The organism is Microbacterium hydrocarbonoxydans (assembly GCF_011752045.1).
Classification (GTDB): Bacteria; Actinomycetota; Actinomycetes; order Actinomycetales; family Microbacteriaceae; genus Microbacterium.
In genome coordinates, this window is sequence record NZ_JAAKXW010000003.1 from 455900 (window position 1) to 512821 (window position 56922).

The following is a 56922-nucleotide window of genomic DNA, read 5'->3' on the forward strand; positions in this document are numbered from 1 at the left end:
TCGAAGAGGTCCTGCACGCGGATGCCGACGCGGTTGATCTTGTCGGCGTACGCGGGCCCGATGCCGCGGCCGGTGGTGCCGATGTTGCGCTTGCCGAGGAAGCGCTCGGTGACCTTGTCGAGCGTGCGGTGGTACTGGGTGATGATGTGCGCGTTGGCGCTCACCTTCAGGCGGGAGACGTCGATGCCGCGCGCGCCGAGGGCCTCCAGCTCGCTGAACAGCACCTCGAGGTCGATCACGACGCCGTTGCCGATCACCGGGGTCACTCCGGGCGAGAGGATGCCGGAGGGCAGCAGGTGCAGCGCGTACTTCTCGTCGCCGACGACGACGGTGTGCCCGGCGTTGTTGCCGCCGTTGAACTTCACCACCCAGTCGGTGCGCTCACCGAGGAGATCGGTGGCCTTGCCCTTTCCTTCGTCGCCCCACTGCACGCCGACGATCACGATTCCTGGCATGGGTAACCCCCCTTGGGATTCCGCTGTTCGCCGGGTTTGCACCGGCCGATGAGCTGGCCCTCTTCGGGCGACACCATCCTATCGAAGGCCCGGATGCCGCCCCGGATGCGGCTTCCGGTCGCAGTTCAGCACAGTGGATCGCGCGTGGACCCGCACGAAGTGCGACCGGAAGCATGGCCTCGATCGCGGCGCGAGGATGCTGGCGGGAAAGCGACGACGGTTGGCCGGGGCGTGGATCGACGATGTCGGCGGCCCCTGGGACGATCGGAGGATGCCAGAAGCATCTCCCGGGTCCACGCTCGGCCTCGCCCCCGAGGCGGCGCCGCGGGCGAACGGACCGCTCGTCCTGCTCGCCGCCCTCGTGACCGTCGTCCTCTGGGCCTCGGCGTTCATCGGCATCCGCGGGGCAGGGCCGCACTACGACCCCGGCGCGCTCGCCCTGCTGCGCATGGCCGTGGGCACGGTCGCCCTCGGCGCCCTCGCGCTGCGTCACGGCATCCGCCTGCCGGCCCGCCGCCGGCTGCCTCTGGTGGCGCTCTGGGGAGTCGGCTGGTTCTGCGTCTACAACCTGGCGCTGAACGCCGCCGAGCGCACTCTCGACGCGGGCACCGCCGCCATGGTGGTGAACCTCGCACCGCTGATGGTCGTGGTCTTCAGCGGGCTGTTCCTCCGCGAGGGCTTCCCCCGGCCGCTGCTCATCGGCGCGCCGATCGCGTTCCTCGGCGTGGTGCTGATCGGCATGAACTCGCAGACGAGCACCGGACTCGACGTGACCGGACTCCTCCTCGCCCTCCTCGCGGCCGTGATGTACGCGGGCTGCACCCTGCTGCAGAAGCACCTGCTCAGCGCAGGCGCGGACTCCACCACCCTCACCTGGCTCGGCGCCGTGGCAGGCACGGTGGCGCTGCTGCCCTGGACAGGCAGTCTCGTGGGCGCGCTGCAGACCGCGCCGCCCGACGCGACGCTCTGGGTCGTGTACCTGGGCATCTTCCCGACCGCGATCGCCTTCACGACCTGGGCGTACGTGCTGCAGCGCAGCACCGCGGGGCAGACCTCCGCGACGACCTACGTCGTCCCGGCGATCGCGATCCTGATGTCCTGGCTGATCCTCGGCGAGGTCCCGACGCCGCTGATGTTCCTCGGCGGCGCGCTGTGCCTGCTCGGAGTCCTCGTCACGCGGATGCGGTGGCGGCGCCGCTCCTGACCGCCGGCGCGGCGCCTCGGTAGGGTGACAGGCGGAGGCGAGATGACGACGACCTGGTGGCCTTATGCACGACTTGCGGCATCTGCTCTCGCCGTGGCGGCGATCGTCGGACAGCTCTCGACGACCCTGAGCAACGCGCTCGCGTCGGAGACGGAGTGGGGCGGGCACATCCCCACTGTCGCGACGAACTTCTTCAGCTTCTTCACGATCGAGTCGAACGTGCTCGCCGCGGTCGCGCTGGCGGTCGGCGGCGTCTGGGCTCTCCGTCAGAAGGATGCCGCCGTGACCGAGCCGGGCTGGCTGTCCGTGCTGCTGGCCTGCGCGAGCACGTACATGATCGTCACCGGCGTCGTCTACAACCTGCTGCTGCGCGGCATCCCGCTGCCGCAGGGCGCCACGCTGCCGTGGTCGAACGAGGTGCTCCATGTCGTCATCCCGATCGTCATGCTCGCCGACGTGCTGTTCGCGCCGCGGCGCCGCGCCCTCGCCTGGAGCACGGTGCCGATCGGCGCGATCTTCCCGATCGTCTGGGTCGTGTACACACTGCTCCGGGCGAACCTGATCGTCGCTCCGGCGACGGGCGAGTCCTGGTGGTATCCGTATCCCTTCCTCAACCCGAACCTCCCCGGTGCGAGCTACGGCACGGTGGCGCTGTACGTGGTGGCGATCGCCGCGGTGATCATCGCGGCCGCGTCGTTCGTCGTCTGGATCGGGCGGCGGAGAGACGTCCGCACATCCTGACCCTGCCGCGAATCCCGTCTTCGCGCTATATTTGGCCGCAACGCGCGTGATCCGCCGGGTTCTCCCGTCGATCTCGCCGCGGAAGACCGGGGGGAGACCGGAATGGACGAGGGGAAGGTCGTGCCTGCGACGTCGACACCGACGCCGGAGATCATGGCGGCGCCGGCGCCGTCGCTGCGTCGCGACAGCCGCGTGGAGCGCGCTGCGCTTCCGGCCGCGGGAACGGTCGCGCGGGTGCACACCGCCGGCTCGTTCTGGTCGCTGGGCCGGACGAGGATCATCGCCGTCCTGGCGATCCTCGTCGGCATCGTCTACCTCCTGGTGACGCTTCTCTCACCCGGCAGTGCCGACACCGGCACGCTGCCGTGGTCGGCCGCCGCTCAGGGCCAGGAAGGCGGCGGACGCCCCGGTGGACTCGTCGACGACCACGGTCCGGCGGCGCTGGTCGACCTCGACGACGAGCGATCGTCGGACGTGAAGGATGACGGCTCGAAGGACGAGGGCTCCGAGGACGACGCCTCCGAGGGCGGGAAGCGCTCGGCCGACGAGCCGAAGCCCGGATCCTCGGACCCCGGGACGGGCGATCCCGGCACCACCCCGACGGACCCCGGCACCACCCCCGCGAACCCGGGCACCACGCCGACGAACCCGGGCACCACGCCCACGAACCCGGGGACGACGCCGACCACGCCGACGACGCCGACCAACCCGACGACGCCCACCAACCCGACCACACCGACGACGCCCACCAGCCCGACGACACCGCCGCCGCCTCCGCCGCCGCCCGCGCCGGATCCGCTGGCCTTCGTCAGCGTCGACCCCTACTACACGCTGAATCTCCTCGGGATCAAGATCCTCGGCGGCTACACCGTCACCATCAGCGGAGAGCCGGGTGCGACGGCATCCGTGAAGTACGGCTCCTCGAGCACGAAGTCGGCGACCTTCAACAGCAGCGGGCGGGCCTCAGTGAGCTTCGGGTCCGCCATCGACCTCGGCCTCAGCAACCCGCTGATCCGCGTCAGCTACTCCGACGGCACGGCAGGCGCCGCCATCGAGGGCTACCGCGACTCGCTCTGAGCTCCGCTCAGGGCCCCCAGACCGCCGGCCCGGATTGACTCGACGAAACCCCCAGGAGCGTCCAGCCAATCCGGGTCGGCTTCACTCCTCCGGCGCGTCCAGCACCTCGTCCACGAGCATGATGCCTCCGGTCGAGTTGACCGAGTGCATGAGCTCCTCGATCCACTTCGCGTTCAGCTGAGGCGGCTCCGGCTCGTCGAACGTGAACCGGAGCGGGATCGAGGGATGGATCCAGATCGTGGAGCGCCCGCCGGGCTCGCCGGCCGGATGCTTCCAGGAGAGCGTGAAGCTCTCCTGGCGCCGGAGCTTCGTCGCGATGACGATCTTCAGGTGCGCGAGGGCACGGTCGTCGATGTGGATCGGATCCGGCGAGGAGCCGTAGTGGATGGTCGCCATGGGGCAACCGTACTGAATCCCGGTCGCGGATGGGGCGAGGACGGCGAATGGGGAGTTCTCCCCGCGACGCCCGGGGCGCGCGGGGATTACGCTGTCCGAGGGGGGAACGCCGGCCGTGTCCCCGTGCGATCGAGGAGACACCAAGATGAACGAGCCGAACCCGTCCGCTCCGTCCGCGGCCTCGCCGCCGCCTCCTCCCGCGCCCCCGCGTCCGGCCGCGCCGCCCGCCCCTCCCGCGCCCGCCGCCGCCCGCGCGGCGAGCGCGCCTGCGGCGTCCGCGGCCACGGACGCCCCGAACGACGCGGAACTCCGCCGCGCCGGCGAGGTGATCAGGATCATCTCCGACTCGTACTCGGCGAAGATGGTCGGCCAGGAGCGCCTGCGCATGAGCCTGCTGATCTCACTCATCGCCGGCGGGCACATCCTGCTCGAGAGCGTCCCCGGCCTGGCGAAGACCACCGCCGCGAGCACGCTGGCCGACACCGTGAAGGCCCAGTTCAAGCGCATCCAGTGCACCCCCGATCTGCTGCCCAGCGACATCACCGGCAACCAGATCTACGACTCTGCGAGCGGCTCGTTCCGCACGGTGCTCGGGCCGGTGCACGCGAACTTCGTGCTCCTCGACGAGATCAACCGCTCCAGCGCGAAGACCCAGAGCGCCATGCTCGAGGCGATGCAGGAGCACCAGACCACGATCGGCGGCGAGATCCACCACCTGCCGAAGCCGTTCCTCGTGATCGCGACGCAGAACCCCATCGAGCAGGAGGGCACCTACGAGCTGCCCGAGGCGCAGATGGACCGCTTCCTCCTGAAGGAGATCGTCGAGTACCCGAGCCCGGCCGAGGAGTTCGAGATCCTCAGCCGCATCGACTCCGGCGTGCTCGACCCCGAACGCCACGTCACCAGCGCCGTGACCCTCGACGACGTGCACCTGCTGCAGGACGTCGCGAGCCGCATCTACGTCGATCCGGCGATCCGCAACTACATCGTGTCGATCGCGTACGTCACTCGGAACCCCGCGCCGTACATCGGCGAGGAGCGCGCGCGCTACATCAAGTACGGCGCGAGCCCTCGTGCGAGCATCGCGTTCCTGCAGGCGTCGCGGGCGCTCGCGCTGCTGAACGGTCGCGCGCATGTGCTCCCCGAGGACATCAGGGCCCTGCGTCACCTCGTGCTCCGCCACCGCGTGCTGCTGACGTTCGAGGCCGACGCCGAGGGCATCCGCAGCGAGGAGATCATCGACCAGATCTTCGCCGCGGTGCCCACCCCCTGACCCGCGCCGGAACCATGGCCAGCCTGATCACGCAGGTGAAGAGCAAGCTCTTCATCCACTCGACGCGCAAGTCGCTGCACGCGCTCGACGGCGCCTACGCGTCGCTGCTGCACGGCCGCAGCCTGGACTTCGAGGACCTGCGCAAGTACGAGTACGGCGACTCGGTGCGGGACATCGACTGGCGGGCCACCGCCCGGCAGGGTACCCCGCTGGTCAAGCGGCACCGCGCGATGCGGATGCACACCATCATGTTCGTCGTCGACACCGGCCGCTCCATGGCCGCGCTCGCACACGACGAGAGGTCGAAGAAGGACCTCGCGATCCTCGCGACCGGCGTGCTCGGCGTGCTGGCGCTGCGACACGGCGACGACTTCACGGTCGTCTACGGCGACGCCTCCCGTGTCCGCAGACGCGCCCCGGGTCGCAGCGAGGGCGCCCTCGAACACGCCCTGCGCACGATCGACGCGGCGATCGACGGGAGCACCGCGCCGAGCGACCGCGATGCCCTGCTGTCGTTCGTCACCCGCACGATCTCACGGCGCATGATCGTCGTGGTCATCACAGACGAGGCGCCTGTCACCTCCGAGACGGAGCGGATGCTGCGCCGCCTGCGCGTCCAGCACGACGTGCTCTGGCTCACCGTCCGGGACGCGGATCCGGTGCTCGACCACGCCACCGGCACGATCCGCAGCGACGTGGACAGCCTGTGGGACGTGCCGGACTTCGTGCAGGGCGACCAGGAGATCGTGCGCGAGCTGGCGGCGCAGAGCGAGGCCGATGCCGTCCGCCTCGCCGAGATCCTCAAGCGGATGGAGATCAGCCACAGCGTCCTCGACGGACAGGACGACGCCGTCACGCAGCTGCTGCAGCTGCTGAATCGGAGGTCGAATGCCCGGCTCTGACGAGCTCTACCCCCCGGCCCAGTACGGCTGGGGCTGGATCCTGCTGGCCATCGGCATCCTGATCCTGCTGATCGTCGCCGCGTGGGCGGTCGTCATGCTCACCCGCCCCCGCCGCCTCACCCTCGGGTCGGACGAGGCGCGCACGCTGCAGACCGCGGACGTGCTGTCGCAGCTGCGCGCCGAGTACCTGGAGCGCATCCAGCTCATCGAGGACGATTACCGCGCCCGCAGGCTCACCGCCCGCAACGCGAACTTCGAGCTCAGCAGGGTCGTGCGCACCTTCGTGAACGAGTACAGCGGCCTGGAGGCCCCGGTGCTCGCCCTCGAGGACCTCGTCGCGCGCGGCGTGCACCCCGCCCTCATCGACGCGATGAGCCGGCACTACTACCCGAGCATCTTCCGGCAGGGGCCGGCGATCGACCCTGCGGCCGGCGCCGAGGCCGCCAGGACGGTGGTGCGCACGTGGCACTGAACAACGTGTGGATGCTCCTCCTCGCCGCAGCCGTCATCCTCGCCGCCCTGACGATCGGGCTCGTGCTCGGCCTGCGCGGCCATGCCCGCACTGCGGCTGGCGAGCGCGCCCGCGTCGCACGCGCAGAACGGCTCCGCGCGCTGCCGACGTTCCGCCAGGCGCTGCGCCGCCGCGTGCTCGCCCTCTCCGGCATCCTGCTGCTCGGAGTGATCGCCGCCGGCTCAGCCGGCGTCGTCGCCGCCCGCCCGATGTCGTCGCAGACGATCCAGCCGGTGAACACCAGCCGCGACATCATGCTCTGCCTCGACGTCTCCGGCTCCATGAGCGAGGTCGACGTCGAGGTGCTCAGCGTGTTCGAGGAGCTGCTCGAGGACTTCAAGGGCGAGCGGATCGGGCTGACCATCTTCAACAGCTCCCCGGTGCAGATCTTCCCCCTCACCGACGACTACGAGTTCATCCGCGGACACCTGCAGAGCATCAGGGAGAGCTTCGACTATGCCGACGAGGTTCCTGAGCACTGGGTCGGCACCCTGAACGGCGACGGAGCCTCGCTCATCGGAGACGGACTCGCCGCCTGCGCCCTCGCCTTCGACCACCCGGACGACGACAGGAGCCGGTCGATCATCTTCGCGACCGACAACGAGGTGAACGGCGCCTCGATCGTCACTCTGGAGGAGGCGGCGGGATACGCGAAGTCCGTCGGCGTGCGCGTGTTCGCCCTGAACCCGGTGCAGGGCAAGGATGCCGACATCAGCGCGCAGCTCGCCGAGGCCGCCCAGATCACCGGCGGCGCCGCCTACGGCCTTCGCGACACGACCACCGTCGCCGACATCGTCGCCGAGGTGCAGGAGCAGGAGGCCACGGCGCTGAAGGGACAGGCGCAGGTGGTCTGGACCGACACGCCGAACCTGTGGATCGTCGTGCTGATGATCTCGGCGCTCTCCTTCGTCGTCGTGCTCTGGAAGGTGAGACTGTGACCTTCCAGCCCGTGCTCAACGTCTTCCTCCTGCTGCTGTTCTGCCTCCCGGTGGCGGCGCTCGCGGTGCTCGGCCTGCGCAAGGCCCCGGGCCGCGACAAGGGGCTGTGGGTCCTGCGGCTGGTGATGCTGCTGGCCTGCTTCGCGATGCTCCTGCGCCCCGGCATCCCCGGCGGAGCCACGCAGACGCTCGCCACCGACACCGACATCGTGCTCGTCGTGGACACGACCGCGAGCATCGTGGCCGAGGACTGGGACGGTGACAGCCCGCGACTGGACGGCGTGCGGGCCGACATCCAGGCGATCGTCGACGAGTACCCCGGCGCCCGGTTCGCCCTCATCACCTTCGACGCGACCGCCGACATCCGGCTGCCGCTCACCACCGACACCACTGCGCTCATCTCCTCGCTCGAGGTGATGCGCCCCGAGGTGACCAGCCAGTCCCGCGGCAGCTCGATCGGCATCGCGAACGGGCTGCTGCAGGACACGCTGTCCTCGGCGGCGAAGAGCTCGCCCGATCGGAGCCGCATGGTGTTCTACTTCGGCGACGGCGAGCAGACGGTGACCGCGCCTCCCGAGCCCTTCAAGGGCAGCGAGAAGTACACGGATGCCGGCGCGGTGCTCGGCTACGGCACCGCCGAGGGCGGCCCGATGAAGCTGACCACCGGGGGCCTCGACGGGTCAGGCGACGGCGGGTACATCGAGTACCAGGGCGAGAACGCGCTGTCGACGATCGACGAGGAGAACCTCGAGGCGATCGCCGACCAGCTCGGCATCGAGTACCAGCACCGCACGGCGGACGCGGCGCCGGAGCTGCCGGAGGCGCCGTCCACGACGACCGGCTACGCCGAGTCCGGCACGGTGGGGAACGTCACCGAGCTGTACTGGATCTTCGCCCTCGCCGTGCTCGCGATCCTCGGGTTCGAGCTCGCCAGGGCCGCGATGCTCGTCGCACGGCTGCGGATGCTGCGACCCGCCGCCGCACCGCAGCCGCGTGCCACGCGGTCGTCGAGCGAGGAGCGAAGCGACGAGACGAACCGCTTCTCTCCGACCGAGACACCGGAAGGCGGTGCGTCATGACCGACCTCGCCACAGCACCGGCATCCGGCGCCGACACCGCCGCCGCGGCATCCGCTCTGCTGGCCGCGAACAGGCGGCGGCGCCGCGTCCGCCGCTGGATCGCGATCGGCACGCTGCCGCTGACCCTGGCCGCGCTGCTGTTCGTGGGCAAGATCCTCAGCATGTACGCCCTCGCCCATCAGGCGATCAGCGACTACGTGGTCGACGACTACGCCGGCTCCGAGGCGTCGGCGCGCGGGCAGGAGTTCCTGAACTGGTTCGAGCCGTACAAAGCCCCGTTCAACGTCGGCACGGCGCTGGCCGGGGCGGAGAAGCTGCCGGAGGCGCGCGCGAAGCTCGAGGAGGCGCTGGCCCTCGCCCACGGCCTCGAGGTGTGCGGCGTCCGGATCAACCTCGCGCTCGTGGTCGAGCGGATGGGCGACGCCGCCCGCGCCGACGGCGACGGCGCGAAGGCCGCGGAGCTCTACGGCGAGGCGCTGACGATCACCACCGAGACGCCGGCGGAGTGCAGCAGCGAGGATGCCCAGAAGCAGTCGTCCGATCCGGAGCGCGACATGGAGAAGACCAAGGACGACCTCGAGGACCGCCTGAAGCAGAAGCAGCAGGAGCAGCAGCAGCCGCCTCCCGAGGAGCCGCAGGAGCAGCCGGAGGAGCAGCCGCAGCCGCAGCCCTCCGAGGAGAAGCTCGACGACCTGAAGGAGAAGCTCGAGCAGGGCACGCAGGAGCGCGACCAGCAGCAGGACGGCGAGGACGGCGGCGGATCGGGAACGGACAAGCCGTGGTGATGAGACGGGGCGAGAGAAGGTGACGCACGGAATGGATCGCGAGAAGCAGCGCCAGCGCTACATCGCCGGCACCGAGGGCGCACCGCCCGTGCCGCCCCCCGGAGGATACCGAGGGGCGCGCCGCCAGCAGCAGGGCCCGGTGGCCGTCGCTCCGGCAGCGCCTCCCCTCGCCGCCCCCGCGGCCGGCATCGCCGCGTCGGAGGGCACCGCCGCTGCGGCGGCGGAGAAGAGACCGGCGAACCTGCTCGGCTGGGCGGCGCTCGGCGTCTCCATCCTCTTCGCGATCGTGCTGCTCGGCTCCCTGCTCGCGGGCGGCACCGACCTGATCTACGGCATCACGATGCTCGCCCTCCAGCTCGGGGTGCTCGCGCTCATCGTCGCCGCCCTGTTCACGACGCGGGGGCGGATGCTCGGGGCCATCGCCCTCGTGATCACGATCCTCTTCAACGTCGCCACCGTCGGCGGGCTCAGCGCGCTGCAGACCTCCGCGTCCGGCAGCTACGACGGCCAGAAGAGCGACAAGCAGAAGCACGAGGAGGCCTACCCCGGCATCAAGGGGACGGATCCGCAGGACATCCTGAGTCAGCAGTCGCTCGAGGAGGTGCAGGCGGCGTCGGAGAGCCTGTTCGCCGACATCCGCGCCCGCGTCACGGCGGAGTTCGGCTACGAGTGGGTCCAGGTGGGCGAGGAGGACTTCCGGCCGGAGCGCAACGGCTACGGCGGCGAATCGATGCTCGTGGAGTACGCCTCGGCCGGGTGGGCCACCACCGAGCCGATCCACGACTACCAGCGCAAGCTCGACGTGATGAGCGTCATCGACGACGTCGTCTCCGAGCACGGGCTGCCCTCGCTGTACTCGTTCAACGACGAGTACTCGAGCATGGACCCGTCGATCAAGACGAAGTTCTACGGCAGCGACGACCCTCGCCGGCAGCACACCTGGGAGTACTACACGGAGAACTGGCCGGAGCCGATCCGCTTCTACGCGAACATCTTCGACCTGTCGCAGGACGCGACCGGCGGATTCCTCAAGCAGCGCGAGGCGCAGACAGCGCGGACGGGCGAGCCGCTCGAGGGGCTTCAGATGGTCGTGGTCGCCAGCGCGGTGCTCAGCGAGGCCGATCGCGAGGAGTTCGAGAAGAAGCTCGAGGAGTACCCCGGGTACTTCTGAGCCGCCGCGCTCTCCGCGTCGCGGGGTCGGTCGCGATCGCGGTGCGGGGCCAGTAATGCATCCGACGGCGGGGTTTCCGATGCCCTTCTGACCCCGCCGCACTCCGGATGCCGCATGGAGAGGCCTTTCTGACCCCGCCGCACTCCCGGCGGCGGGGACGGATGCCGAGATCCGGCCGTCGGCCCTACCGCTCCGGGGTGAAGCGGATCGGGAACCGCACCGGGCCGGTGTTGCCGGAGACCGGGAGCCACTCGCCGGGGCCTGCGGGCTCGGCATCCGGCATCCGCTGGGCGAGGAGCGGCAGGGCGACCGACATGTCGGTGCGGGCGACGAAATGGCCGAGGCAGTGGTGCACGCCCCCGCCGAACCCGGAGTGCAGCGGGCGGTCCTCCACGCGGATGTCGAAGCCGGGCTCGTCGCCCATCTTCGACGGGTCGGTGCCGACCGCGTGCGAGAGCACCTGCACGATGCCGCCCTTCGGCACGGCGAGGCCGAACAGGTCGACGTCCTCGATCGCCTCCCGTGTGACCCAGGTCACCGTCGGGTTCACGCGCATCACCTCCTCGACGGCGCGGCCGCCGAGGTCGGGCTCGGCGGCGAGCAGCGCCCACTGGTCCGGATGCCGGAGGAGCGTCTGCAGCGCGAGACCGAGCTGGTTGCGGGTGGTCTCCATGCCGGCGAAGGCGAGGAAGACCAGCGCGACGCTGAGCTCGCGCCGGTCGAGCGCATCGTCCTCCTCGTGGGCGTGCAGGAGCGTCGTGACGAGGTCGTCCCTGGGGTTCTCGGCCCGGTCGGCGATGACCTTCTCGATGTAGCCGGTCAGGCCCTCGAGGGCCGCCTCGATGCGCGGCAGGTCGTGGCGCACGTTGATGCCGAAGGACTTGCCGAGGTCGTCGGCCCAGTGCGCGACCTGCGGCCACTCGTCATCAGGAAGCCCGAGGAGCAGGCAGAGGATGCGCGAGGCGTAGGGCTCCGCGAACTCCGACACGAACTCGACCTCGCCCCGCGAGGCGAAGGAGTCGATGAGCTCGTTCGCGAGGGCCTGGAACTGCGGCCGCATCCGCGCGATCGCACCGCTGCGGAACGCAGGGCCGAGGAGCTTGCGCAGGCGCAGGTGATCGTCGCCCTCGAGGCTCAGCAGAGTCTCGGCCCACCACTGCTGCCACGGCCCGTCGTGGATGCCGTTCTGCGCCGGCCAGCGCGCGTTCCCCTGCTGGAAGCGGCGGTCCTTCAGCACCGCCGTGCCCTCCTCGTACCGGAGCACCGCCCAGCCGTACGGCGTCTCGGCATACCAGCTGTCGTCGCGCGCGGTATGCACCTCCTCGGAGTTCACATCGAAGGCGGTGTCGGCGAGGTCGAGGTACGGCACTGTACGCATGAGGCGAGTGTAGGGGGCGATCGACCGCCGTCCGAAACAGCCGACACGCCGCCGATAGACTGGGAACCATGTCCAAGGTCCTCCAGTCCCTGCCCGTCGGCGAGCGCGTCGGCATCGCCTTCTCCGGAGGACTCGACACCTCCGTCGCCGTCGCGTGGATGCGCGACAAGGGCGCCGTGCCCTTCACCTACACCGGCGACCTGGGACAGTACGACGAGGACGACATCGAGTCGATCCCGGGCCGCGCCCTCGAGTACGGCGCCGAGGCCTCGCGGCTCATCGACTGCAAGACCGCCCTCGTCGAGGAGGGCTTCGTCGCCCTCGCCTGCGGCGCCTTCCACATCCGCTCCGGCGGCAAGACCTACTTCAACACGACGCCTCTGGGCCGCGCCGTCACCGGCACGCTCCTCGTGCGCGCCATGAAGGAGGACGGCGTCGACATCTGGGGCGACGGCTCCACCTACAAGGGCAACGACATCGAGCGGTTCTACCGCTACGGCCTGCTCGCCAACCCGCGCCTGCGCATCTACAAGCCGTGGCTGGACGCCGACTTCGTCACCGAGCTCGGCGGCCGCAAGGAGATGAGCGAGTGGCTCGTCGCACACGGCTTCCCGTACCGCGACTCCGCCGAGAAGGCGTACTCCACCGACGCGAACATCTGGGGCGCGACGCACGAGGCGAAGACCCTCGAGCACCTCGACGTCTCACTGGAGACCGTCGACCCGATCATGGGCGTGAGGTTCTGGGACCCGGCCGTCGCGGTCGAGACCGAGGACGTCACGGTCACCTTCGAGGCCGGCCGCCCCGTCGCCATCAACGGCGTCGAGTACTCCGACCCGGTCGCGCTGGTGCAGGAGGCGAACGCGATCGGCGGCCGCCACGGCCTCGGCATGAGCGACCAGATCGAGAACCGCATCATCGAGGCGAAGTCGCGCGGCATCTACGAGGCCCCGGCCATGGCGCTGCTGTTCATCGCCTACGAGCGCCTCGTCAACGGCATCCTGAACGAGGACACGCTGGCGACCTACCACGAGCAGGGCCGCCGCCTGGGCCGCCTCATGTACGAGGGCCGCTGGCTCGAGCCGCAGTCACTCATGCTGCGCGAGTCCATCCAGCGCTGGGTCGGCTCGACGATCTCGGGCACCGTCACGATCCGCCTGCGCCGCGGCGACGACTGGACGATCCTCGACACCGTCTCCCCGAACCTCTCCTACGGTCCGGAGAAGCTCTCCATGGAGCGCGTCGGCGACGCCGCCTTCGGCCCGGTCGACCGCATCGGCCAGCTCACCATGCGCAACCTCGACATCGCCGACTCCCGCGCGCGCCTCGAGCAGTACGCGGGCCTCGGCCTCGTCGGCGGCGCCACCGGCGAGCTCGTCGGGCGGGTCACCGCGGGCGAGGCCTCCGAGATCACCGAGTCGGTGCACGGCTCGGTCTCCGAGGCCGACGAGGCCCTCACGGATGCCGTCGACGTCGCCTCCGAGGGCGCGGCCTTCGACTCCGGCACCGACTGACGGACGTTCTTCACGGAGGGGGCGGATGCTGCGGCATCCGCCCCCTCTGGCATATCCGCCGTTCATCACTCCTCAGAATTCCGGCCGTGAGGGTCGATGCGCGGCCGAACCTGGGCGGAACGACCGTTCTCTGAGGAGTTGTGAACGGCCGACCCGGCACACCCTGTGAGTCCGCCGAATTATCTTGCACACTCATGTGCACATTAGTACGCTGGATGCATGACCACCCGTGCACCCCGCCGCGACGCCGTCGAGAACCGCGCCGGCATCCTGGACGCGGCCCGCTCCACCCTGGCGAACGACCCGCACGCCTCGATCGACGTGATCGCCCGCAGCGCGGGGCTCTCCCGTCGCACCCTCTACGGCCACTTCGACGACCGCGACTCCCTGATCCGCGAACTGATCTCCAGCGGCGCCCAGCGCTTCAACGCCATCGCCGCCTCCGTGACGGATGCCGACTCCACCCTCGCCCTGGCCCGCCTCGCCGCCGTGCTGTGGCGCGAGGCCGCGCACGTGCAGTTCGCCGCCGCGCTCGCCCTCGACGAGGCGCACGTCGAGCACACCGCCGCCGCGCTCGCCCCGCTGCGGCGCACGGTCGCCGCCCTCGTCGTGCGCGGTCAAGAGGACGGAAGCTTCCGCACCGACCTCGAGGCCCCCACGCTCGCCCGGCTCATCGAGGAGACGGCGCGCACCGCCATCGCCCGCACGGATGCTGCAAGCGCCGGCGCCGCGAACCTCGCCGTGCGTGCCGTGCTGAGCATCGCCGGCCTCTCCTGGCGCGAGGCCGACGCGCTCCTCGCCGCGCACCCCGACATCACGGCGGCGACCGCGTGAGCTCTTATGCTCGACGTGCCGCAGCACAGCAGGGGGGAGCCGCGATGCCCGGTGCCTGGAGCGTGTTCCGTCGCGACGTCGGCCGTCTCGCCCGCGTCAGCAAGGCGTGGATCATCATCGTCGGCGTGATCGTCACGCCGTCCCTCTACGCCTGGTTCAACATCGTCGCGTTCTGGGACCCGTACTCGAACACGCAGCATGTGAGCGTCGCGATCGTCAACCAGGACGAAGGCGCCACCTCCGAGCTCACCGGCGACATCGACGTGGGCGGGGAGCTCGTCGGCCAGCTGAAGCAGAACGACCAGCTCGGCTGGGAGTTCGTGGACGAGGACGAGGCGATGGATGCCGTCCGCAGCGGCCGCAGCTACGCGGCGATCGTCATCCCGGCGGACTTCAGCCGCGACTTCCTCAGCATCACCACAGGCGACTTCCGCCGTCCTGCGCTGCAGTACTTCGTCAACGAGAAGGCGAACGCGATCGCCCCGAAGATCACGGACGTGGGCGCGTCGACGCTCGACACCCAGATCAACAGCACCTTCGTGTCGGTGGTCGCGCAGGCCGTCACCGAGCAGTTGAAGGATGCCGGTCTCGACGCGGAGGGGCGCCTCGGCGACGCCCGCGACAGCACGGTCACCACCCTCGACGACGCCGTGGGCAAGGTCGCCGCCGCCCGCGAGCGGATCGCCGACCTGCAGGGCGGTCTGACCGATGCGCAGACGCGGCTCGACAGCGCCGTGTCCACGCTCGACGATGTCGACTCCGCGCTCGGCGAGGTTCAGGGCGCCGTCCGCCAGGCGCAGAGCATCGCCGCTGAGGCGCAGCAGGAGCTGCTCACCTTCACCGACAAGGCGACCTCGGCGTACGTCTCGGGAGCGACGCTGCTCGCCGACGCCTCATCGCGCATGAACGCCTCGATCTCGACGCTGTCGACCAGCCTGCAGCAGGCGAACGTCGCGGTGGGTTCGGCGATCGACGACCTCTCGGCCGTGGTGAAGGCCAACGGGACCGCGCTCGACGAACTGCAGGCCGTCCTCGAGCAGACCGAGTCCGGTTCCGAGGCGGAGCAGCGCCTCCGCGACGCGATCGACGCCCTGAAGGAGCGCAACACCGCCGACCAGCAGGTGCTCGACCAGCTGAACCAGCTGAACGGCGACATGTCGGGCACCATCGCCTCGGTGGAGGATGCGGCCTCCGCGATCGACTCCGCCGTGAGCGGCGCCGCGACATCGGCGGGCGCCATCCGCGACGCGCTCATGCAGAGCATCCCCCAGCTGAACCGGGCGATGTCGGCGCTGTCTGCCAGTGCGGACGCGTTCTCCTCTGCACTCGGCGCGCAGCGGGCGCAGGTTGCGCAGGCGCAGAGCCTGCTGGGCGGCCTGAAGACCCAGCTCGCCGACACCGCGACGGCCCTCACCGCACTCGACGGCAACCTCGCCGCCGCCGAGTCCGGCCTCGGCGGCGTGCGCACCGACATCCTCGCGCTGAGCGCCGCCGACGTGTGGAACCGGCTCAGCACCATCAGCGGACTGGATGCCGAGCAGATCGCGCAGTTCATGGCGTCGCCGGTCGAGGTCCACGAGAACGTCGTGTTCCCCACCGCCGCGTACGGCTCGGCCATGGCCGCCCTGTTCACGAACCTCTCGCTGTGGATCGGAGCGTTCGTGCTCATGGTCATCATGCGCCTCGAGGTCGACACCGAGGGCGTGGAGGGCGTCTCCGTGCGTCAGGCGTACCTGGGGCGATGGCTGCTGCTGGCGGCGATCGCCGTGTGCCAGGCCGTGCTCGTCACGGTGGGCAACCTCGTCATCGGCGTCCAGACCGCCAACGCCTTCGCCTTCGTCGGCACCGGCGTGCTGATCGGCCTGGCGTACCTCAGCATCATCTACGCCCTGTCCGTGTGCTTCGGCATCGTCGGGAAGGGCCTCTGCATCCTGCTGGTGATCTTCCAGATCCCCGGGGCCTCGGGGCTGTACCCGATCGAGATGATGCCCGCCTTCTTCCGCGGCCTGTACCCGTTCCTGCCGTTCACCTACGGCATCGACGCGCTGCGCGAGACCATCAGCGGCTTCTACGACGGCCACTGGTGGCGGTTCATGGGCACGCTCGCGATCTTCGTCGTGCTGGCGTTCGTGCTGGGCCTGTTCCTCCGTCGCCGCCTGGGCAACTTCGCGCTGCTGTTCAACCGCCGCCTCGCCGACACCGAGCTCATGGTGAGCGAGGACGTGCAGATCACCGGTCGCCGCCGCACGCCCGACATCATCCGCGCGCTGACCGACGGCGACGGGTTCCGCGCCGAGGTCGCCGAGCGCGCCCGCCGGTTCACCGAGCGGTACCCGGTGCTGCTGCGCCTCACGCTGGTCGTGGGCGCCGGCGTCATGGCCGTGCTCGGCCTCGCGGCCTGGCTGCTGCCGGACGCGAAGGCGACGATGCTCGGCCTGTGGGCGCTGTGGTGCCTGATCCTCATCGCCTTCCTGGTGATGCTCGAGTACATCAGGCAGAGCATCGAGCAGGCCGCCGCGCTGGGCGAGATGCCGGAAGCCGACCTGCGCGAGGCGCTGATCATCGAGAGCTCCGGCGGCACGCTGCCGGCGGGCGCCGCGGCGTCGTCCGCGCGCACCGCCGTGCGGGAACGCCCGGCGGTCGAGACGCACGCCGAGGAGCGCGACGACGCCGTGGAGCTGGAGGAGCTCTTCGCCGAGGATGCCTCCGCCGGCATGGATCCGGACGAGACCCCCACGGAGGTGCTCGATGCCGAACCGGTCGCGCATCCGGGCCCGACGGCCGAGCAGGTGGGATCGGATGCCGTGGGCGATCCTGCCGACGACGAGCACGACTCACCGGAACCTCTTGGGTCGGGGGAGGAGAACGCCGCGGCATCCGCCGGCGACGACCAGGAGGACAGGACCACGTCGGACGACGACCCCGAGGACACGCAGGAAGGGCAGGTGCGCAGGTGAAGAACATCACGCAGGTGTTCCGGCATGATCTGCGCCGGGCGACCAGCAACGTCATGGCGGTCATCGTGCTGTTCGGGCTGGTCGTGATCCCGTCGCTGTTCACGTGGTTCAACGTGATCGCGAGCTGGAACCCCTTCGGCAGCACCGAGAACCTCACGGTCGCCGTGGCCAACACCGACGAGGGGTATCAGAGCGACCTGGTGCCGATCCGCCTCAACGTCGGCGAGCAGGTCGAGTCGGCGCTGCGCGCCAACGACGACCTGAACTGGGTGTTCACCTCGGAGGAGGACGCGATCGACGGCACGGAATCGGGCGAGTACTACGCCGCGATCGTGCTGCCGCCCACCTTCAGCGCCGACATGATGACCTTCTACTCGAGCGGCGCCGAGCGCTACTCGAGCGGCGCCGAGCGCACGCGGATCGAGTACTACACCAACGAGAAGAAGAACGCGCTCGCGCCGAAGATCACCGAGCAGGGAGCCGGAGAGGTCTCCACGAAGATCAACGAGGTGTTCACCGAGAAGCTCAGCGAGGCCGGGCTCAACATCATCACCTCGCTGTCGGACTACCTCGACGACGCCGACACCCAGGCCGCGCTGTCCCGGCTGCAGGCGCACGTGAGCGAGGTGGCCGCGCAGCTGCGCGCAGGCTCGGCGACGGCCGACATGTTCACGTCGCTGATCGCGTCGAGCCGGCCGCTGGTCGACGGCGCCTCCGGTCTGGTGTCGTCCTCCGGGGACGCGCTGCGCGACGCCACCGGGGCGCTCGGCAGCGGGAAGGATGCCGCGCGATCGCTGAAGGACGTCCTCAGCTCCACCGCCGCGACGCTCGGCGACGCCCTGTCGAGCACGGCCGACGGCTATCAGGCCGTCGCCGACAGCGTCGACGAGGTGTTCTCCTCGATCGACACCCAGTCCGCAAGCTCGGCCGCGGCGATCCGCGCGGTGGCCGATCGCGTGCAGACGCAGCTCGACCAGTACACGCAGCTGCACGACACCCTCGTGAACGAGGTGCGTCCGCTGCTCCCCGAGTCCGCGCTGGACACGTTCGACCGGGCGGTGGCCCGCATCGACGCCGCGATCACCCGCCAGCAGGAGCTGCACGACCGCCTCGAGGATGCGGCCGCCCACGTCACCGACACGAATGCGGGGATCCAGGCGACGCACGAGGAGATCTCCGGGCTGATCGCGAGCGCGAAGGCCGCGATGGAGGACGCGCGGAACGCCTACACGGGCAGCCTGCAGCCGAAGCTCGACGCCCTCGCCAGTACGCTCTCCGTGATCGACGGGAACATCGACTCGATCGGCGCAGACCTCTCGTCGGCAGTCGGTGCCCTCTCCGGATCCGACTCGATCGGCTCGGCCCTGCAGCACGCGGAGTCGCTCACCGCGGAGATGTCCGGCTCCCTCGCCGACACGGCCGACCGGTTCGACGCCCTCGCCGCCGCCCTGACGAAGGCGATGGACACCGGCGACCTCAGCGAGCTCACCGCGCTCATCGGCTCCGATCCGCAGGCCCTCGCCGCCCACCTCGCCGAGCCGGTGGCTCTCGAGCGGGTGCCCGTGTACTCGGTCGTCAGCTTCGGCGCCGCGATGACGCCGCTCTACACCGTGCTGGCGCTCTGGGTGGGCGCACTGCTGATCTCGGTGTCGATCCGCGTCGACCCGCCGCAGGGTCCCGCCGCGGATCTGCCCCCGCTCTCCCCCGCCGAGACCTACCTCGGCCGGTTCGGCGTCTTCGCCGTCGTCGGCTTCCTGCAGAGCTCCCTCGTGTGCCTCGGCAGCGTGCTGTTCACGCAGGTGCAGCCGGAGCATCCGCTTCTGCTCATCCTCGCGGGCTGGGTGATGTCGCTCGTGTTCACGCTGATCATCTACACGCTCGTGGTGACCTTCGGCAACGCGGGCAAGGCGCTGGCCGTGCTGATGCTCGTGGTGCAGATCTCCAGCTCGGGCGGCGCCTACCCGCTGCAGCTGCTCCCGGAGTGGTTCCAGGGCGTCAGCCCGTTCCTGCCGGCGACCCACGCCGTGAGCGCGATGCGCTCCGCGATCGCGGGGATCTACCAGAACGACTACTGGATCTCACTGGGCTGGCTGGCGGCCTTCATCCTTCCCGCGCTGCTTCTCGGGCTGGTGCTGCGCCTGCCGCTCATCGGGTTCAACCAGAAACTGCTGCGCGCCCTGGCCTCCACGAAGCTCATGTGAGCGGCGTCGGCCGCGTCTCGCTCTCGATGACCCGGCCGACGCCCCGATGGGTATGATGCGAGGGCGCGACCCGCGATACGCGCACCTGGTTCACGTGACACCGAGTTCCACCGCCGCCCACCCGAAAGAGCCCTCGACGATGACGACCGATCAGGCGACTGACTCCGCCCCGCAGCGACCGCCCCTGATGGCCCGGATCGGGAGGATCGCGTTCCTCATCGTCGCCGGCCTGGTCGTCGTCGCCGTCGCGATCGCCTTCTTCGTCACCTGGACGATCCAGCGCTCCTTCCCGCAGACCGAGGGCGAACTCGCCCTCGACGGGCTGAACGCACAGGTGACGGTGCAGCGGGACGGCAGCGGCATCCCGACGATCACCGCCGAGTCGTCGCACGACCTCTTCTACGCCCAGGGCTTCGTGCACGCGCAGGACCGGTTCTTCGAGATGGACTTCCGCCGGCATGTGACCGCCGGGCGGGTGGCGGAGATGTTCGGCGAGTCGCAGGCTGCGACAGACGCGTTCCTCCGGACGCTCGGCTGGCGCGAGGTCGCCGAGGCCGAGGTCGAGGCCATGGACGAGACCACCCTCGGCTATTACGAGGCCTACGCCGACGGCGTCAACGCCTACATCGCCTCCCGCTCCGGCGCGGAGCTGTCACTCGAGTATGCCGTCCTCGGCATGCAGCTCGGCAGCTACGTGCCGGAACAGTGGTCCCCCGCCGATTCGGTGGCGTGGCTGAAGGCGATGGCCTGGGACCTCCGCGGCAACATCGAGGACGAGACCGAGCGCGCCCTCCTCGCCTCCGAGCTCTCCGCCGGCGGCGCCGAGACGGCGGAGGTCGAGGACACCCTCGCGCAGCTCTATCCCGCCTACCCGTTCGACCGGAACCCCGTGATCGTGCCGAAGATCTCCAGCGTCCCCGCGCTGGAGACGGATGCCGAGCCGGCTGCATACCCGACGACGGCAACCTCCGGCGAGGTGCAGCAGGCGAGCACCACGATCGAATGGCAGGAGGCCTCCGACGTGATCGAGGCGGCGAGCCTGCTCGTCGGCGACGTCGGCGAGGGGATCGGCTCGAACTCGTGGGTCGTGTCGGGTGCACTCACCGAGACCGGCATGCCGCTGCTCGCGAACGACCCGCACCTCGGCGCCTCGCTGCCCTCGGTCTGGTATCAGGTGCAGCTCAAGTGCGCGAAGGTGTCGGACTCCTGCCCCTTCGACGTGGGTGGCTTCTCGTTCTCCGGCCTGCCCGGCATCGTCATCGGGCACAATCAGCACGTGGCCTGGGGTTTCACGAACCTCACCACGGACGTGACCGACCTGTACATCGAGAAGATCGAGGGAGACTCCTACTGGCGCGACGGCGCCCTGGTGCCGCTCGAGGAGCGCGAGGAGACCATCGAGGTCGCCGGCGGAGACGACATCCCGCTGACGATCCGCTCCACGGTGCACGGCCCGATCATCTCGGGGCTCGTCGACGACTTCTCCGCCATCGCCGACGAGCCGGCGGCCGGCCTCGCGGCGGGCGGCGTGGCGCCTCCGGCATCCGACGCCTCCGACCGCACGTCCTACGCGGTGAGCCTGCGCTGGACCGCCCTCGACCCCGGCACCGCCGGCACCGCGATCTTCGCGCTCTCGACCGCGAAGGACTTCGAGGACTTCCGACGCGCGGCCTCCCTGTTCGACGTCCCGGCGCAGAACCTGATCTACGCCGACACCGAGGGCAACATCGGCTACCAGACGCCCGGCCGGCTGCCGATCCGCGGTGCAGGAGACGGCTGGATGCCGCAGCCCGGATGGGACAGCGCCTACGACTGGACGGGGTTCATCCCGTTCGAGGACCTCCCCGTCGCCTACAACCCGACCTCGGGATACATCGTCACCGCGAACAACGCGATCGTCACAGACGACTACGGGCACTTCCTCTCCCGCGACTGGGACTACGGCTATCGCGCCGCCCGCATCGCCCATCTCATCGAGCGCCGTGCGGCCGCCGCGCCGCTGACCGCGCAGGACATGCGCGACATCCAGATGGACGGCGAGATGTGGATCGGCAAGAAGCTGGCCGCGGCCCTCGGCGACGTCGACGTGAAGGGTGCGGGGCCGAAGGAGGCCGTGGAGCTGCTGCGCGCCTGGGATGCGCAGAACTCGGCATCGTCGGCGGCTGCCGCATATGCGAACGTGCTGTGGTCGAACCTCGTGCAGAACCTCTTCTCCGAGCGCGGGAATCCGCTGCCGGTCGACGACCACGGCCGGCTGTTCACGGTCGTCGACGGGCTGCTCGACGATCCGTCCGATCCGCTCTGGACCAATGAGGAACTCGATGTGAGCGGCATGGAGGAGATGCTCGCGCTCTCCGCCGAAGAGGCCTACGACGAGCTCGCCTCGCTCCAGGGCACCGCCGTCTCCCGCTGGAACTGGGGCGACCTGCACGCGCTCACGCTGACCAGCGACACTCTCGGGTCATCCGGGATCGCCCCGATCGAGGCGCTGTTCAACCGCGGTCCGTTCCCCGTCGGCGGCGGCGCCTCGGTGGCGAACGCCACCGGCTGGGAGCTCGGCGAGTCGTACGCGACCACCACCGTGCCGTCGATGCGGATGGTCGTCGACCTTTCCGACTTCGACGCCTCCACCTGGATCCACCTCACCGGCGCCTCCGGCCATGCCTTCGGGGAGCACTACATCGACCAGACGGCTGACTGGGCCTCCGGCGTCCAGCGGCCGTGGGCGTTCTCCGCGAAGGCGGTGGCTGCCGCGGCTGACGCGACTCTGGTGCTGACTCCGGGCGACTGAGGCCAGGTGATTCCGCACAGGGCGGGCGGCCGCAGGTGCGGCCGCCCGCCCTGTGCGGTCAGCGGCGAGGCGAGACGCCCGGCGTCGCGTCCCGCAGCGACGCGAGCATCGCGTCGAAGGCGGGCTTGGGCGAGTAGTCGTCCTCGAGGATCGTCGCCCAGCCCTCCCCCGGGAAGACGCCGGGCACCCAGGAGTTCGCGTCAGGGAATCCCCAGACCGTGAACGACGAGCACGCCGTCACGTTCAGGCAGGCCTGCAGCATCGCGTCGTAGCGCTCGGCCTGCGTCGCGACCTGCCGCGGCGTCGGCCCCGTCTCCCCCTCGAGGAGCGGGATGCGGACATCCGCCTCCGTCACGGCGACCTGGAGACCGAGCGCGGCGAAGCGCTCGAAGTTGGCCTGCAGAGAGGTGTCGAAGCCGTACAGCAGGCTGAGGTGCCCCTGGGCGCCGAACCCGCCGAGCGGCGCACCCGCGGCGAGCATCTCCTGAGCGAGCGAGTAGTAGGCGTCTGTCTTCGCGTTGACGCCCTCCGCGTTGTAGTCGTTGAGGAACAGCACCGCGTCGGGGTCGGCTTCATGCGCCCACCGGAATGCATCCACCAGGAGCGCGACCGGATCGTCGGCGCAGGCCTTGAGGAACGGGTTCCGGTCTGTGCGCAGCCGCACCCCTCCGGCATCCCAGGTGTCCTGGAAGATCTCGTTCGCGACATCCCACTCGTAGATCTCGCCCTTGAAGTGACCGACCACGGTGCGGATGTGATCCTCGAGCACGGCGCGGGCGTCGTCGCACGTCCATGTCGCGCTCGCCTCGGTGACCCACGCCGGGTTCTGGCTGTGCCAGAGCAGCGTGTGCCCGCGCACCTGCTGGTGGTTCGCCCGGGCGTAGGCGACAAGAGCATCGGCCGAGGAGAAGTCGTAGACGTCGGGGGCGGGATGGATCGCATCCCACTTCATGTCGTTCTCCGGCGTCACCGACGAGAACTGCGCGCCCAGGACCTGCTGATACTCGGTCGGCGCACCGGGGTCGTAGTCCATGAGCTGCTGCCTGCCCCAGACCGCGCTCCCCACGGCGAGGTCGATGGGCGCCTGGTTCCGCAACGCGCTCCTGTCGGCATCACTGAGGCCGGGGGGCGTGGCGTTCGCGGCGGTCACGGTGCACAGCGGCAGCACCAGAGCTGCCGCTGCCGCGGCCACGATGAGCGATCGAAAGGGTCGTCGCATCGGTTTCTCCTGACGTCGTCGTCGAGATCCGCGGCCCCTGGCCGCAGATTTGTTGCTGAGTGCAACAAAAGATAGCGCGCGGAGCCGCCGGGTGACACGAGTTTCGAAACTCGCTCGACGCCGATCCTTCGGCGTCGTCGCGGTGTCGTCCCGCCGTCGTCTCAGCCGCGTGCCGGCTCCGTCGCGGGTCCGGTCGCGGACTGCGCGGCAGCGCGGCGCGCGATCAGCCAGATGCCGGCCGCGGCGGCGAGGAAGATCGCCGAGAGCATCACCCAGCCCGCGAAGCCGAACGTGATCGCCGTCGCGTTCACGACGAGCGGCGAGGCGAGCGCGCCGAGCGAGAAGCCCATGCCGAACACGCCCTGGTAGGCGCCGGCGCGAACCGGGTCGGCCAACTCGAAGCTCAGGCCCCAGGCTCCGGCCTGCGAGAGGATCTCGGCGAACGTGTGCGCGATCGTCGCGACGATCAGGATGGCGATCGCGGCCCAGGCCGGAAGCCCCGCGGCGAGCGCGTAGACGATGCAGGCGGCGACCATCAGCCAGCCGGCGATCATCGTGACCCGGCCGGCGACCCGGAGGTCGTGCGTTCCGCGCGAGGCGCGCACCTGGAACAGCACGACCAGCGTCGTGTTCACGATCAGCAGCAGGGAGACGAGCACCTCCGGAGCCTCTGTGCTCTCAGTGATCCACAGCGGCACGCCCAGCTCGGCGACGCCGAACTGCATGCCGAAGATCGCCGACAGCAGGCTCAGCAGCAGATACCTCGGATCGCGCCAGGGCGAGCGACGGTTCCAGTCCGTGCGCTCGGCGGCCGCCGCGGCGGCGGCATCCGTGTCGATCGAGCCGGTCGCGGTGCGCACCGGCGCGGCCTTCGCGCGCGGCGCCGCATCCACGGCGGCGGTCAGCCGGAGCAGCGGCAGCGAGCCGAAGGCGCAGAGCAGGCCGGCGCCGACGATCACGAGCCGGTAGCTCTCCCCGGTCCCCAGGGCGAGGGCGATCGCGCCGATGCCGCCGCCCACCGCGATCGACAGGTTGGTCACCGTGCGCAGCACCGCCCTGGCGTGCACGCGGCGCTCCGGGGCGAAGCCGCGCGCGATGATCGCCGAGCGCGAGGAGTGACCCAGGGAGTCGAAGAAGCCGGAGAGGCTGGCGAGGATCAGGGCGGAGACGAAGTCCCCGGCGAACGCGTAGGCGGCGAGCAGCAGCCCGCCGATGAGCTCGAACGAGAACGTGAGGCGGCGGGCGCTCCAGCGGTCGGCCAGCCAGCCGCCGAGGAAGGAGGCGACGACGCCGCATCCGCTCGCGACGGCGAGGACCGCCGCCGCCTGCGCGCCGCTGAGCCCCACGATCTGCGTGAAGAACAGCACCGTGACCGCCAGGAACACGCCGCGCCCGATGCGGGACACCGACGTGGATGTGACGAGCGCGCGGAGGACCGGGTCGCTCAGGCTGTCGCCGATCCTGGTGAGGAGTCTCCTCCGTTCCGCCACCGTGGGGATCTCGTCGGTGGCGGGGTTCGTGGAGCTCATCACCTTCATCCTCGCACGGGGCACGGACGGCGGATGCCCGGCCGGGTGCGGGTGGCGCTCGGGCGCGCGGCATCCGTCGGATAGCGTTGACAGATGCCGAACCGTCTGCTCGCCCCGCAGGATGCGCCGTCGTCCGTCGTGGAGTTCGAGCACGGCGGGGCCACCCTCGTCGCCGAGACGTTCGGCCGCGGACGGCACACCTTCCTCCTCCTGCACGGCATCGGGATGGGGCGCAGCGTGTACCTCGACATCGTGCACCGGCTGAAGGGCCGGGTGATCGCGTTCGACCTTCCCGGATTCGGCGAGGCTCCCGAACCCGAGCGCACGCTCACGATGGAGCGGCACGCCGACCTCGTCGCCGCCTACCTCCGGCACACGAAGGAGAGGCCGGTCATCGTGATCGGGCACTCTATGGGCAGCCAGATCGCGGCCGAGCTCGCCGGGCGGCATCCGGCACTGGTCGCCGGCGTCGTGCTGGCCGGTCCCACGGTGAACAGCGCGGCGCGCAGCATCCGCGCGCAGGCGACCTACCTGCTGCGCGATCTGATCGGCGAGCGTCCGCTCGTGATCCTGCGCGGCGCCCGCGAGTACCTGCGCGGCGGCCCGCACCTGCTCCGCAAGATGCGGGCGACGATCGTGCACGAGGCGCAGCGGGCGTACGCGCGCATGGACTGCCCGGTGCTCGTGCTGCGCGGACAGGACGACCCGCTCGCGCCCATGACCTGGTGCCGTGAGATCGTCGACGCGATCCCCGGCGCCGAGCTCGAGGTCATCCCCGACCACGGACACGGAACGCTCATCAGCGACGCCGCCCCGGCCGCGCGCCTCATCCAGGGCTTCGCCGACCGGATCTGACGGTTCTCGTCCCGCGCTCGATCAGAAGCTGCGGCTGCTGCGGTTCTGGTCCTCCCACAGGGCGCGGATCGCCGCGCTCAGCGCCGGGTCCGTGTCGGGGCCGGCCTGTCCGGCCTTCCGCTTCGCCCGCCATCCTCCCAGCAGCATGCACGCCGGCGGGATGGCGAGGCCCAGGACGAGCGGGAGCACGAGCAGTTCCATGCCCAGATGATAGGCGCGTGGCCGCGATCGGTCCAGGCCTCGTCCGGGCGGAGTTGCGGCAGGAGCCGCCGCCACACGGCTCCGCACACGGAGCGGCGACCCCGGGGGATCAGCCCGCGGCCGGCGGGGTCTGCTTCGACTCGGCGAGCTCGTCGACGACGAGGTGGCGCTGATCCGTGGTGCCGTTGCGGTAGGCCTGCCGGCCGACGATGTGCGCGGACAGCGGGGCGGTCGCGAACTGCATGAGCACGACGGGGGCGACCAGCACCAGGCCGAGCAGGATGCCGCCGATCGAGCGCTGCGACAGCGCGACCGCTCCGCAGATGAGGAGCAGGCCGAGAACCTGGGGCTTGGTCGCGGCGTGCAGCCGGGACGGGACGTCGCGGAAGTGCAGCAGGCCGACCGCGGCCGAGAGGCAGAGCAGGGCGCCGGCGAGGATGAGGGCGAGCACTGCCACGTCGATGACGGCGTCGGGGATCGTGAGACCGAGCAGGTTCATGGCGTCGTGTTGTCCCTTCTCGCGACGAACCGCGCCACCGCGATCGACCCGAAGACGCCGACGGCGGCGATGATCAGCAGCACAGGGATGCTGCGGGTGTGCCCGTTGATCGCCATCTCGGCGCCGAGCACGCACATGACCTCGGTGAGCAGCACGTCGGAGGCGACGGCCCTGTCGAGGATCGACGGCCCGCGCACGATGCGGATCACCGTGAGGATCGCCGCGAGTCCGAACACGACCATGATGGCCGTGAGCAGGATGTTCATCGGGCACCGCCCTTCTCGCGGGCGACGTCGGCCTTCAGCGCCCGGTGCTGCGCCGGGTCGCCGAGCGCGCGCACGATGCGCCGCTCCCAGCGCAGAACGCCGTCGCGCTGCCGGTCGACGTCGGCCATGCTCCGCACGCCGATCACGTGCAGGTACAGGATGCGCCGGTCGCGGTCGGCCTCGACGACCAGCGAGCCCGGGATCAGGGAGGACACGACCGACACGTGGGTCATCATCAGGTCGTCCGCGTAGCGCAGCGGCACCGCGACGATGGCGGCACCCGGCTGCCGGCGGAAGTCGAACACCTGCACGGCCACCGAGAGTGCGCCCTGCAGCACGGCGAACAGGAATTGCACCACGAACAGCGCCGCGTACCAGAGGTTGATGCGACCGGAGAGCTCGACGGTCGGCAGGCGGAACACGCGGGTCACGAACACCGCGACGATGAGGCCGGTGAGGAACGAGAGCACCGTGAACTGCGCCCACAGCAGCATCCACAGCACGACGAGCCAGGCGAGGAACGGCAGCTGCACGCCGATGTCGCGCCAGAGGTGACGACCGGTCTCGGGGCTCATCCCTCCACCTCGCCTTCCAGCTGCACGAGGCTGACCGGCTCCAGCAGTGCCGCACCGATCCGGTCGCAGAGCGCGTAGAGCGGTCCGGCGAAGATCGTCAGCGCCACGGTCACGGCGACCATGCCGGCTGTCGCCATCGTCATGATCCGCGGGATGCGTCGCGTCTCCTGCTGCTCGTCAGCCGCGGGCGCGCCGGTGAGGTGCTCGAGGCGTCCCTCGGTCTCGGTGGAGTCCTCCTCCTCGCGCCAGAACGCGAGGTTCCACGCGCGCATCAGTGCGTAGAGCGTGAGCAGCGAGGTCAGGATGCCGCCGACGATCAGCACGATCATCAGCGGGGTGCCGACGGATGCCGCGGCCTCGAACAGCGCGAACTTGCCGATGAACCCGGAGAACGGCGGCAGGCCGCCGAGGTTGATCGCGGGGATGAAGTAGAGCACGGCGATGACCGGCGCCACCTTCAGCAGCCCCTTCACCCGCAGGATCGACGTGCTGCCGGCCCTGCGCTCGACGAGTCCGACGGCGAGGAACAGCGTCGTCTGCACGACGATGTGGTGGACGATGTAGTACACCGTCGCCCCGATCGCCGCGGGCGTCGCGATCGCGAGGCCGAAGATCATGTAGCCGACGTGGCTGACCAGGGTGAAGGACAGGATCCTCTTCAGCTCCGCCTGCGCGACCGCGCCGAGCACTCCGACGATCAGGGTCGCGAGCGCGACGATCAGCAGCACCGTGTTGATGTCGTTCTCCGAGAACAGCTGCGTCTCGGTGCGGATCAGCGCATAGACGCCGACCTTCGTCAGCAGTCCTGCGAACACCGCCGTGACCGGAGCCGGCGCGGTCGGGTAGGAGTCCGGCAGCCAGAAGGACACGGGGAAGATGGCGGCCTTGATGCCGAACGCGACGACCAGCATCAGGTGCAGCACGAGCTGGGTCTCCTGCGGCAGCTCCGTCATCCGCTCCGCGATCTGCGCCATGTTCACGGTGCCGAGCGCCCCGTAGATCATCGCGATCGACGCGAGGAAGAGGATCGACGACACCAGCGAGACGACGATGTACACGGCTCCGGTGCGGATGCGGGATTCGGTGCTGCCCAGCGTGATCAGCACGTAGGAGGCGACGAGCAGTATCTCGAACCCGACGTAGAGGTTGAACAGGTCCCCCGCGATGAAGGCGTCGAAGATGCCGGCGGCGAGGATGAGGTACGAGGGGTTGAAGATCGAGATCGGCGTCTCATCGGTGCCGTCCGCGGCGCCCTGGCCGATCGAGAAGAGGAGGACGGCGAGAAGCACGATGCTCGAGACGAGCACGAGCAGCGCCGCGAGGCGGTCGACGTACAGCACGATGCCGAAGGGAATCGGCCAGCCGCCGACGGAGACGGCGAGCGCGGAGCCGCCGTCCACGGCCACGAGCAGCACGGCCGCGATGACGGAGACGACGGCGAGCGCCACCACGGTGACGACGGCCTGCAGCCGGGCGCTGCGCCCGAAGATCAGGGTGACGGCGGCGCCGAGCAGCGGAACGGCGACGAGCAGGGGGACCAGTGCGCTCATCGGCTCTCCCCTTCCCCGCCGGATCCCGCGGAATCATCGGAGGCCGCAGGATCGGCGGATGCCGCGGGCCGGTCGACCGGGGCGTCGTCCCGGATCGCGGGGTGGTCCCGCATGTGCAGCACCGTGATCGGCGCGGTCTGCACTCCGACGAAGTCGGTGGTCGCGACGAGGTCGTCGGCGTAGTCGCCCTCGTCGTCGCCCATGAGCTCCTCGTCGGCATCCGTGCGCTCGCGCAGGGCGATGTCGGCCTCGTCGTCCTCGACGGTGTCGGCCTGGCCGAGCTGCCAGGAGCGGTAGATGAGGGCGAGCAGGAAGGCCGAGACGGCGAAGGTGATCACGATGGCGGTGAGGGTGAGCGCCTGCGGGAGCGGGTCGCTCATCCCGCCATCGACGCCGTAGAACGGCGCCTCCCCCGGGACGCCCATCACGATGAGCAGCAGCAGGTTGGTCGCGTTGCCGAGCAGCAGGAATCCGATGAGCACCCGTGTCAGGCTGCGCTCGAGCATCGCGTAGACGCCGCACGCGAACAGCACCGCCATGATCACGATGAGGGTGAGCGACACGTCCATCAGACGTTCACCCCCCGCCAGTGCCGGGGCTCGTCGCCTGCGCGGAGCATCTGGGTCTGCCGGTCGACCTCGGCGCCGAGGCTGCGCAGCACGTCGAGGACGAGGCCGATGACCACGAGGTAGACGCCGACGTCGAAGATCGTCGAGGTGACGAACTCCATGTGCCCGATGCCGGGGACCTCCCACTCCCAGAAGCTGCTGGTGAGCGGGGCGAGCCCGAAGAAGAGCGGCACGACGGCGGCTCCAACGGCGAGGATGAGACCGGCGCCGAGGAGGCGGCCGGCATCCGTGGGGGCGGCGGCGCCGAGCTCCCAGCGCCCTCCGGCGATGTACCGCATGACGAGGGCCATGCCGGCGACGAGGCCGCCGGCGAAGCCGCCGCCGGGGAGGTTGTGGCCGGAGAACAGCAGGAAGATCGACACCACGATGATGGTGTGGAAGAGGATGCGGACGATCACCTCGAGCAGGATCGACCGGTTCTCGGGCTTCATCCGCTGACCTCCGACGAGCCAGGCGCGCGGGCTGCTCCGGTTCTCCGAGGTCTGGAAGCGGACGCCGTCGGTGGTCTCCACCAGGGGGCGGCCGCGGGTGGCCCTCCTCGCGGTCTTCGGGAGGGTGCGCGTCGCGGCGAGCAGGTCGGCGCGATGGGTGACGAACACGAGTGAGGCGACGCCGGTCGCGGCGAGCACCAGCACCGAGAGCTCCCCCATGGTGTCCCAGCCGCGCAAGTCGACGAGCGCGACGTTCACGACGTTCTTGCCGTGGCCCAGTTCGTACGCGAGCTTCGGGAAGGCGGCCGAGATCGGATCCGCGATGCGCGACTGCGTCGCCACGACCGCGACGAGCGCCATCGTCAGGCCGACGCCGATGCCGAGCAGCGCGCGCGGGATGCGGCCTACCGAGGCGTTGTGCTCGCCCATCCGCGCCGGGAGGCGGCGCAGCACGAGGGCGAAGGTCACCATGGTGACGGTCTCGACGAGGATCTGCGTGAGAGCGAGGTCGGGAGCGCCGCTCGTCGCGAACAGCACGACCATGCCGAGCCCCGTCACGGAGACGAGGACGACGCCCGTGTAGCGCTTCTGCGCACGCACCGCGAACACGGCAGCCGCCGCCATCAGCGGGGCGACGGCGACCTGCGCGGGCGTGTGCCACGCGGAGAGCTCGTAGCGGTCGACATCGCCGGCGAGCAGCGCCGTGATCTCGGCGGCGACGAAGACCACGAAGATCGTGCCGACGTACACGGGAAGGGATCCGCGCTGGGTGAGGGTCGTGCTGAGCACGGAGAGCCGGTCGACCCCGCGGACCACGAGGTAGTAGACGTCGGCGGCGGTGAACGGGATGAGCCGCGGCCTGGTGTCCCAGCCGGTGCGCCGGGTGAGCAGGAACAGGGAGACGCCGAGGAGGATCGACAGGATCGAGATGCCGAGCGCGGGCTCGAGACCGTGCCAGAGCGCGAGGTGCCCCGGCCCCTCGGTGGCCGCTCCCGCGTGATCGAGTCCCGGCGCTGCGGTGAGGGCGTATCCCTGCAGGGCGACGTCGAGGGCGGGGGCGCCGATCCCCAGCGCGATCGTGCCGCCGGCGAGCAGGATCGGCGTGGCGATGAAGCCGACGGGGGGATCGGGCCAGACGGTCTCCGGCATCCGGTCGCCGCGCTCGTCGCGCTTGGTCCAGAATGCGCCCCAGAGGAAGCGCGCGCCGTATGCCGCAGTGAGCATGGATCCGAGGCCGACGCCGAGGACCGCGATGAGGCCCCAGGCCGAGCCGCCCTGCGCGTCGTCGAGGAGCGCGGTGAGCGTGGACTCCTTGGCGACGAAGCCGAGCGTCGGGGCGATGCCCATCATCGAGGCGACGGAGATGAATGCCGCCGTCGCCATGATGGGCGCCTGCCTGCCGACTCCGGACAGCTCGGTGATGTCGCGCGTGGACAGCTGCCGGTCGATCACGCCGACGATGAGGAACAGCGCCGACTTGAAGAGCGCATGCCCGATCACGAGCGCCACGCCGGCGAGGGCTGCCGCCTGCGTGCCGTAGCCCACGACCACGGCGAAGAACCCGAGCTGGCTCACGGTGCCGAAGGCGAGGATGCGCTTGAGGTCGGTCTCGCGCAGGGCCTGGATGCCGCCCAGCAGCATCGTGAAGACACCGAGGGAGATGACGATCGCGCGCCAGGGACCGCTGAACGCGAAGATCGGGGCGAACCGGGCGATGAGGTAGATGCCGGCCTTCACCATGGCTGCGGCGTGCAGGTATGCGCTCACCGGTGTCGGAGCGGCCATGGCGCCCGGCAGCCAGAAGTGGAACGGGAAGAGCGCCGACTTGCTGATCGCGCCCACGAGCAGCATCACGATCGCCGCGTCGACGACCGGTCCCTCTGGAGCCAGCTCGAGGATCTCCCGGATGCTCGAGGTGCCGGAATCCACCACCAGCAGGACGACGCCCACGAACATGACGAGCCCGCCGAGCGTGGTCACCAGGAGCGCCTGCAGCGCTGCACGACGGCTGGCGGCGCGACGGCGGTAGTGGCCGATCAGGAGGTACGAGAGGATGCTCGTCACCTCCCAGAACATGACGAGCATCACGAGGTCGTCGGTCAGCACCAGTCCGTACATCGCGCCGGCGAAGCCGAGGAGGACACCGGCGAACTGACCGATCCCGGCGGAGCCGTCGTGGAAGTACCAGCGGCAGTACAGGAGGACGAGGGCGCCGACGCCGGTGACGATGAGAGTCATCACCCAGCCCAGCACGTCCATGTGCATGGACAGGTTCAGTCCGAGCTGCGGGATCCAGGCGACCGACTCGAACGGCGAGGTCCGTGGACCGAGGACCTGGGGCGTGAGTGCGAGAGCGTGGACGAATGCCGCTCCGGGAATGAGCGCGGCGACGGCGAACGCCCGCGCCCCCAGCCAGTGCACGACGACCAGCATCAGAAGCGATCCGAGGAGGAACACCACGAGGAGGGTCAGCATATGCGCGGCTCCCTCGGGGCTCGTCGGCCTTGCGGCTCAGGCGGGCGGGTGTCCGCTCAGTTTACCGGGCGCACAGGCGGCCCCGTGCGAGAGTGGTCCCATGCAGCGCACCTGGGTGCGGGAGACCGCGGGATGGCTCGGCGCCGGGGCCCTCGCGGTGATCGTCGCGGCGCAGGTCGCCTCCACCGCGCGCGCGGAGCTGCTGTTCCGCGACGGGGACTCCCTCGTCGTGGCCCTCTTCGCGGATTCGGTGCTCTCCGCAGCGCCGCTGGACTGGGCGATGTCGAGCGTCCTGTTCCTGCCGGAGACGGCCGTGTTCGCCGCCCTCGACGCCGTGCTGCCGCTCGACCTGAACAGCCTGCTCGCGGTCTGCGCCGTCGTGAACCTGATGGCCGTGTACGGCGCGCTGCGACTGGCGGCCGGGCGCCGGAGGTCGGGCGCGGCCCCGGTCGCCTGGGCTCTGATCGCCACAGCCGCCTTCGGCGCGCTCGCCATGACGGAGGCGTCGCCCTCCCGCGACGCCCTCGAACTGGCGTCACTGCAGCTCACCACCACCTACTACTCCGCCACGGTGGTGGCCGTGATCGCGGCCGTCGGCCTGACCCGGCGCGCGCTGGATGCGGATCGCCGTCCTGTTGCCGCATTCGCCGGGCTCGGCGTCGTCGCCGCGGCATCCGCCCTCACGAACCCGCTCTTCGCGGCCTGGGCGACCGTGCCTCTCACCCTGCTCCTGCTCCTCGCACTGCGCGACGTGGAACGCAGGGGCCGGGTCCTGATGCTCCTGGCCCTCCTCCTCACCGGCACGGGTCTCGGCCTCCTCGTTCGCATTCCGTTCTCGGCATGGATCGCGAACGCGGGCGTCGGATACGCCCGGCCCGCCGAGTGGATGCAGGCGCTGGGCTACTACGGCGGGCTCCTCGCCGAACGGCTCTCCGCGCCGCTCGGCGTCGTCAGCGCTCTCCTGACACTGGCTCTCCTCGCCCTGGCGATACGGAACACGGCCCGAGCGCGGGGGCAGGGCGCCCGCCTGGTCGCCGCCGCGGGGTGGATGCTGCCGCTGCTCGTCGTGATCGGAGGGATCGCCCTGGGCACGCATGCGGCGCGCTATCTGCAGCCCGTCGCCTTCGCTCCCCTGCTCGGCCTGGTCGCCCTGCCGCGCACTGCCGGCCTGCCGCGCCGCCTCGGCGTTCAGCTGGTCTCCGCCACGGCGGTCGTGCTGCTCGCCGCGGCATCCGTCAGCCTCCCCCGGCTGAGCGCGGCCGCCCAGGCTCCGGACCGCGACCTCGGCTGCGTGACCGACTGGGTGGAGGGTTCCGGCCGCATCGGTGCCGGGCAGTTCTGGACGGTGCGGCTGCCGAAGGCGCACCTGGACGACTCCGCCCTGCTCGTGCAGGTCGATCACCGCCTGAACGCCTATGCCTGGCTGGTGAACCGCACCGATTTCGTCGTCGGCGAGGTGTCGTTCCTCGTCGAGGATGCGCAGACCGTGCCCTGGGACCTCCCGGTGTCCGCCGTCCCCGAGGAGATCGTCGACTGCGGGCGCTACCGGATCCTGGACTTCGGCGCGCAGCGTCTCCCGCTCGGCCCGCAGCGCAGCTGAGGGCACTGCGGGCGGTCAGCGCGCGGGCGGCGCCGTGGTCGTCCCCTGGCGGAACCGGCAGGTGAGGTGCTGGGTGAGGCCCTGCTCTCCGCGCAGCATCCGCGCCACCTGCTCCCCCGCGGCCCTGCCCTTCTCGACCGCGGGCTGCACGCTGGTGGTGAGCACCGGGCCGCCGAGTCCGTCCACGGCGATGCCGTCGAAGCCAGCCACGGAGAGGTCCTCCGGAACCCGCAGCCCCAGCTCTTCGGCGGCCCGGATCACGCCGACGGCGAGCAGATCGCTCTGCGCGAGGACCGCGGTGGGGCGGTGAGCGGCGTCGGCGAGCAGCATCCGTCCGACCAGGAGACCCTCGTCGATGAGGCTGCCGGATGCCGAGATCGCCGGCGCATCGGGGAAGACGGAGCGCATGCCCTCGAGGCGGTCGATGGTGACGTCGACGGTCGCGGAGGCGATGCGCGCCGGCGTGACCGGCAGCCGATCGCGCGTCGTGTCCAGCGGCAGCGTGACGAGAGCGACGTCGGTGTGCCCGAGTTCCCGCACGTGGCGCGCCACGTCGGCGGCGGCCGCGGCGTTGTCGAGGGTGATCCGCGGGACCCCCTCCCCCGCATCTCCTTCGATGACGACGACGGGAAGACCCCTCCCGCGCACGATCTCGAGGGAGGAGCGGGTGCGCCCGGAGCATCCGATCAGCACCACGGCGTCGACCGGAGCGTTCGCGAGCGCGGTGCCGTCGCTCTCCGCCGGGTCATCGCGCATCAGCAGGATGCCGGCGCTGAGATCGGCGAGGCCGTCGGTGAGCCCGTCCATCATCGCGGTGGTGACCGGGTCGAGGAACGCCGCACGCAGATGCCCCTCGAGCACCACAGCGACGATTCCGCTGCGTCCGCGGCGGAGCGAGGCGGCGCGCGGATCGGGCCCCGCATAGCCGAGCGCCGCGGCCGCGGCGAGCACGCGCTCACGCGTCGCCGGGGCGACCTTGGCCTTTCCGCTGAACACGACCGAGGCCGTGGAGGTCGCCACGCCGGCTTCGCGCGCGACGTCGGCGATCGTCGCCCGGCGCGAGGTCTCCTGACTGCTCATACTCCGAGGATAGCTCCCCGGGTTTCGAAGGCTCGAATCGATTCGATAGGCTGTGCCGCATGGACACCGCCCTGACCCGCTCCCAGTTCGTGCGCTGGCGCATCGCCATCTTCGCGATCTTCCTCGCCAGCGGTCTCTCGGTCGCGACCTGGGCCTCGCGCGTACCCGACATCAAGGCGGGCCTCGGCGTCGACAACGCTCAGATGGGTCTGCTGCTGCTCGGCATGGGCATCTCGTCGATCCTCGGCATCTCCACGAGTCCGGCGGTGATGGCCCGGACCGGCGCGCGGCTCGGGATGCTCATCACGATGCTGTGCTTCGGCGCCGGCGTCGCGCTGATCGGCATCGGCACCGACGTCCTCGGCTCGCTGCCCGTGGTGGTCGTCGGCATGGTGCTGTTCGGCCTCGGCAACGGCTCTGTCGACGTCATGATGAACGTCGAGGCGACCGCCATCGAGCAGCAGATGGGCAAGACGATCCTGCCGGTGTTCCACGCCTTCTTCAGCTTCGGCACCGTGATCGGCGCCGGCGCCGGCGCCCTGCTCGTGCAGCTCGGCGCCGACGTCGCCGGGCACACCCTTCTCATCGCCGCCGTCATCGCGGTCGCCGCGGTCGCCTGCTGGGCGAACGTGCCGAACCGCGAGGCGGCCCTCGACCCGGAGCCGCACGAGAAGCCGCACTGGCGCGAGCGGATGCACGTCGCCCTGGAGGCCTGGCGCGAGCCCCGCACCTACGCGCTCGGCGTCGTGATGCTCGGCATGTCCTTCGCCGAGGGCGGCGCGAACGACTGGCTGGCGCTCGGCGTCTCCGAGGACCACGGCGCGGGTCCCGTCGCGGGCGCCGCCGCCCTCGCCACCTTCTCCGTCGCGATGACGGTCGTGCGCCTGTTCGGCGGGCCGCTGGTCGATCGGTTCGGCCGCGTCATCGTGCTCCGCATCCTGTCCGTCACCGCGGCCGCCGGCATCCTGCTGTTCATCCTCGCGCCGAGCACTCCCCTGGTCTTCGTCGGCGCCGCGCTCTGGGGCATCGGCGCCTCCCTCGGCTTCCCGCTCGGCATGTCGGCCGCCGCCGACGACCCGGCGAAGGCCGCCGCCCGGGTGAGCGCGGCCGCGACGATCGGCTACATCGCCTTCCTCGGCGGGCCGCCCGTGCTGGGCTTCATCAGCGAGCACATCGGGCTGCTGAACACGCTGTACATCCTCGTGGTGCTCGCTGCGCTCTCCGGGTTGTTCTCGGCGGCGGCGCGGCCTCTCCGTGCGGACGAGATGGCCCCCGCGACGAAGTAGGCTCGTCGGGTGCGTCTCGTCATCGCCCGCTGCTCCGTCGACTACACCGGTCGGCTCAACGCCCATCTCCCGCTCGCCACGCGCTTGCTCGTGCACAAGGGGGACGGGAGCCTGCTCGTGCACTCCGACGGCGGCAGCTACAAGCCGCTGAACTGGATGAGCCCGCCGTGCTCCCTGAACACCGAGGAGCCCGGCGAGGAGGAGGCCGGCGCCGGAGTCATCGACGTCTGGCGCGTCACCCACAAGAAGACCGGCGACGCCCTGCGCGTGCAGATCTACGAGATCATCCACGACTCGAACCACGACCTCGGGATCGACCCCGGCCTGCAGAAGGACGGCGTCGAGGCCGACCTGCAGCGCCTGCTCGCCGAGCAGGTGGAGCTCATCGCCGACGGCGCGACGCTGGTGCGCCGCGAGTACCCGACGGCGATCGGGCCGGTCGACCTGCTGGTGCGGGATGCCGACGGCGCGGCGATCGCCGTCGAGGTGAAGCGCCGCGGCGACATCGACGGCGTCGAGCAGCTCACCCGCTACCTCGAGCTGCTCGGCCGCGATCCGCACCTCTCCCCCGTTCAGGGCGTGTTCGCCGCGCAGGAGATCAAGCCGCAGGCCCGCGTGCTCGCCGAGGACCGCGGCATCCGCTGCCTGGTGCTCGACTACGACGACATGAAGGGCATCGAGTCGGGAGCCCCGCGCCTGTTCTGACGATCATCCGCGCGGTGTATCGCGATCACCCCGCAGGCGGATGACCCGCCCCGGCCCCGCGGAGGAGGCTGGGGGCATGAACACGCGTCCCGTCGTCCGAGCCGTCGCGCTCGGCGCCCTCGTCATCCCCACGGCCCTCCTCGCCACCGGCTGCACAGGCCTCTACAACCAGATCGTGCACAAGGAGGTGGACCTCACGTTCGAGGACCGTCAGGCGCTCGAAGACGGCTGGGACAGGGATGCCGCGTGGGTGCCGGCCGATGCGACCGGCATCACCGGCACCGCGTCGACGGATTCCGCCGTCGCCGCGATCCTGCTGCGCAGCGACGAGGAGCTCGATCCGGCCGTCTGCGCCGAGACGGCCCGCGCGTCGGCCCCGGTGTACGCGCTCGACGGGGCGCCCGACGTCTTCGCGATGGACACCGTCTACGCGTGCGGCGACTGGACCGTGGTCGCCGCCGACGACGGCTGGCTCGGCTGGACGCCGAGCAACCCCGCCGAGAAGGCGGCCTCTCCCGGGTCCTGACGCACGTCCGGAGGCGCCATCGCGCGACCATAGGCTGGAGGCATGCCTGCATCCCCCTATTCCTGCGTGCTCTGGGACGTCGACGGAACGATCATCGATGCGTCGGTCGGCATCCTCCGCCGCCTGAACGTCGCGCTCACGCACTTCGGCCAGCCCGCGCCGACGCGCGCCGACCTCATCCACTGGATCGGGCCGCCCATGTTCCAGTCCTTCCAGGACCAGGCCGGGATGACGCCCGAGGAGGCCGCGGAGGCGGTGCGGTTCTATCGCACGCTCGGCAAGGCCGACGGCTACACCACCGACGTCAGCACGTACCCCGGCGTGCCGGAGATCATCCGCGACCTGCACGCCGCCGGCGTGCCGCAGGCGACCGCGAGCTCGAAGCCGGAGCTCCAGGTCGACGCCCTCGTCGACCACTTCGAGCTCCGCCCGTACTTCCTCGCCACGGCAGGGGCGACCCCGGACGAGTCGACGCTCGCCTCGAAGGCCGACATCATCGTCGAGGCGCTGCGGCGGCTGCGCGAGCGCGGCGCCGACACGTCCCGCCCGGTGCTCATCGGCGACCGTCATCACGATGTGGACGGCGGACGAGCCAATGGCATCCCCGTCGTCTTCGTCGACTGGGGCTTCAGCGACGCGCATGAGGGCGATGCTGCCGCGTACCGGGTGTCATCCCCGGATGCGCTGCGCGCCCTACTCCTTAACTGAATCCCCGATCAGGAGCGGTTTCGTCGACCGAAGCACAGAACTCCCCGCCGGAGGCCGCGCGGAAGGCGGCTCCCGGTGCGGGGAGTTCTGGGGTCGTCCGCTCTCAGAGCGGACGGATGTTCTCGGCCTGCAGGCCCTTGGGGCCCTGCGCGACATCGAACTCGACTCGCTGGTTCTCCTCGAGAGAGCGGTAGCCGGATGACTGGATGGCGGAGTAGTGCGCGAAGACGTCAGCGCCGCCGTCGTCGGGGGAGATGAAGCCGAAGCCCTTCTCCGAGTTGAACCACTTGACCGTGCCCTGGGTGCTCATTTACTGCCTGTTCTGCTGGAAAAGAAGCCGACGCAGGATGCACCGACATCGCTAACGCTAGTGGAGCAGGCCCCTGGCGGTATAGCAGGTGTCAGCCCGTAACAGAAATGTTGCATGAGCGGCGGGCGGGCCCGGCGGCCGCGGACCCCGTCCGGAAAATGGTGTGGCCCTCACCGCGGGGGGAGCGATGAGGGCCGAAGACGACCGGAGGGTGCGTCAGGAACAGCATAACCCCTTCCTCAGACTTTTGTCCCCCTTTTGGGGGACATTTTTGGAAGAAAGTTGAGTCACAGTCTGGTGCCTGGCGGACGGGGTCACCGGGGTGCCCGTACGGCAGCAGGACTAGCCTGGTCGGGTGACCATGCTGAACAAGGACATGACGCTGTGCATCTCGCTCTCGGCACGGCCGAGCAACAACGGCACGCGGTTCCACAACTTCCTCTACGAGGCCCTCGGGCTCAACTGGATCTACAAGGCGTTCGCACCCACGGACCTCGCCCAGGCCATCGCCGGGGTCCGCGGCCTCGGGATCCGCGGCTGCGCGATCTCGATGCCCTACAAGGAGGACGTCATCGCGCTCGTCGACCGCATGGACCCCTCCGCCACCGCGATCGACTCCGTGAACACGATCGTGAACGACGGCGGCGTGCTCACGGCGTACAACACCGACTACTCCGCGATCGCCCAGCTCATCCAGCGGAACGGTCTCGACACGGCCTCCTCCGTGCTGCTGCGCGGATCGGGCGGCATGGCCAAGGCCACCGCCGCGGCCTTCCGCGACGCCGGCTTCTCCGACGTCACCCTCATCGCCCGCAACGAGCAGAACGGCCGGGCGCTCGCGGATCTCTACGGCTTCCGCTGGCTCCCGGATGCCGAGGGCGAGACGGCGGACGTCATCGTGAACATCACCCCCATCGGCATGGCCGGCGGCGTCGACGAGCACGCGCTCTCGTTCACGGAGGAGCAGGTCGCGGCGGCATCCGTCGTGTTCGACGTGGTCGCACTGCCCGCGGAGACTCCGCTCATCCGAGCCGGCCGCGCGGCGGGGAAGACCGTCATCACTGGCGCCGAGGTGGCGACGCTGCAGGCCCTCGAGCAGTTCGTGCTCTACACCGGCATCCGCCCCTCTGCCGAGCAGGTGCGCGCGGCCGAGGAGTTCATGCGGGCGCAGTAGCCCGGCGCGGTCTCCCCGGCCGCTCCCGCTCAGCCGTTGAACGCGGCGGGGTGGGGGCCGGTGCGTCCGTCACGCTCGAGGAGGTCGATCGCGGCGAGCTCCTCGGCGGCGAGCTCGAAGTCGAAGACATCGATGTTCTCCGCGATGCGCGCCGGAGTGACCGACTTCGGGATGACGACGCGCCCCTGCTGCAGGTGCCAGCGCAGCACGATCTGAGCCGGCGTCTTGCCGTGGCGGGCGGCGATGTCGGCGACGGACTGCTCGCCGAGCACGGCGCCCTGTGCGAGCGGGCTCCACGCCTCGGTGACGATGCCGCGAGCCGAGTTCGCCGCGACGACGGCGCGGTTCTGCAGCGCCGGGTGCAGCTCGACCTGGTTCACCGCGGGGACGATGCCGCTCTCGGTGGCGATGCGCTCCAGGTGCTCGGGCTCGAAGTTCGAGACGCCGATCGCACCGACGCGGCCCTCGGCGTACAGCCGCTCGAGGGCGCGCCAGGTTTCCGGATACGTGCCCCGCTCCGGGGTGGGCCAGTGGATGAGGTACAGGTCGAGCCAGTCGAGGCCGAGGCGGTCGAGCGCCTCGTCGTAGGCACGCAGCGTGGAGTCGAAGCCGTGGTCGGAGACCCAGACCTTGGAGGTGACGAAGAGGTCGTCGCGGGCGATGCCCGACTCGGCGATCGCGCGGCCGACGCCTGCCTCGTTGCCGTAGATCGCGGCGGTGTCGATGCTGCGGTAGCCGGCCCGGATCGCGGCGGACACGGCTGCCGTGGTCTCGGCATCCGGCACCTGGAAGACGCCGAAGCCGAGCTGCGGCATCTCGATGCCGTTGTTCAGGGTGACGGTGGGGACGGTGAGGGTGTTCATCGATTCTCCTTGCGGGATGAGGGCGGTCAGACCGTGGCGACGGTGAGCGTGGTGGGTGAGACGGCGCGGGCGGGGCGGGCCAGTGCGGCGGCGATGCCCATGACGACGAGGGCGGATGCCGTGATCGCGGCGCCGATCCAGATGGGGGAGGTGTAGCCGAGTCCGGCGGTGATGCCGACGCCGCCGGCCCAGGCGCCGAGCGCGTTGCCGACGTTGAAGGCGCCGATGTTCGCGCCGGAGGCGAGCGTGGGGGCGCCGCCCGCGTACTGCATGATGCGGCTCTGCAGTCCCGGCACGGTGCCGAAGCCGAAGCCTCCCATGAGCACGAGGATCACGATCGTGGCGGGCTGCGACCAGGCGAGCACTCCGAAGGCGACGAGAACCACGACGAGGGCGGCGATGAAGCCGAGGAGAGTACGGTCGATCGAGCGGTCGGCGAGCCGGCCCCCGATCGCGTTGCCCGCGACGAGGCCGAGACCGAACAGCACGAGAAGCCACGGCACGGCGGAGGCGTCGAATCCGGTCACTCCGGTGAGCGTGTAGGCGATGTAGGTGAAGGCGCCGAACATGCCGCCGTAGGCGAGCACGGTCACGGTGAGCGAGAGCCAGACCTGCGCAGAGCGGAAGGCGCGGAGCTCGTGCCGGAGACTCACCTGCTCGCCGCTGGTCTGCGGCGCCTTGACGAGCGCGGCGATGCCGGCGAGGGCGACCACCCCGATGACGGAGATGACCCAGAACGTCGAGCGCCAGCCGAACTGCTGGCCGAGGAAGGTGCCGAAGGGGACGCCGAACACGTTCGCGGCGGTGAGGCCGGTGAACATGATGGCGATGGCCCGGGCCTTCTTGGCGGGCTCGACGAGGTCGGCGGCGACGACCGAGCCGATACCGAAGAACGCGCCGTGGCTCAGCGCCGCGAGGATGCGGCCGATCATCGCGGTCGTGTAGTCGGGGGCGAGCGCGGTGAGCACGTTGCCGGCGATGAAGAGGACGACGAGCCCGACCAGAACGGGCTTGCGGGGCAGTCGGGTGGTGGCGGCGGTGAGTCCGAGCGCGCCGACGACGACGCTGAGCGCGTAGCCGGAGATGAGCCATCCCGCGGTCGCCTCTGCGACCGCGAAGTCGGTGGCGACCTCGGGGAGGAGGCCCATGATCACGAACTCGGTGAGTCCGATCCCGAAGGCGCCGATGGCGAGTGCGATGAGTCCGAGTGGCATGGTGTGCTCTCTGCTAAGATAGTTGCAGACGCGGGATATTGCGTCATGAGCACTAATCATTGCACACGCAACTATCCCGCGCAAGCAACTACATTTCGGAGGCACCATGGGCATCTCGGACGACGCCGTCGAGATCCGCGCGCGCGGGTGGCGCACGCTGGCGGCGCTGCACGGCATCATCGAGGCCGAGCTGGAGCGCGCACTCGGCGCATCCGTCGGCCTGTCCGTCGTCGAGTACACCGTGCTCGACGCCCTCAGCCGCCAGGACGGCTGGCACATGCGGATGCAGCAGCTGGCCCGCGCGACGGCACTGAGCCCGAGCGCCACCACCCGGCTCGTGACCCGGCTCGAGGACCGCGGGCTGCTCACCCGCATCCTCTGCGCCGACGACCGACGCGGCATCTACACCGAGCTCACCGCCGCCGGGCAGAAGCTCTACGAGCAGGCGCATCCGATCCACGACGAGACGCTCGAGCGCGTGCTCGGCGAGGCGGTCGCACAGCCCGAGCTCGCCCCCGTCGTGCACGCTCTGCAGGGGAGCGTGGTCCCGGCCTGAGGACCGGCTTCGCCGATCCGCCGTCAGCGGCGCCAGACGTGGGTACCCTAGGCCCATGAGCGCGCCCCGCAACGCACGACGGTTCACCATCCGGCGGACCTCCTCCGCGATCGCCATGGCGGTCACCGCCGCCCTCGCGCTGGCCGCGTGCACGGGCGACGGCGGCGAGACGCCCGACGGAGGCCAGGGATTCCCCGACGACGGCTGCACGCATCTCACCATCGCGACCTCGTCGGAGAAGGTGAACATGCTGGACGAGCTCGCCGACGCGTTCAAGGAGTCGCCGGAGCACGACGACCTCGGCACCTGCGCCACGGTGCGGCCGATCAACGTCTCCTCAGGCAACGCCACCCGGTTCCTCACCTCCGGCGAGGACTGGCCGAGCGACGACCGCTCGCTCTGGCCGACGCTCTGGTCGCCGGCATCCACCGTCTGGACCGACCGCGTCGCCGCCGCGGCATCCGCCGGCCTCGTGGGAGACCCCGCGTCGTTCACCCGCACCCCGGTCGTGTTCGGGATGCCGGAGCCGATGGCCGAGGCCCTGGGCTGGCCGGACAAGCCGGTCAGCATCACCGACCTGTCGCGGCTCTGCCAGGACCCCGCGGGCTGGGGGAGCGTCGGCAAGGACATCTGGGGCGCCTTCAAGATCTCGAAGACGAACCCGAACACGTCGACGACGGGCCTCTCGACGATCCTCATGCAGGCGTACGAGGCCTCGGGCAAGCAGGCGGACCTGACGAGTGCCGATGTGGAGGGGGCCGCCGACTTCTCCCGCGTCTTCGAGGAGTGCGTCATCCACTACGGCGACACGACGGGCAACGTGCTGACGACGCTGTACGACGAGACGCAGAACGGCGCGAACGGCTCGGCCTACGTCTCAGCCGTCGCCCTCGAAGAGACCTCGCTGCTCAACTACAACCAGGGCAACCCCGACTCGCACACTGTGCAGCCGGGCGAGACGCTCACCCCGCCGAAGACGAAGCTCGTCGCCGTGTACCCTGCCGGCGGATCGCTGTGGTCGGACAACCCGGTCACCGTGCTCGGCGCCGACTGGGTCACCGCGGAGCAGCGCACCGCAGGCGAGGCGTTCGCCGCGTTCCTGCAGACGAATGCGGCGCAGAGCATCGTTCCCGAGTACGGCTTCCGTCCGCTGGACGAGTCCGTCCCGCTGGGCGAGCTCTTCACCGCGAAGTACGGCGTCGACCCCGCCCAGCCCGCGATCACGCTGCCGAAGCCGGACGTCGACGTCATCTCCAGCGCGATCGACCAGTGGACGCAGGTCCGCAAGCCCTCCTCGGTGCTGGAGCTCATCGACATCTCGGGGTCGATGGACGACCCGATCGGCGACGGCCGCTCGCGACTCGACGGGGCGATCGAGGGAGCCCAGGCGACACTCGACCACTTCCGTTCCAGTGACGAGATCGGCGTGTGGGCGTTCACCACCGGCATCTCCTCCGACGAGGGCGACGGCATCCAGGTGCTGAGGGACGTCACGGCCCTGGGCTCCGACGGCGAGAAGCTCGACTCCTCCCTCGACGACCTCCGTTACGCACAGCGCAACGGCACCCCGCTGTACGACTCCGTGCTGCTCGCCTACGAGGCGATGCGCGAACGCGCCGAGCCGGGGCGCATCAACGCGATCGTGGTGCTCTCCGACGGCGAGGACACCGACTCGCGGATCTCCCTCGACTCGCTGATCGCACGGATCGGCAAGAGCACGAAGGAGGGCGGCGACGACGCCCCCGTCCGCATCTTCACGATCGCCTACGGCGAGGGGGCGGATCCGACGGCGCTCCAGCGGATCGCGGATGCCACGGGAGGGCAGCTCTTCGACGCCTCGGATGCCGAGCGCATCGACCTCGTCTTCGCCTCCGTGATCAACAACTTCTGAGGTGCGCATGAACGTGATCGCGGCCAGCAACCCCTGGCTGGAGGATGCCGTCACCGGCATACAGGGCGGTGACCTCTACGTCTCGCCCGACGTACCGGACTCCGCAGGGCTTTCGGATGTACTTGCGGAGGCGATCCCGGATGACGGATCGCTGGCCGTGGTGGTTCTGCCCACCGAGGCCGCACTCAACATGCCTTACGACACATACCTCCTGGAGCAGCTCACCGCTGCCGCAGATCAACAGACCGTGATCCTCGCGATCGGCGACGACCTGATGGCGGATTCCGTCGTGCTCGGGGACGACGCTCTCCGGATCGCGAACGAGAACGAGAGCTCCGCAGGCGACCTGCAGCAGGCCCTCGTCGAGACGGTCCGGGAGATCGAGGCGGCGACGCCCTCCTCGCCCGGTGGTCCTGCCGGCGGCGGGGACCTCCTGATGCCCGTGATCATCGGCGGCGTCGTGCTGGTCGCCGCGGCCGGCACGGCGATCGGCCTCCTGGCCCGGCGCCGCCGGAAGCCCGCGGCGAGCGCCGACCCGGTGCCGGCCGGCATCCGCCTGCGGGTGAACCGCCTGCGGGAGCTCGTCCCCTTCTACGCCGCCGTCCCCGGCAATCCCGTGGCGGCCGAGACCGCGGCCGGCATCGACGCGCTCGCCTCTCATGTGGAGCAGCTGTTCGTCCGCCTGGACGCGAAGGCCGGCGAGGACCAGAGCGTCCTCGCCGAGGCGGAGTACTCCGACAAGCTCGCCCGGCTCGTGGCCGCACTCGACCGCGACTACCTGCTCGACCTGCTCACCCGTCCCGACCTGTGGGACGACCCCGACGACCGCATCGGGGAGGTGCGCGAGGCCCTCGCCGGCCTCACCACGCAGATCGTCGACAACATCAAGCAGGTGAACGCCCGCAAGGGCCTGCTCTTCCAGGTCTCGCTCGACTCCCTCATCGGCCGCAGCGAGCTGCGCGACTGGGAGCGGCAGTTCCGGCAGAGCTCGGGGGAGTGACCGGCGCTCCTCACTCGACGGCGTCGCGGAGGTCCTCCGGCGGATCGGTGAGGGGGAGGTCCGGCTCGCCTTCCGGACCCGGGTCGCCCTGGCCGTCCTCCCCGAGTTCGGCCTCCTGCGGCTCCTCGCCCTGGGTCTCGGGCTGCTCCTCGTCCTCCGGCATCGTGGCGTCGGAGAGCTCCTCCGATGGCAGATCGGGAAGCGGCGCCTGGCTGTTCACGAATGCGTCTGGGTTCGACATGGTGCTCCTGTCACGGCGGTGGATCCTCAGCATCCGTCCGGGCCCTCCGGACCGCACGGGCCTTGACGCCGGGGGTCCGCGGGGGTAGTCCCGCCGACCCCCGGCATCCGTCAGATCAGCTCCAGCACCGGCCCCTCGTGCACGGCGCGGTAGACCGCGTTGCGGATGCCGTTGGCCTGATCCGAGGTGAGCGTGCGGTCGATCGGGCGCAGGACGATCCGCAGCAGCAGGTTGTGCTGCCCTGGACGCGTGAGCAGGCGTGTGCGCGCGGCATCCGGCAGGTCCTCGTGCGCCGTGCGGGCGAGGAGCTCGACGGCCTCGATCACGTCGGCGTCCGTGGCGAGCGCGGTGCGGATGCGGTCGCCGAGCGTCTCCTCGTCCTCGTCCGCGCCGGTGACGACGGAGATGTCGCGCCGCGAGGCGGGGAGCGGGGAGACGTGCTGCCAGGGGTCCAGCGTGAGCATCTGCTCGGCGATGCGCGGATCGGCTGCACGGAGATAGCGGATGTCCGGGATCCCCTTTCGGAGCATCAGCGCACGCTCCAGGCCCATGCCGAGCGCGAGTCCGGACCACCTCTCGGGGTCGAGACCCGCACCGCGGAGCACGTCCGGGTGGATGCGCCCGCACTCGGCGAGCTCCAGCCATTCGCCGTCGTGGCGCACGTCGATCTGCCGGCCGCCGAGGGTGTACGGGTGCACGGCATCCGTCACCCGCCATTCGGCGCCGGGCAGCACCGCATCGACGAGGACGGCGATCATGCCGAGCATGTCCTCGTCGCTGGTGTCTCCGGTGCTGCGGACGCGCCAGAGGTCGACCTGGTGCGGTTCGCCGACGTGGCTGCGGTCGACGGCATCGCGCCGGTAGACCATGCCGGGCGCGACGAGGAGCTCGTCGACGTCTGTGCGGCCGCGATACGCCTCGAGCGCTGCCGGCATCTCGGCGCTCATGTGGCTGCGGAGCATCACCCGCGGACTGAGGTAGCGCGTGTAGCGGCGGGCCCGCGTGACGTCGTGCGGGTCGTAGCCGAGGCGGTCGTAGTTGTCGTGCACGGGCACGATCGGGGACGAGCGGATGCTGCGCACGGTGCAGCCCCACTCGTCGCGCAGGGCTGTCACGACGGCGTCGAGCAGGACCTGGACGGCGTGCTCTCCCTGGACGGGATCGGTCAGATCGCGCAGCGTGAGGGCGCGGTGAAGCTGGTCGGGGGTGAGGTACGACATGGTGGTCTCCATTGCTTGCAGGTGGCGAAGGATGGGGCTTCCCCCGGCCGTGCCTGCGGAGACCAGTGCGTCAGGAGCGCACGAGCAGGACCCCGCGGCCGTCTCCCGGCCGGGGGTGCGGAAATCGCTGCTGCCTGCAGTGCATGGGACGAGGATAGCGGGCGAGAACAGGGGAAGGGCCCTGTGATCATCCGGGAACATCGCCGAAACATTGCCGCTGTACCGTCGCCAGCGACGACGATCGGGGGCTGACATGACGCGGAGCAATCGCATCAGGCGGATGATCGCATCGGATGCAGCGGGCGCGATCGCCCTGGTGATGGCGACGGCCGTGGCGCTGCTGTGGGCGAACCTCGCGCCGGCCGGCTACGACGCGTTCTGGCACACGCCCGTCAGCATCGCCGTCGGAGACGCGCGCCTGGAGCTGAGCCTGCTGCACTGGATCAACGACGGCGTGATGACCATCTTCTTCTTCCTCGTCAGCCTCGAGGTGAAGAAGGAGTTCGTCCTCGGCGAGCTGCACGACTGGCGCCACGCGAGCGTGTCGGTGCTGATGGCGGCATTCGGGATGCTCGTTCCCGCCCTCCTGTTCGTCCTGATCACCTGGAACTCCCCGTATGCGGCGGCATGGGGCGTCGTGATCTCGACGGACACGGCGTTCGTGCTCGGCCTTCTCGCCGTCTTCGGGCGCCTCGTCCCGCCGCAGCTGCGCGTGCTGCTTCTGGCGCTGGCCGTCGTCGACGACATCGGCGCCATCCTCGTGATCGCGTTCGTCTACACGGACGCGGTGGACCTCGGCTGGGTCGCCGCAGCGCTGTGCGTGACGGCGGTCGTGTACGCGGCGCAGCGGATGCGGGTGTGGCGAGGAACGGTATATGTCGGACTCGGAATCCTGCTCTGGGTGGCCGTGGTGAGCTCCGGCATCCACGCGAGCATCGCCGGCGTCGTCCTCGCACTGCTCCTCCCCGTGTTCCCGCCGCACCGCGAGCACGTGGGCCGCACCGAGGACCTCGCCCAGGGATTCCGCCGCTCGCCGACGGCGGCGAAGGGGAAGGCCGCCGCCGAGGGCATCCTCAGCTCCATCTCCGTGAACGACCGGCTCCAGCTCCAGCTCGCACGCACGGTGACCTATGTCGTCGTGCCGCTGTTCGCGCTGGCCAATGCGGGCGTCCGGATCACGCCCGAGTCGCTGGCGCACGCGTTCGGCTCGGTGCTCGCCTGGGGCATCGTGGTGAGCCTGGTCGGCGGAAAGCTCATCGGGATCCTCGTCGCGCCGCGGGTCGCCAGGCTCCTCCGCGTCGGTGCGGTGCCGCCCGGACTGAAGGGGAGGCACCTCCTCTCCGCGGCGCTGCTCAGCGGCATCGGGTTCACCATCTCCCTCCTCATCGTGAACCTCGCGATCGACGATCCCGTCGCGCAGGCGGATGCCCGCATCGGCGTGCTCACCGGGTCGATACTCGCCGCAGTCCTGGGGGCCGTCGCGCTGGGCCTGACGACCCGCTTCGACGCCGCGCACCGCCCGGAGCGGACCGAGCTCACCCGTCCGGTCGATCCGGACAGGGACCACGTGCTCGGGTCGCCGGACGCCCCGCTCGTGCTCGTCGAGTACGGGACGTTCGGCGAGTACGACGACCTCGCCGCGGAGGACGTCGTCGCGAACGTGCGCGAGCGGTTCGGCGACGACCTCGCCTTCGTCTTCCGCTACCTCGCCCCCGGCAGCGACTTCGCCCCCGAGCGCACGCCGGAGGCGCTGGAGGCGGCATCCGCCCAGGACCCTGCGCTGTTCTGGGCGATGCGCACCGAGCTCAACCGCCTCAGCGAACGCGGTCCGCTCGACGACCAGCAGGTGCTCCAGGCCGCCGCCGCCGTGGGCGCCTCCCTGCCGCGGCTCGAAGAGGACCTCCGGCGCAGCACCTTCCACAACCGGGTCGACGAGGACTTCCAGGATGCCGACGCCATGGGCCTCACCACAGCGCCCACGTTCTTCGTGAACGGCGTGGCCTACGCAGGTCCCCTCCAGGCGGGGGCGCTCATCGCCGCCCTCTCCGCCGTGCGTCCCGTCCCCGACCGGGAGGCATCGTGAACCCCCGGGGGAACGAAGAAGGCCCGGTCATCAGACCGGGCCTTCTTCTCGCTGTGCGCGAGGGGGGACTTGAACCCCCACGTCCATACGGACACTGGCACCTGAAGCCAGCGCGTCTACCATTCCGCCACTCGCGCGAGCGTCTCGTTCCGAAGAACTCAACTCAGGGAGCCTATCACGCCATCGCGCCCTCTCAGAAACCGAGCCGAGCGTCATCTCAGGTGCGCGCTCCTGCCGCCTTCCACACAGGCAGGCGACCTCGACGCGCACTTCGCCGGCGCCCCGACATCCGGCCCCTCGCCCGGGTGCGCGCTCCTGCCGCCTTCGACCCAGGCGCGCGACATCAAGACGCACCTCACCCGGTCCTCCGCACCCCGCGAACACCGCAATCCCGCCACACGAGGGCGTTCACCCAGGTCACCTGGCTACGATGTACCCACCGGTCGGCATGCCAGAGGAGCCCAGTGGGACTACTTGACAGCTTTGAGAAGGGTCTCGAGCGCGCTGTGAACAGCGCCTTCGCGAAGACCTTCCGCAGCGGCATCCAGCCCGTGGAGATCGCCTCCGCCCTCCGGCGCGAGGCCGACACCAAGGCGGCTGTGGTGAGCCGCGACCGCATCATCGCCCCGAACAGCTATGTGGTGCGCCTCAGCGCCGACGACGCCGAGCGGATGCACGGACTCGGCGGCGCCCTCACCGATGAGCTGCATGCGCTGCTGACCGCCCACGCCACGGCGCAGGGGTACAGCTTCGCCGGTCCGCTGGCGATCACGATCGAGGCCGACGAGAACGTCACCATCGGAACGGTGCGCGTCAGCTCCGGCACCGTCGAGGGCCGCGTCAGCTGGCAGGCCGTCGTCGACGTCGACGGACGCCGTCATTCGCTCACCCGCGCCCGCACTGTCATCGGCCGCGGATCGGATGCCGACATCACGATCGCGGACGCCGGTTCGAGCCGCAAGCACGTCGAGATCCTGTGGGACGGCGAGCGCGCCATGATGCGCGACCTCGGATCCACGAACGGCACGAAGGTGAACGGGCAGAAGGTGCGCGAGGCCGCGCTCCCCACCGACACCACGCTCACGATCGGCCGCACGGACCTGGTCTTCCGGATCGTCCCGGTCGCGACCCCGCAGCGCCCGGCCGGCCCGCACGACGATGACGCGACCCGCGCGTTCGGGGTGATCTGATGAGCGAACTGGTGCTCCTGCTGCTGCGCGTCGGCTTCCTCGTGCTGCTGTGGTTCTTCGTGTTCGGCGTCGTCTACTCGCTGCGCGCCGACCTCTTCGGCGTGAAGGTGCGCAAGCTCCCCGCTGAGGCCGCGGCCGGCGCACCGGCATCCGCTCCCGCCGCCCCCGCCGCCCCCGCCGCGAAGCCGGCATCCTCGAGGCCAGCCAGCACCGGCCCCGCGACCATCGCGACCGCCAAGAGGCTCGTGATCACCTCCGGCCCCAAGGCCGGCCTCGAGCTCCCGCTCGCCGGCGAGTCCCTGACCATCGGACGCTCCAGCGAGTCGACCCTCGTCATCCGCGACGACTACACGTCGAGCCACCACGCGCGCCTGCTGCTGCGCGGCGACCGCTGGGCCATCCAGGACCTCGACTCCACCAACGGCACCTACGTCGACGGGAAGAAGGTGACCGGCGGTCCCGTCGGCCTCACCCTCGGCTCGACGATCAAGGTGGGCGCCACGACCTTCGAGCTGAGAGCGTAAGGCCCGCGTCGGCATGGTCTTCGAGGGCTCGAGCGCCGCGATCTCCCACACCGGGAAGGTCCGCTCCAACAACCAGGACTCCGGATACTCCGGGGCGAACCTGTTCGTCGTCGCCGACGGCATGGGCGGTCACGCCGGCGGCGATGTCGCCTCGAGCCTCGCGATCCACCGGATGGAGCCCCTCGATCACGGCTACGCCTCGACGGAGGATGCGCAGGCGGAGCTGCAGGCCGCCACCACGACGGCCGCGGTCGACCTCATCCGGGCCGCCAAGGAGCGTCCGGAGCTCGCCGGCCTCGGCACCACGCTCAGCGCGATCATCATGGTCGACGACTACGCCGTCATCGGGCACATCGGCGACTCGCGGATCTACCTCTACCGAGATGACGCGCTGACGCAGATCACCACCGACCACACCTTCGTGCAGCGGCTCGTCGACTCCGGCCGTATCACGCCGGAGGAGGCCCGCTACCACCCGCGCCGCTCGGTGCTGATGCGCGTGCTCAGCGACATGGACTCCGACCCGGAGCTCGACATGTTCGTCATGCACACCCAGCCCGGCGACCGCTGGCTGCTGTGCTCCGACGGCCTCTCCGGCGTCGTCGACGAGGCGCACATCCTGAAGACCCTGCGCGTCGGCATGGCCCCGGGTCGCACGGCCGACGCCCTCCTCAAGCAGGCCCTCGACGGGGGCGCCCCCGACAACGTCACCATCGTCCTCGTCGACGTCGGCGGCCAGCACGCCCTGCACTCCGGCACGCCGACGATCGTCGGCTCGGCCTCCAACCCTGCGAACGTCACCGTGCCGCCGGTGCGCTCCGCGCGCGGCAACTGGCTGCACCCGGTGCGCCAGGCGGCGAACGAGCCCAGCCACTTCGAGCCCGCCGCCGAGTACCTCGAGGAGCTCATCGAGGAGGACCGCCGCCGCGCCAAGCGCCGCCGGCTCGGCTGGATCGCCGCGATGCTGCTCGTCCTCGCGATGCTCGGCTTCGCCGCCTTCGCCGCCTACAGCTGGACGCAGACGCGCTACTTCGTCGGCGCCGACGAGGACAGCGTGGTGATCTTCCAGGGCGTGCAGCAGAACATCGGCCCGATCACTCTCTCCACGCCGGTCCGCGACACCGACATCCTGCTCGCCGACCTCCCGCCGTACCAGCGCAACTCCGTGGAGCGCACCATCACCGCGCGGTCGCTGGCGGATGCCGAGGCGATCGTGGTCCGCCTGCAGGCGGGCGCCGACCGCGTCATCGAGAACTCGACCCCGCTGCCCACGCCGGTCCCGTCGCCCTCGCCGACGGAGGTGGTCCCGTGAGCGCCGACGTCGCCGCCGACACCAGCGTCATCAAGGCGCTGAAGAAGATCCGGATGCCGCAGACGCAGCGCAACCGGGAGTTCTGGCTCCTCCTCTTCGCGACCGTCATCAGCGGGGCCTCGCTGACGCTCGTGCAGCTCGGCGCGCTGGGACTCATCGACCCGATGATCCTGGCGATCGGCGGCGGACTCGCCGCACTCGCGTTCGCCTTGCACATCGTGCTGAGGGTGGTCGCCTCGGACGCCGACCCCTTCGTCCTGCCGATCGCCACCCTGCTCACCGGCCTCGGCATCGCGATGATCTACCGCATCGACATCGCCAAGTCCCTCACCGGCTGGGACGCGTACTCGACCAAGCAGCTCGCATGGACGGCGATCTCCCTCGCCGGCGCGATCGCACTGGTGATCATGCTCCGCAACTACCGGGTCCTGTTCCGCTACACGTACATCTTCGGCCTCTCCGGCATCCTGCTCCTGCTGCTGCCGTTCGTCCCCGGCCTGCGGATTCCCGACGCGAACGCGCAGGTGTGGGTGTCGCTGGGCGGCATGTTCGCCTTCCAGCCCGGCGAGCTCGCGAAGATCTGCCTCGCGATCTTCTTCGCCGGCTACCTCGTGCGCACGCGGGAGAGCCTCATGTCGGTCGGCACGAAGGTGCTCGGCATCACCTGGCCGCGCATGCGCGAGCTCGGGCCGGTGCTCGTGGTGTGGGCGATCTCGCTCGGCATCATCGTGATCCAGCGCGACCTCGGCACCGGAACCCTCATCTTCGGCATGTTCGTCGCGATGCTCTACGTCGCCACCGGCAAGACCAGCTGGGTGCTCATCGGCCTGGCCCTCGTGGCGGCCGGCGTGGCCGTGGCCACGCAGATCCTCGACTACGTGCGCGGCCGCTTCACGAACTGGCTCTTCCTCTTCGATCCCGAGCAGGTGGACCCCGACGGCGCGGGCTACCAGCCGATGCAGGGCCTCTTCGGCCTCGCGCACGGGGGTCTCATCGGCACCGGCTGGGGTCAGGGCCGCCCCGACGTGACCCCGCTCGCGCACAGCGACTACATCATCACGAGCCTGGGCGAGGAGATCGGCCTCATCGGCCTGTTCGCGATCCTCTGCCTCTACATGGTGTTCGTCAGCCGCGGAATGCGCATCGGCCTCGCCGGTCAGGACGACTTCGGCAAGCTGCTCGCCACCGGACTCTCGTTCACGATCGCACTGCAGGTGTTCATCATGGTCGGCGGCGTCACGCGCGTCATCCCGCTGACCGGCCTGACCACTCCGTTCCTCGCGGCCGGCGGGTCGTCGCTCATCGCCAACTGGCTGATCGTCGCCCTGCTGCTGCGCATCTCGGACGCGGTCCGCTCCCAGCCGAGGACGGTGATCGGATGACAAAAGAACTTCGCCGGCTCAGCGTCGTGATGCTGTTCATGTTCCTGTCGCTGTTCGCCGCGACCAGCTGGATCCAGGTCGTCGAGGCCGACAACCTCGCCCAGAACGGCGCCAACAAGCGCACGCGGCTGGACAGCTACGAGATCCAGCGCGGGTCGATCATCGTCGACGACGTGGCGATCGCCTCGTCCGTGCCCAGTGACGATCAGTACCGGTTCCAGCGGGTCTACACGGATGCCGCCCTCTGGGCACCCGTCACCGGCTGGTACAACGCGGCGCTGAACTCCCGCACCGGCATCGAGGAGGCGATGAACGCCGACCTCTCCGGCACGGGGTCGAACGCGTTCTTCGCGGAGATCGACCGTCTGCTCTCCGGCCAGCCGCAGCGCGGCTTCAGCGTGGAGCTCTCGCTGAACACGGCCGCCCAGCAGGCCGCGTACGAAGGGCTGCAGGGTCTCGAGGGCGCGGTCGTCGCCATCGAGCCGGCGACCGGCCGCATCCTCGCCATGGTCTCGACGCCCGGCTACGACACGAACCTCCTGGCCAGCCACGACGCGGATGCCGCGAACGCGGCGTTCGACGCGCTGGCGGACGACCCGACCGACCCGCTGTTCAACCGCGCGATCGCCGGAGACCTCAACCCTCCCGGCTCGACGTTCAAGATCGTCGTCGCCGCGGCGGCCTTCGCCTCGGGAGAGTGGACGCCCGATTCTCAGCTGCCGAACCCCGCCCGCTACCAGCTGCCCGGCTCGGACAACACCGTGTCGAACGCGTCGGGCGGCACCTGCGGCGGCGGGGACACCGTGAGCATCGCCGATGCCGTACGGCTCAGCTGCAACATCCCGATGGCGGAGCTCGCCGTCGAGCTCGGCGACGAGGCGATCCGCGAGATGGCCGAGAAGTTCGGCTTCAACGAGAGCTTCCAGACGCCGCTCGCCTCCACCCCGTCCAGCTATCCGCGCGCGCTCGACGACCCGCAGACGGCCCTCACCGGATTCGGTCAGGGTCAGGTCACCGCGACCCCGCTGCAGATCGCCATGGTCGCTGCGGGTCTGGCGAACGACGGAGTCGTGATGAACCCCCGCCTGGTGGACACCGTGATCGGAAACGACCTGTCGGTGATCCGGGCCCCGGAGGACACCGAGTTCGGCCGCGCCGTCGACGCCACGGTGGCCGACCAGGTCACGGCCGCCATGGTGGCGAGCGTCGCTGACGGAGCGGCGCAGGGTGCAAGAATAGACGGGGTCGACGTGGCCGGTAAGACCGGGACGGCTGAGAACGGAAACAAGCCATACACGCTGTGGTTCACCGGCTTCGCGCCGGCGAACGATCCCACGGTGGCGGTGGCGGTCCTCGTCGAAGACGGCGGTGGACAGGGGCAGTCCGGTAGCGGCGACACCATCGCCGCTCCGATTGCGAAGAAGGTCATAGAGGCGGTGCTGGGCAGATGAGGCCGACGCAGGGTGTGTCGTTCGGTGGTCGCTACGAGCTGCAGTCGCGTATCGCGATCGGCGGCATGGGCGAGGTGTGGGAGGCCACGGATCACGTCATCGGACGTACCGTCGCCATCAAGATCCTCAAGGACGAGTACATGGGGGACCCGGGGTTCCTCGAGCGGTTCCGCGCGGAGGCGCGCCATGCCGCACTCGTGAACCATGAGGGCATCGCCAGCGTGTTCGACTACGGCGAGGAGAACGGCAGCGCCTACCTGGTGATGGAGCTCGTGCCCGGCGAGGCGCTCTCCACCGTGCTCGAGCGCGACGGTGCGCTGAGCGCCGACAAGACGCTCGACATCGTCGCGCAGACGGCATCCGCTCTCCAGGCCGCGCACGCCGCGGGCCTCGTGCATCGCGACATCAAGCCCGGCAACCTGCTCATCACGCCCGACGGCCGCGTCAAGATCACCGACTTCGGCATCGCGCGCATCGCCGACCAGGTGCCGCTGACCGCGACCGGTCAGGTGATGGGCACGGTGCAGTACCTGTCGCCGGAGCAGGCGTCCGGTCATCCGGCCTCGCCCGCGACCGACACCTACTCGCTCGGCATCGTCGCGTACGAGTGCCTGGCCGGCAAGCGCCCGTTCACGGGCGAGTCGCAGGTCGCGATCGCGATGGCGCAGATCAACGAGCAGCCGCCGCCGCTGCCCGCGACCGTGCCGATCCCGGTGCAGAACCTCGTCATGTCGATGATCGCGAAGAAGCCGGGCGACCGCCCGTCGTCCTCCGCGACCGTCGCCCGCGCGGCGCAGGCCCTGCGCCGCGGAGACCTGAACTCCGCCGCGATCGCCGTTCCCGCCATCGCGCGCGGCGGGGCCGACGACGACGCCACGCGGATGCTGACGGCTTCCGGCGACGACGGCGCCACCCGCATCCTGCCCACGACGGCCGCGCTCCCCGTCGAGGAGGACGCCGCGCCCGCCGAGAAGAAGAAGCGCAGCCCGTGGACGTGGCCGCTGATCGCGCTCATCGCCCTGCTGGTCATCGTGCTCGGCGGCACGATCTGGGCCCTGATGAACCAGGGTGGAGGGGAACCCGGTCCCTCGGACTCGCCGACGCAGACTTCGACGGCGCCCGAGACGCCGTCGAACACCCCGACACCTGAGCCGACGCCCATCGACGTGGACGCCCTCGGCCTGATCGGGATGACGTGCGAAGACGCCCTGGCCGCCGCGACGCAGGCCGGTCTCGTACCGAAATGCCAGACCAGCGGAACGGCTGCGCCGTCTGAGGATCTCGTCAACACGGTGGAGAGCGTCGACCCTCGCGGCTCGGTTCAGAAGGGCGATGCGATCACTCTGTTCGTGTACGGGGAGCAGACCCCGATCGGCGCCCCGCAGAACGCGCCGACCTTCTCCGGCACGTTCATCGAGGGCCAGGAGGCGACGGTCAACTGGACGAACTTCACCTGCCCGTCCGGCACCGGCACGCTCACGTCCTACGAGGTGACCCTCACGAACGGCACCTTCGTCGACGGGAACACGGTGCGCAGCTTCGACCCGTCGACGCGCACGAGCACCTTCACGGTCGACACCGGCAAGGCCGGCCAGTTCGTCACGGCCACGTACAGGGCCTTCTGCGACAACCGCCCGTCCGAGGTCTCCCCGCAGGGACAGTCGTCCACACCGATCGTCGGCGTGGACGCCGGCACCGACGGCGGCGGCGAATCCAGCGAATAGAATAATCCGCGCCGTAGGCTGAGAGCAGTTTCATCAGGTCGTACCAGGGGGTCCCTTCCGTGTCCACAGAGCCACGCGTGCTCGCGGGTCGATACCGCGTCGACGAGCTCATCGGGCATGGGGGCATGGCGAAGGTGTACCGCGGCTACGATCTGACGCTCGGACGCGCGGTGGCGATCAAGATCCTCGACCCGGAGCTCGCCCGCGACACCGCCTTCCGCACGCGCTTCCGGCTGGAGGCGCAGTCGGCCTCGCGGATGTCGCACCCGTCGATCGTGCGGGTGTACGACGCGGGCGATCCCTCCACGGCCGACAGCGGCTCGGAGGAGCCTCCCTACATCGTGATGGAGCTCATCAGCGGCACGCTGCTGAAGGACATCATCGCGTCAGGTCCGGTGCCGGTGGAGGATGCGGTCCGCTACGTCGACGGCATCCTTGAGGCGCTG

At 70.3% G+C, this 56922-nt stretch carries 51 protein-coding genes and 1 tRNA gene (2 of these 52 only partly in view); 33 read left to right on the plus strand and 19 right to left on the minus strand.

The window, feature by feature from the left end:
- Nucleotides 1-455, minus strand: the beginning of a protein-coding gene (locus tag G6G98_RS13165) for an adenylosuccinate synthase (protein WP_067356806.1). The gene continues 832 nt to the left of window position 1, outside the view; only the first 455 of its 1287 coding nucleotides appear in the window; its start codon is at nt 453-455; its stop codon lies beyond the left edge, outside the window.
- Nucleotides 456-726: 271 nt separating this feature from the next.
- On the opposite strand from G6G98_RS13165, the gene G6G98_RS13170 reads away from it, so the two are divergent.
- The 3 genes from G6G98_RS13170 to G6G98_RS17075 all read left to right on the plus strand — a co-directional run bounded on the left by G6G98_RS13170 (nt 727) and on the right by G6G98_RS17075 (nt 3477).
- Nucleotides 727-1659, plus strand: coding sequence for a DMT family transporter (locus G6G98_RS13170; RefSeq protein ID WP_164234041.1), 933 nt, complete (start codon nt 727-729; stop codon nt 1657-1659).
- A 42-nt stretch (nt 1660-1701) separates the two neighbouring features.
- On the plus strand, nt 1702-2400 hold the full coding sequence (locus tag G6G98_RS13175) for a Pr6Pr family membrane protein (RefSeq protein WP_164234040.1): 699 nt from the start codon (nt 1702-1704) through the stop codon (nt 2398-2400).
- 102 nt (nt 2401-2502) lie between these two features.
- Nucleotides 2503-3477: a hypothetical protein gene (locus G6G98_RS17075; protein WP_208321493.1), complete on the plus strand. Its 975-nt coding sequence runs from the start codon at nt 2503-2505 to the stop codon at nt 3475-3477.
- A gap of 81 nt (nt 3478-3558) precedes the next feature.
- Here the strand turns inward: G6G98_RS17075 and G6G98_RS13185 are convergent, their stop codons facing one another.
- Nucleotides 3559-3873 (minus strand): hypothetical protein, encoded by a 315-nt coding sequence (locus G6G98_RS13185; RefSeq protein ID WP_067356817.1) that lies wholly within the window; start codon nt 3871-3873, stop codon nt 3559-3561.
- A 145-nt stretch (nt 3874-4018) separates the two neighbouring features.
- Between G6G98_RS13185 and G6G98_RS13190 the strand changes: the two genes are divergently transcribed.
- Genes G6G98_RS13190 through G6G98_RS13220 form a run of 7 tightly spaced genes read left to right on the plus strand, consistent with a single transcriptional unit; the run spans nt 4019 to nt 10532 of the window.
- On the plus strand, nt 4019-5146 hold the full coding sequence (locus G6G98_RS13190; RefSeq protein ID WP_208321494.1) for an AAA family ATPase: 1128 nt from the start codon (nt 4019-4021) through the stop codon (nt 5144-5146).
- 14 nt (nt 5147-5160) lie between these two features.
- A complete protein-coding gene (locus G6G98_RS13195; RefSeq protein ID WP_067356819.1) occupies nt 5161-6048 on the plus strand; it encodes a DUF58 domain-containing protein in 888 nt (295 codons plus the stop codon).
- The gene (locus G6G98_RS13200) at nt 6035-6520 is read left to right on the plus strand and encodes a hypothetical protein (RefSeq protein ID WP_067356827.1); all 486 of its coding nucleotides are present in this window, start codon (nt 6035-6037) and stop codon (nt 6518-6520) included. The genes G6G98_RS13195 and G6G98_RS13200 overlap by 14 nt, the downstream gene beginning before the upstream one ends.
- Entirely contained in the window at nt 6511-7497 is a 987-nt protein-coding gene (locus G6G98_RS13205) for a vWA domain-containing protein (protein WP_243842126.1), read from the plus strand. Before G6G98_RS13200 ends, G6G98_RS13205 begins: the two co-directional genes overlap by 10 nt.
- Nucleotides 7494-8576 carry a vWA domain-containing protein gene (locus G6G98_RS13210; RefSeq protein ID WP_084788454.1) on the plus strand — a complete coding sequence of 361 codons (1083 nt, stop codon included), beginning with the start codon at nt 7494-7496 and terminating at the stop codon, nt 8574-8576. Before G6G98_RS13205 ends, G6G98_RS13210 begins: the two co-directional genes overlap by 4 nt.
- A complete protein-coding gene (locus G6G98_RS13215) occupies nt 8573-9361 on the plus strand; it encodes a tetratricopeptide repeat protein (RefSeq protein ID WP_067356831.1) in 789 nt (262 codons plus the stop codon). The genes G6G98_RS13210 and G6G98_RS13215 overlap by 4 nt, the downstream gene beginning before the upstream one ends.
- A 31-nt stretch (nt 9362-9392) precedes the next feature.
- Nucleotides 9393-10532, plus strand: coding sequence for a DUF4064 domain-containing protein (locus G6G98_RS13220; RefSeq protein ID WP_067356834.1), 1140 nt, complete (start codon nt 9393-9395; stop codon nt 10530-10532).
- 184 nt (nt 10533-10716) lie between these two features.
- Here G6G98_RS13220 and G6G98_RS13225 read toward each other — a convergent pair whose 3' ends face one another.
- Complete coding sequence (locus G6G98_RS13225) at nt 10717-11910, minus strand: cytochrome P450 (protein WP_067356837.1); 1194 nt, start codon at nt 11908-11910, stop codon at nt 10717-10719.
- Between the two features lie 68 nt (nt 11911-11978).
- On the opposite strand from G6G98_RS13225, the gene argG reads away from it, so the two are divergent.
- The 5 genes from argG to G6G98_RS13250 all read left to right on the plus strand — a co-directional run bounded on the left by argG (nt 11979) and on the right by G6G98_RS13250 (nt 22207).
- Complete coding sequence (gene argG / locus G6G98_RS13230) at nt 11979-13424, plus strand: argininosuccinate synthase (protein WP_164234039.1); 1446 nt, start codon at nt 11979-11981, stop codon at nt 13422-13424.
- Nucleotides 13425-13643: 219 nt separating this feature from the next.
- Nucleotides 13644-14258, plus strand: a complete 615-nt coding sequence (locus G6G98_RS13235; protein WP_067356843.1) for a TetR/AcrR family transcriptional regulator — start codon at nt 13644-13646, stop codon at nt 14256-14258.
- A gap of 44 nt (nt 14259-14302) precedes the next feature.
- Nucleotides 14303-17215 (plus strand): YhgE/Pip domain-containing protein, encoded by a 2913-nt coding sequence (locus G6G98_RS13240; RefSeq protein ID WP_164234038.1) that lies wholly within the window; start codon nt 14303-14305, stop codon nt 17213-17215.
- Complete coding sequence (locus G6G98_RS13245; protein WP_164234037.1) at nt 17212-19416, plus strand: YhgE/Pip domain-containing protein; 2205 nt, start codon at nt 17212-17214, stop codon at nt 19414-19416. Before G6G98_RS13240 ends, G6G98_RS13245 begins: the two co-directional genes overlap by 4 nt.
- A 139-nt stretch (nt 19417-19555) precedes the next feature.
- Nucleotides 19556-22207: a penicillin acylase family protein gene (locus tag G6G98_RS13250; RefSeq protein WP_164234036.1), complete on the plus strand. Its 2652-nt coding sequence runs from the start codon at nt 19556-19558 to the stop codon at nt 22205-22207.
- A 58-nt stretch (nt 22208-22265) separates the two neighbouring features.
- On the opposite strand, the gene G6G98_RS13255 is transcribed toward G6G98_RS13250, so the two are convergent.
- Entirely contained in the window at nt 22266-23426 is a 1161-nt protein-coding gene (locus G6G98_RS13255) for an endo-1,4-beta-xylanase (protein WP_164234035.1), read from the minus strand.
- Nucleotides 23427-23587: 161 nt separating this feature from the next.
- Nucleotides 23588-24955, minus strand: coding sequence for an MFS transporter (locus G6G98_RS13260; protein WP_164234034.1), 1368 nt, complete (start codon nt 24953-24955; stop codon nt 23588-23590).
- 93 nt (nt 24956-25048) lie between these two features.
- On the opposite strand from G6G98_RS13260, the gene G6G98_RS13265 reads away from it, so the two are divergent.
- Nucleotides 25049-25810, plus strand: coding sequence for an alpha/beta fold hydrolase (locus G6G98_RS13265; RefSeq protein WP_164234033.1), 762 nt, complete (start codon nt 25049-25051; stop codon nt 25808-25810).
- A gap of 21 nt (nt 25811-25831) precedes the next feature.
- On the opposite strand, the gene G6G98_RS13270 is transcribed toward G6G98_RS13265, so the two are convergent.
- From G6G98_RS13270 to G6G98_RS13300, 7 genes are all read right to left on the minus strand, one after another.
- On the minus strand, nt 25832-26011 hold the full coding sequence (locus tag G6G98_RS13270) for a hypothetical protein (RefSeq protein ID WP_164234032.1): 180 nt from the start codon (nt 26009-26011) through the stop codon (nt 25832-25834).
- Nucleotides 26012-26120: 109 nt separating this feature from the next.
- Nucleotides 26121-26510: a monovalent cation/H(+) antiporter subunit G gene (gene mnhG / locus G6G98_RS13275; protein WP_067356861.1), complete on the minus strand. Its 390-nt coding sequence runs from the start codon at nt 26508-26510 to the stop codon at nt 26121-26123.
- A complete protein-coding gene (locus G6G98_RS13280; RefSeq protein WP_164234031.1) occupies nt 26507-26776 on the minus strand; it encodes a monovalent cation/H+ antiporter complex subunit F in 270 nt (89 codons plus the stop codon). The genes mnhG and G6G98_RS13280 overlap by 4 nt, the downstream gene beginning before the upstream one ends.
- Nucleotides 26773-27351: a Na+/H+ antiporter subunit E gene (locus tag G6G98_RS13285; RefSeq protein ID WP_164234030.1), complete on the minus strand. Its 579-nt coding sequence runs from the start codon at nt 27349-27351 to the stop codon at nt 26773-26775. The genes G6G98_RS13280 and G6G98_RS13285 overlap by 4 nt, the downstream gene beginning before the upstream one ends.
- Complete coding sequence (locus G6G98_RS13290) at nt 27348-28901, minus strand: Na+/H+ antiporter subunit D (RefSeq protein ID WP_164234029.1); 1554 nt, start codon at nt 28899-28901, stop codon at nt 27348-27350. Before G6G98_RS13290 ends, G6G98_RS13285 begins: the two co-directional genes overlap by 4 nt.
- Entirely contained in the window at nt 28898-29470 is a 573-nt protein-coding gene (locus G6G98_RS13295) for a Na(+)/H(+) antiporter subunit C (protein ID WP_067356873.1), read from the minus strand. Before G6G98_RS13295 ends, G6G98_RS13290 begins: the two co-directional genes overlap by 4 nt.
- A complete protein-coding gene (locus tag G6G98_RS13300) occupies nt 29470-32436 on the minus strand; it encodes a Na+/H+ antiporter subunit A (protein ID WP_164234028.1) in 2967 nt (988 codons plus the stop codon). Before G6G98_RS13300 ends, G6G98_RS13295 begins: the two co-directional genes overlap by 1 nt.
- 100 nt (nt 32437-32536) lie before the next feature.
- Between G6G98_RS13300 and G6G98_RS13305 the strand changes: the two genes are divergently transcribed.
- Nucleotides 32537-34036, plus strand: a complete 1500-nt coding sequence (locus tag G6G98_RS13305) for a hypothetical protein (RefSeq protein ID WP_164234027.1) — start codon at nt 32537-32539, stop codon at nt 34034-34036.
- Between the two features lie 15 nt (nt 34037-34051).
- Here the strand turns inward: G6G98_RS13305 and G6G98_RS13310 are convergent, their stop codons facing one another.
- On the minus strand, nt 34052-35116 hold the full coding sequence (locus G6G98_RS13310) for a LacI family DNA-binding transcriptional regulator (RefSeq protein WP_164234026.1): 1065 nt from the start codon (nt 35114-35116) through the stop codon (nt 34052-34054).
- A 59-nt stretch (nt 35117-35175) separates the two neighbouring features.
- On the opposite strand from G6G98_RS13310, the gene G6G98_RS13315 reads away from it, so the two are divergent.
- From G6G98_RS13315 to G6G98_RS13330, 4 genes are all read left to right on the plus strand, one after another.
- On the plus strand, nt 35176-36402 hold the full coding sequence (locus G6G98_RS13315) for an MFS transporter (RefSeq protein ID WP_164234025.1): 1227 nt from the start codon (nt 35176-35178) through the stop codon (nt 36400-36402).
- A gap of 9 nt (nt 36403-36411) precedes the next feature.
- On the plus strand, nt 36412-37107 hold the full coding sequence (gene nucS / locus G6G98_RS13320) for an endonuclease NucS (protein WP_067356891.1): 696 nt from the start codon (nt 36412-36414) through the stop codon (nt 37105-37107).
- A 76-nt stretch (nt 37108-37183) separates the two neighbouring features.
- Nucleotides 37184-37633: a hypothetical protein gene (locus G6G98_RS13325; RefSeq protein WP_067356896.1), complete on the plus strand. Its 450-nt coding sequence runs from the start codon at nt 37184-37186 to the stop codon at nt 37631-37633.
- A gap of 42 nt (nt 37634-37675) precedes the next feature.
- Nucleotides 37676-38341, plus strand: coding sequence for an HAD hydrolase-like protein (locus G6G98_RS13330; protein ID WP_067356900.1), 666 nt, complete (start codon nt 37676-37678; stop codon nt 38339-38341).
- Nucleotides 38342-38444: 103 nt separating this feature from the next.
- On the opposite strand, the gene G6G98_RS13335 is transcribed toward G6G98_RS13330, so the two are convergent.
- Complete coding sequence (locus tag G6G98_RS13335) at nt 38445-38651, minus strand: cold-shock protein (protein WP_067356903.1); 207 nt, start codon at nt 38649-38651, stop codon at nt 38445-38447.
- A 355-nt stretch (nt 38652-39006) separates the two neighbouring features.
- Between G6G98_RS13335 and G6G98_RS13340 the strand changes: the two genes are divergently transcribed.
- Nucleotides 39007-39825 carry a shikimate 5-dehydrogenase gene (locus G6G98_RS13340; protein WP_208321495.1) on the plus strand — a complete coding sequence of 273 codons (819 nt, stop codon included), beginning with the start codon at nt 39007-39009 and terminating at the stop codon, nt 39823-39825.
- Between the two features lie 29 nt (nt 39826-39854).
- Here G6G98_RS13340 and G6G98_RS13345 read toward each other — a convergent pair whose 3' ends face one another.
- Nucleotides 39855-40688 carry an aldo/keto reductase gene (locus G6G98_RS13345; RefSeq protein WP_164234024.1) on the minus strand — a complete coding sequence of 278 codons (834 nt, stop codon included), beginning with the start codon at nt 40686-40688 and terminating at the stop codon, nt 39855-39857.
- Between the two features lie 26 nt (nt 40689-40714).
- Nucleotides 40715-41902: an MFS transporter gene (locus G6G98_RS13350; RefSeq protein WP_067356910.1), complete on the minus strand. Its 1188-nt coding sequence runs from the start codon at nt 41900-41902 to the stop codon at nt 40715-40717.
- Between the two features lie 106 nt (nt 41903-42008).
- Between G6G98_RS13350 and G6G98_RS13355 the strand changes: the two genes are divergently transcribed.
- Genes G6G98_RS13355 through G6G98_RS13365 form a run of 3 tightly spaced genes read left to right on the plus strand, consistent with a single transcriptional unit; the run spans nt 42009 to nt 45349 of the window.
- Nucleotides 42009-42458 carry a MarR family winged helix-turn-helix transcriptional regulator gene (locus tag G6G98_RS13355; RefSeq protein ID WP_067356913.1) on the plus strand — a complete coding sequence of 150 codons (450 nt, stop codon included), beginning with the start codon at nt 42009-42011 and terminating at the stop codon, nt 42456-42458.
- Nucleotides 42459-42513: 55 nt separating this feature from the next.
- Nucleotides 42514-44349, plus strand: coding sequence for a substrate-binding and vWA domain-containing protein (locus G6G98_RS13360; RefSeq protein ID WP_164234023.1), 1836 nt, complete (start codon nt 42514-42516; stop codon nt 44347-44349).
- A 7-nt stretch (nt 44350-44356) separates the two neighbouring features.
- Nucleotides 44357-45349 carry a hypothetical protein gene (locus G6G98_RS13365; protein WP_164234022.1) on the plus strand — a complete coding sequence of 331 codons (993 nt, stop codon included), beginning with the start codon at nt 44357-44359 and terminating at the stop codon, nt 45347-45349.
- A gap of 10 nt (nt 45350-45359) precedes the next feature.
- Here the strand turns inward: G6G98_RS13365 and G6G98_RS13370 are convergent, their stop codons facing one another.
- Both G6G98_RS13370 and G6G98_RS13375 read right to left on the minus strand, forming a co-directional pair.
- Complete coding sequence (locus G6G98_RS13370) at nt 45360-45590, minus strand: hypothetical protein (RefSeq protein WP_164234021.1); 231 nt, start codon at nt 45588-45590, stop codon at nt 45360-45362.
- A 110-nt stretch (nt 45591-45700) separates the two neighbouring features.
- Complete coding sequence (locus G6G98_RS13375) at nt 45701-46810, minus strand: hypothetical protein (RefSeq protein WP_164234020.1); 1110 nt, start codon at nt 46808-46810, stop codon at nt 45701-45703.
- Between the two features lie 253 nt (nt 46811-47063).
- Here G6G98_RS13375 and nhaA point away from each other — a divergent pair, with 253 nt between their 5' ends.
- The gene (gene nhaA, locus G6G98_RS13380) at nt 47064-48893 is read left to right on the plus strand and encodes a Na+/H+ antiporter NhaA (protein WP_164234019.1); all 1830 of its coding nucleotides are present in this window, start codon (nt 47064-47066) and stop codon (nt 48891-48893) included.
- A gap of 54 nt (nt 48894-48947) precedes the next feature.
- Here the strand turns inward: nhaA and G6G98_RS13385 are convergent.
- Nucleotides 48948-49030 (minus strand) — tRNA-Leu (locus G6G98_RS13385).
- Nucleotides 49031-49357: 327 nt separating this feature from the next.
- Between G6G98_RS13385 and G6G98_RS13390 the strand changes: the two genes are divergently transcribed.
- The 7 genes in view from G6G98_RS13390 to pknB are tightly spaced (at most 59 nt apart) and all read left to right on the plus strand, a layout consistent with a single transcriptional unit that may run on beyond the window.
- On the plus strand, nt 49358-50083 hold the full coding sequence (locus G6G98_RS13390; RefSeq protein WP_164234018.1) for an FhaA domain-containing protein: 726 nt from the start codon (nt 49358-49360) through the stop codon (nt 50081-50083).
- Nucleotides 50083-50607: an FHA domain-containing protein FhaB/FipA gene (locus G6G98_RS13395; protein WP_164234017.1), complete on the plus strand. Its 525-nt coding sequence runs from the start codon at nt 50083-50085 to the stop codon at nt 50605-50607. The genes G6G98_RS13390 and G6G98_RS13395 overlap by 1 nt, the downstream gene beginning before the upstream one ends.
- Before the next feature lie 13 nt (nt 50608-50620).
- Nucleotides 50621-51919 carry a PP2C family protein-serine/threonine phosphatase gene (locus G6G98_RS13400; RefSeq protein ID WP_067356942.1) on the plus strand — a complete coding sequence of 433 codons (1299 nt, stop codon included), beginning with the start codon at nt 50621-50623 and terminating at the stop codon, nt 51917-51919.
- Nucleotides 51916-53301 carry an FtsW/RodA/SpoVE family cell cycle protein gene (locus G6G98_RS13405; protein WP_164234016.1) on the plus strand — a complete coding sequence of 462 codons (1386 nt, stop codon included), beginning with the start codon at nt 51916-51918 and terminating at the stop codon, nt 53299-53301. The genes G6G98_RS13400 and G6G98_RS13405 overlap by 4 nt, the downstream gene beginning before the upstream one ends.
- Complete coding sequence (locus G6G98_RS13410) at nt 53298-54752, plus strand: peptidoglycan D,D-transpeptidase FtsI family protein (RefSeq protein WP_164234015.1); 1455 nt, start codon at nt 53298-53300, stop codon at nt 54750-54752. The genes G6G98_RS13405 and G6G98_RS13410 overlap by 4 nt, the downstream gene beginning before the upstream one ends.
- On the plus strand, nt 54749-56476 hold the full coding sequence (locus tag G6G98_RS13415; RefSeq protein WP_067356951.1) for a protein kinase domain-containing protein: 1728 nt from the start codon (nt 54749-54751) through the stop codon (nt 56474-56476). The genes G6G98_RS13410 and G6G98_RS13415 overlap by 4 nt, the downstream gene beginning before the upstream one ends.
- 59 nt (nt 56477-56535) lie before the next feature.
- Nucleotides 56536-56922, plus strand: partial view of a Stk1 family PASTA domain-containing Ser/Thr kinase gene (gene pknB, locus G6G98_RS13420; protein WP_164234014.1) — the 5' portion only. Its footprint extends 1308 nt past the window's final position; only the first 387 of its 1695 coding nucleotides appear in the window; its start codon is at nt 56536-56538; its stop codon lies off the right edge, out of view.

Coding starts and splice junctions, on each gene's coding strand:
- G6G98_RS13170 (WP_164234041.1), top strand. CDS start 727: ATGCCAGAAGCATCTCCCGGGTCCACGCTCGGCCTCGCCCCCGAGGCG.
- G6G98_RS13175 (WP_164234040.1), top strand. CDS start 1,702: ATGACGACGACCTGGTGGCCTTATGCACGACTTGCGGCATCTGCTCTC.
- G6G98_RS17075 (WP_208321493.1), top strand. CDS start 2,503: ATGGACGAGGGGAAGGTCGTGCCTGCGACGTCGACACCGACGCCGGAG.
- G6G98_RS13185 (WP_067356817.1), bottom strand. CDS start 3,873: ATGGCGACCATCCACTACGGCTCCTCGCCGGATCCGATCCACATCGAC.
- G6G98_RS13190 (WP_208321494.1), top strand. CDS start 4,019: ATGAACGAGCCGAACCCGTCCGCTCCGTCCGCGGCCTCGCCGCCGCCT.
- G6G98_RS13195 (WP_067356819.1), top strand. CDS start 5,161: ATGGCCAGCCTGATCACGCAGGTGAAGAGCAAGCTCTTCATCCACTCG.
- G6G98_RS13200 (WP_067356827.1), top strand. CDS start 6,035: ATGCCCGGCTCTGACGAGCTCTACCCCCCGGCCCAGTACGGCTGGGGC.
- G6G98_RS13215 (WP_067356831.1), top strand. CDS start 8,573: ATGACCGACCTCGCCACAGCACCGGCATCCGGCGCCGACACCGCCGCC.
- G6G98_RS13220 (WP_067356834.1), top strand. CDS start 9,393: ATGGATCGCGAGAAGCAGCGCCAGCGCTACATCGCCGGCACCGAGGGC.
- G6G98_RS13225 (WP_067356837.1), bottom strand. CDS start 11,910: ATGCGTACAGTGCCGTACCTCGACCTCGCCGACACCGCCTTCGATGTG.
- argG (WP_164234039.1), top strand. CDS start 11,979: ATGTCCAAGGTCCTCCAGTCCCTGCCCGTCGGCGAGCGCGTCGGCATC.
- G6G98_RS13235 (WP_067356843.1), top strand. CDS start 13,644: ATGACCACCCGTGCACCCCGCCGCGACGCCGTCGAGAACCGCGCCGGC.
- G6G98_RS13240 (WP_164234038.1), top strand. CDS start 14,303: ATGCCCGGTGCCTGGAGCGTGTTCCGTCGCGACGTCGGCCGTCTCGCC.
- G6G98_RS13250 (WP_164234036.1), top strand. CDS start 19,556: ATGACGACCGATCAGGCGACTGACTCCGCCCCGCAGCGACCGCCCCTG.
- G6G98_RS13255 (WP_164234035.1), bottom strand. CDS start 23,426: ATGCGACGACCCTTTCGATCGCTCATCGTGGCCGCGGCAGCGGCAGCT.
- G6G98_RS13260 (WP_164234034.1), bottom strand. CDS start 24,955: ATGAGCTCCACGAACCCCGCCACCGACGAGATCCCCACGGTGGCGGAA.
- G6G98_RS13265 (WP_164234033.1), top strand. CDS start 25,049: ATGCCGAACCGTCTGCTCGCCCCGCAGGATGCGCCGTCGTCCGTCGTG.
- G6G98_RS13270 (WP_164234032.1), bottom strand. CDS start 26,011: ATGGAACTGCTCGTGCTCCCGCTCGTCCTGGGCCTCGCCATCCCGCCG.
- mnhG (WP_067356861.1), bottom strand. CDS start 26,510: ATGAACCTGCTCGGTCTCACGATCCCCGACGCCGTCATCGACGTGGCA.
- G6G98_RS13280 (WP_164234031.1), bottom strand. CDS start 26,776: ATGAACATCCTGCTCACGGCCATCATGGTCGTGTTCGGACTCGCGGCG.
- G6G98_RS13285 (WP_164234030.1), bottom strand. CDS start 27,351: ATGAGCCCCGAGACCGGTCGTCACCTCTGGCGCGACATCGGCGTGCAG.
- G6G98_RS13290 (WP_164234029.1), bottom strand. CDS start 28,901: ATGAGCGCACTGGTCCCCCTGCTCGTCGCCGTTCCGCTGCTCGGCGCC.
- G6G98_RS13295 (WP_067356873.1), bottom strand. CDS start 29,470: ATGGACGTGTCGCTCACCCTCATCGTGATCATGGCGGTGCTGTTCGCG.
- G6G98_RS13300 (WP_164234028.1), bottom strand. CDS start 32,436: ATGCTGACCCTCCTCGTGGTGTTCCTCCTCGGATCGCTTCTGATGCTG.
- G6G98_RS13305 (WP_164234027.1), top strand. CDS start 32,537: ATGCAGCGCACCTGGGTGCGGGAGACCGCGGGATGGCTCGGCGCCGGG.
- G6G98_RS13310 (WP_164234026.1), bottom strand. CDS start 35,116: ATGAGCAGTCAGGAGACCTCGCGCCGGGCGACGATCGCCGACGTCGCG.
- G6G98_RS13315 (WP_164234025.1), top strand. CDS start 35,176: ATGGACACCGCCCTGACCCGCTCCCAGTTCGTGCGCTGGCGCATCGCC.
- G6G98_RS13325 (WP_067356896.1), top strand. CDS start 37,184: ATGAACACGCGTCCCGTCGTCCGAGCCGTCGCGCTCGGCGCCCTCGTC.
- G6G98_RS13330 (WP_067356900.1), top strand. CDS start 37,676: ATGCCTGCATCCCCCTATTCCTGCGTGCTCTGGGACGTCGACGGAACG.
- G6G98_RS13335 (WP_067356903.1), bottom strand. CDS start 38,651: ATGAGCACCCAGGGCACGGTCAAGTGGTTCAACTCGGAGAAGGGCTTC.
- G6G98_RS13345 (WP_164234024.1), bottom strand. CDS start 40,688: ATGAACACCCTCACCGTCCCCACCGTCACCCTGAACAACGGCATCGAG.
- G6G98_RS13350 (WP_067356910.1), bottom strand. CDS start 41,902: ATGCCACTCGGACTCATCGCACTCGCCATCGGCGCCTTCGGGATCGGA.
- G6G98_RS13355 (WP_067356913.1), top strand. CDS start 42,009: ATGGGCATCTCGGACGACGCCGTCGAGATCCGCGCGCGCGGGTGGCGC.
- G6G98_RS13360 (WP_164234023.1), top strand. CDS start 42,514: ATGAGCGCGCCCCGCAACGCACGACGGTTCACCATCCGGCGGACCTCC.
- G6G98_RS13365 (WP_164234022.1), top strand. CDS start 44,357: ATGAACGTGATCGCGGCCAGCAACCCCTGGCTGGAGGATGCCGTCACC.
- G6G98_RS13370 (WP_164234021.1), bottom strand. CDS start 45,590: ATGTCGAACCCAGACGCATTCGTGAACAGCCAGGCGCCGCTTCCCGAT.
- G6G98_RS13375 (WP_164234020.1), bottom strand. CDS start 46,810: ATGTCGTACCTCACCCCCGACCAGCTTCACCGCGCCCTCACGCTGCGC.
- nhaA (WP_164234019.1), top strand. CDS start 47,064: ATGACGCGGAGCAATCGCATCAGGCGGATGATCGCATCGGATGCAGCG.
- G6G98_RS13395 (WP_164234017.1), top strand. CDS start 50,083: ATGAGCGAACTGGTGCTCCTGCTGCTGCGCGTCGGCTTCCTCGTGCTG.
- G6G98_RS13400 (WP_067356942.1), top strand. CDS start 50,621: ATGGTCTTCGAGGGCTCGAGCGCCGCGATCTCCCACACCGGGAAGGTC.
- G6G98_RS13410 (WP_164234015.1), top strand. CDS start 53,298: ATGACAAAAGAACTTCGCCGGCTCAGCGTCGTGATGCTGTTCATGTTC.
- G6G98_RS13415 (WP_067356951.1), top strand. CDS start 54,749: ATGAGGCCGACGCAGGGTGTGTCGTTCGGTGGTCGCTACGAGCTGCAG.